Raw genomic sequence first — 54,306 nt, 5'->3', positions numbered from 1 at the left:
TAGTTGTTCACATGCCCAAGGTTCGGGCTAAGTTTGAGGAAATAAGCCATCACATCCGCAAGCCCGCTCCACCCTGCGGCCTGCACAGGTGTAATCCCTTCTGCATCAGGACGATCCCATTCCAAGCCGATAGCAACCAGCGCTTTAAGGTGGGGTAGCTTACCGGGCAGATGCAAGACTTCGCGAAGCAAACCACGATATGCATCGGGTAAGACTGCAGTGTTGATATATCCGTCTGGAACTTGCCCCGATGCGGCCGATGCCAACATTTGCTCAGCATCGGTCAACGCTGTCTCTTCACCGCGCGCCTCAATCCGTTGAACAAGGTCCACGTTACCAAAGACCTTCGCGAATGCATATGCGCTATGCCCTTTCCACGTCGCAGAGGCGTCCGCGCCGTGGTCAAGCAACACGTCTAAGATCGGTCCGGAATTCATCCGCCTCGCTGCTTGATGTAGGACTGGAACACCCTTTTCGACACCTGTTCCCACGGTCCACGCATCTGAGCCCTCGTTTGGGTCAGCGCCATGTTCTAGCAACAAGGTCACCATCTCAATGGAATCAAAATCCATCGCGCGTGGTAGCGCGTTGGTGAGCTTTGGGTCGGCGCCGTGTTTCAGCAACAAACGCAACCCATCAGCATGACCAAGCTCGGTCGCGTGATACAGGCTTTCCCCGTCATTCGGGTTCGCGCCGTTTTCCAGCAACCACGTTGCCAGTTCCATGTTCCCCGCGTGCCCCAACGCCCAATAGAGCGGCGACAACGGATCGCCATTTTCAATACTGCCCGTGTTCACATCTGCACCATTAGCCACCAGCATATCTGCAATCGCAGCACTATCCGCACCGCCTTCCGGCTGAACGGAAAACATGCGCGATTTACACAGATGCACCATCGGCAGGAACGGCCCCGCCTTTCTGGACGCCAAAGTCGGATCGCTTTTCAGCATCGTCCAGACGGACTTCACATCGTTCAGCCCACATAGCAGACCGAAATGATCCTTCGCCAAATCCGGCGATTGCTCCATCAGCTGCGCAACGACACCCGTGCGTCCCGCATGCAGCGCAATCTTGAGCTTTTGGATTTTCTGCGCGCGGTCCAAACCATCGGTTTCGATTGCGTCCTTCATCACAGGCCATGTCGCGAAATTGTTTTCCTGCGCAATCACATGCAGATAATCGGCGTGGCGCAAATCAGCCCCGTCATTGCGGGGTCTCACGGTCGCGATGCGCGTCAACGCATCAGGCAAACCGGTTTCATAACCGGTTTTCAACGCCTTCGCCGCACGGCGGAATTTATCTAGGGGGTTCGTCATCTCAGGCTTCCTCATCCAAAAAACCCACGAGTCCGCTAACAAGGGCATGAGAAAGACCGAAAAGGTCTATTCAAAAATATATGTGAAGGGTGCCGATACAGCTTTTCGCGAACCTGATTGCCTCCCTAAAGGCCCGCAATGTGTACCGCACAGCAGTGGACCTTGGCAAGCGGGCAGCATAGGTTTTGCATATGACCGAATCCGATACCCCAAAGTACCAAGTCCTCGCGCGCAAGTACCGCCCCGAAACCTTTGCCGACCTTGTCGGGCAAGATGCCATGGTGCGCACGCTGAAAAATGCTTTTGAAGCGGACCGTATCGCGCAAGCCTTCATCATGACGGGTATCCGCGGGACTGGTAAAACCACCACGGCGCGGATCATCGCCAAGGGGATGAACTGTATCGGGGAAGACGGCAACGGCGGCCCGACAACCGAACCATGCGGCAAGTGTGAAAACTGCGTTGCGATCATGGAAGGTCGCCACGTTGATGTCATGGAAATGGATGCCGCTTCGCGCACTGGTGTGGGTGACATCCGTGAGATCATCGAAAGCGTGCATTACCGCGCCGCATCCGCGCGTTACAAAATCTACATCATCGATGAGGTTCACATGCTGTCCACCAGCGCGTTCAACGCGCTGCTGAAGACGCTCGAAGAACCGCCAGAGCACGTGAAGTTCATCTTCGCGACGACGGAAATCCGCAAGGTACCTGTAACGGTTCTGTCCCGTTGTCAGCGTTTCGATCTGCGCCGCATTGAACCCGAAGACCAAATCGGCCTGCTGCGCAAAATTGCAACCGCTGAGAACGCCGAAATTACCGACGACGCACTCGCGCTTATTACCCGCGCAGCCGAAGGCTCCGCGCGGGATGCCCAATCCCTTCTCGACCAAGCGATTTCCCATGGCGCTGGTGAAACAACGGCAGAACAGGTTCGCGCGATGCTGGGTCTTGCCGATCGTGGTCGCGTGCTTGATCTGTTTGATATGATCCTCAGGGGCCAGGCGGCTGACGCGTTACACGAGCTGTCCAGCCAATACGCGGACGGTGCCGACCCGATGGCGATCCTGCGGGACCTGGCCGAGATTGCCCACTGGGTCAGCGTCATCAAAATCACACCTGACGCCGCCGAAGACCCGACCGTCAGCCCCGATGAACGCACGCGCGGCGCGGCCATGGCCGAGGCTTTGGCGATGCGGGTTCTAACACGATTGTGGCAGATGCTGCTCAAGGCACTTGAAGAAGTCGCAATGGCGCCGAACGCGATGATGGCCGCTGAAATGGCGATCATCCGACTGACTCATGTGGCGGACTTACCATCAGTCGAAGAACTGGTGCGCAAGCTCGACAAAGAAACACCGCCACCTGCGGGCCCAAGCGGTGGCCACCGCGCAGCCCCTGCGCAATCGGGCATGCAAACGGATGTGCAATCCAGCACACCGGCACCGACACATTCCGGCCCGAACGGACCCTCAGCATCTGCTGGTGGCGCGGTTTTGGCCGTGGCGAATGAAGAAACCCTCGCCCTGTATCCTACATTCGAAACCGTGGTTGAGCTGATCCGCCGCCACCGCGACGTTAAACTGCTTGTTGAAGTTGAAACCGGCGTGCGCCTTGCTGCCTACCAACCCGGTCGGATCGAATTTGTGCCGTCCGAAAGCGCACCCCATGACCTTGCTCAGCGCCTTGGGTCGCGGCTTCAGGCGTGGACGGGGAACCGTTGGGCTGTCACCCTCGTCAACAATGGGGGCGCGGATACAATCGCCGAAGTGCGCGATGCCGAAGCGAACGAGCTGCGCAACAAAGCGTCGGCCCACCCACTGGTGCAAGCCGTGTTGATGCAGTTCCCGAAGTCCAAGATCACGGACATCCGCACGCCAAAAGCCCTCGAAGCGGAAGCGGGGCTAGAAGCCCTGCCCGAAGTTGACGAAGAATGGGACCCGTTCGAGGACAGCTAACTTGCGACGCGGCCCGCGGCTGCTTATCTAAGGCCAAACAGACATTCAGGAGACCATGATGTTCAAAGGACTAGGCGGGCTCGGCGATATGGCCGGCATGATGAAAAAAGCCCAAGAGATGCAAAAGCAGATGGGCCAACTGCAAGAAGACCTGCACGACATCATGGTTGTCGGTGAAAGCGGCGCAGGCTTGGTGAAGGCCACGGCATCTGCCAAGGGAGAACTGCGCGGGCTTGATATTGACCCGTCCATCTTCAACGGCGACGACAAAGAGGTCGTCGAAGACCTGATCCTCGCTGCGATCAAAGACGCGCAATCCAAGGCGTCCGACAAAGCGCAAAGCGAGATGGAAAAGCTGACCGAAGGCCTGGGCCTTCCAGCGGACATGAAGCTGCCGTTCTAAGTGTCCCAAGGTCCGCAAGACATCGACGCCCTGATTGACCTAATGGCCCGTTTGCCGGGACTAGGGCCGCGTTCAGCGCGTCGTGCGGTGCTACACTTGATCAAAAAGCGCGGACAACTTTTGAACCCACTTGCGCAAGCGTTGACCACTGTAGGTGAAACCGCGCGTGAGTGTTTAAACTGCGGCAATATCGGCACCTCCGATATCTGCGAAATTTGCGAAAGCGAAAAACGCAACACGGGCCAGATCTGCGTCGTCGAAGATGTCGCCGATCTTTGGGCGATGGAGCGTTCCGGCGTTTTCAAAGGCCGCTATCACGTGCTTGGGGGGACGTTGTCTGCACTAGATGATATTGGGCCGGACGAGTTGCGTATTCCGAAATTACGCGACCGCGTCACGACGGAACATGTCACCGAGGTGATCCTCGCGCTTGGTGCGACAATCGACGGACAAACCACGGCGCACTACATTGCAGATGAGTTACAGGGCGTGCAGGTCACATCTCTCGCACAAGGTGTGCCAGTCGGTGGAGAGCTCGACTATCTCGATGATGGGACCATAACGGCCGCCTTGAACGCCCGCAGGTCACTTTGAGCCGTATTATCCAGCGGTCAATTTAAAGCCTAGCGCCTGCCCCCAATGGGCAAAGGTACCTGTGCAAACGAAACCGTTGTCACGGTAACTACGCAAATCCCGTCGGAAGCTGTGGAACGCATAATTGTAGTCCGTGTTTGCACGGGTTCCGGAATTCAAGTGACCAAGCATAACAAACACTGATTTGCGGCTTATACGGCAAAACTCGTCAATGACGTCCATCCAGCCATCCGGATGACCAGCGTTTTCAAGCGCCTGAAAACACAGTGTCGTATCAAAGCTTTTTGTTTCGATCGGGTAGTCCCCATTGCTGTTGTTAAAAACCGTCATCGGCAAATCGATGCTTTCAACGATGTGACGATAGGGCCAATCGGGTTTCATGGCACTTTCACAATCTGACGACCACGTCTCGGTCGCGTAGTCCGTTCCCATTACGTTATGCCCGTAGTGACGCAAGATTTCTAACATTGCGCCGTGCCCTGTCGACACTTCCAGCACGTCTTGTGGGGGCGATGTTAGGAGTTCGGGCATATATTGCTGAACTTGGTTCCAGCATCTTTCGATGTTGAAACCCCGGTCCGTGAATTTCTGCTGCAACATGATGCTTCGCTCATGGCCAGCCTTATCCAGTGGATAGTCTGAAAGCAGCGCAGAAGGTGGCCGCTCGTCAAACAGATCAGACGCGTCATCCTTAGTCCGTTTCTTACGAACCAAAGTATGGATTTGCGGATCTTTAAAGTCCTGAACGTCTTGTAACATTTGCCTGCACTCCTTCACGCGCACCCTTTTTGGGCATCTCGGATTAAGATTACCCTAGCGATAATCGAAAAACGGGGCGCAAATGTGGCAAGTTTTATTGGATTTTTTGACAAAAAAACCGCTGTAACAAAAAGCCCCAGTCGCTCGACCGGGGCTTCATGTGGATTTTTGAAACGAACGTCGGCGTCTAGTCCTCGTCGTCGCCTGCGTCATCCGGCAGGTTAAAGAACGTGTCTTTGTCCGGAACCGATGTGTCTTCTTCTGGCTCAATATCTGTGCCCAATGTGAATGTCTCAAGACCCTCGATCGAAGCCGGGATCTTTGGTTCTTCTTCCAAACCAAGGCTTTGCTCTGTGGAAACCAGTTTGCGACGTTCATCATCGGTCATCACACCGCCTTCTTTGGCTTTCTTTGCGTTCGCCTTTTGCACAGCCGCATCAAGTTCGGACTGCTTACACAGGCCCAAAGCAACCGGATCAATCGGTTCGATGTTGTTGATGTTCCAGTGCGTACGCTCACGGATCGCCTGAATTGTCGGCTTTGTTGTGCCAACTAATTTGGAAATCTGACCATCGGATAGTTCTGGGTGGAATTTTACCAACCAGTAAATAGACGCAGGACGATCCTGACGCTTGGACAGTGGAGTGTAGCGTGGACCGCGACGCTTTTCTTCACCAGCGGATGCAGGGTTAAAGAGCAGCTGCAAGTTATACTTCGGATCAGCTTCGGCTTTGTCGATCTCTTCTTGCGTCAGCTGCTTATTGGCAATCGGGTCAAATCCCTTAACGCCCGTCGCAACGTCGCCGTCAGCGATGCCCTGAACTTCGAGCTCATGCAGGCCGCAAAAAACGGCAATCTGACGGAAAGTCATTGTTGTGTTGTCGCACAGCCAAACTGCTGTGGCTTTGGCCATAATTGGTGTACCGCTCATCGCGTTTCTCCTATCAATTCGACATGCCTCTCCCACGCCCTTGAAGGGGCAGACCAATTTGGCCGGGTTCACATTGTCGGGGAACTTGGATGCTATATAGATAGCCTGAACGTTTATGGAAAGACCCCAAATGCTGCGAATATTGGCCCTTCTCTGTGTTGTCGCCCTTCCTGCCAAGGCCCAAGACACCGCCGGAGAGTTCGATTACTATGTTCTTTCCTTGTCGTGGTCGCCAACATGGTGCGCGCTTGAAGGCGATTCCCGTAACTCGCCGCAATGTGACGACGACAAGGATTTCGGATGGGTTCTGCATGGCCTTTGGCCGCAATATGAGAACGGGTGGCCCGCAAATTGCCGCCATTCATACCGTAACCCATCGCGGGCAGACACATCCGCGATGGCCGACATAATGGGCACAAGCGGGTTGGCGTGGCACCAATGGAACAAGCACGGGTCCTGTTCGGGCCTATCTCCGGGCGACTATTACGCGCTGGCACGATTGGCTTACGAAAACGTAACCCGCCCCGCAGTGTTCCGCCGACTGGAAGACCCTGTAACTTTGCCGGCGTCCCTCATCGAAGAAGCCTTCATGCGTGAAAACGAAGGGCTAGATCCGGACGAAATCACGATCACATGCCGCAGCCAGCGCATCCAAGAAGCACGCATCTGTCTAACGCGCGACTTGGAATTGCGGCAATGCGGGACAGATGTCATCCGCGACTGTACGCTGGATGACGCGTTGTTTGACCCAATACGCTAAGGCTTTCCGTTAGGCTATTTGCCTTTTGACTTATCCGCATCGCTCATTTTGTCGAGCGTGTTGCCTTTGAAATCATCAAGGCTCACCTCTTTTTTGGTGCCCTTGCCGCTTGGCTTTGGTCCATCTTTCTTGGTCATAGTATTCTCCTTGCTCAAACTTTTTGCTTAAAAGTCGAGTTTTGCACAGGTCGATGAAATCACCAAATTCAGGAAACCTTTAGAACAATCTTTCCGATGTGCGCACTGCTTTCCATCCGCGTGTGGGCGGCGGCCGCGGCGGCCAAATCATACTCCTGATCCATCACGGGCGCTAAACGTCCAGACGCCAGCAGCGGCCAGACCTGTTCGCGCAACTGCTGTGCAATCTCGGCCTTCGCCAAATCAGATTGCGGGCGCAGAGTGCTGCCTGTGATCGTCAGGCGGCGCATCATCAGGTGCGCAAAGTTCAACTCAATCTTTGGCCCTTGCAAAAACGCAATCTGCACCAGCCGGCCGTCATCCGCCAAGGCACGCACATTGCGGGGCAAATAATCGCCGCCAACCATATCGAGGATAAGATTCGCACGGCCTTCAGCCTTCATGACGTCAACGAAATCCACATCACGGTAATTCATTGCAACCTCTGCACCAAGGTCAAGACAGGCCGCGCATTTCTCGTCCGATCCGGCGGTCGTAAACACCCGCGCACCAAAGGCGTTTGCCAATTGGATCGCAGTTGTGCCGATACCCGATGATCCCCCATGAACCAAGAACCGCTCGCCAGCATTCAATCCACCGCGCATGAATACGTTGGACCAAACGGTGAAGAATGTTTCCGGAAGACAAGCCGCTTGTTTCAGCGACATTCCATCGGGAACAGGCAAGCAATGCGCAGAAGGTGTGACCACTTCTTCTGCATATCCGCCACCGGGCAAAAGCGCACAAACTTGGTCACCAACTGCCCAATCCGTCACCCCATCGCCGATTGCGGAAATCTCACCGGCGGCCTCAAGCCCCGGCAAGGGGCTTGCGCCTTTTGGAGGGTCATACATTCCGGCGCGCTGCAATGCGTCGGGGCGATTTACACCGGCATAGGCAACCTTGATGCGAACCTCGCCAAAGGCTGGCTCCGGTGTTGGCACATCAACGAGTGTTAGAACTTCGGGGCCACCAGCTTGGGTGATTTCAACAGCTTTCATCGTGGTGTATTCCATGATCCGGGCAAATCGTCCGGCGCGGCGGACGGTGCTTTTATGTGGGACGTCAGGCGCCCCAAAGCGCCAGCGAATGGTTTTGTCAGCGGGTTATTGTTGATCGCCGCCTTAAAGGTCTCGAATTGCATAACATTCTCAATACGGCGGTCGATAAAGTCAGTCGTCGCCTGCCCATCGTCCGTATCATCGCCCAACCAGAAAAGAACCACAGCCCCGTAGACCGCCGAAAGCGTTGCACGTTTAGTATAGTAATTCACATCCTCTGAGGTATCCTCCAAGGCCGTCCAAATCGCGTCAGCTGTACCCCAGATCAACTTGGCCCCCACTGGTGCCATATGTGGCAGTGCAAACAGCGCAGACCCTCGACGCACAGCTTCTTTGTCGGTCACAGCGTCCAAACGCAGGCGCACAGCAAGGGCGACTTTGTCACGAAACCGCATCTCGGAAAGGTCAGCGGATTGAAGCGCAGCCACCATCGCCGCGTCCCCTTCTGTATGGAACAAAACGGCCAAGTCAGCAGCCCCGCGCGGACATACGGCACGCGCTTCTTCAATCGGCATACTGCAATCGTCAGCCGCAGCTACAAACGCCCCATCTGACCAACCATCAAAGGCGACGTGAGGAAGAATCGCTGCGAGCAATTTCAGTGCAGTGGTCATTTCAGGCTCCGATATCAGACATATACCCTATACTAGACAAATAACGGGGCAGTTGCTATATGGCGGCCTCCTGCAACTTATTGCAAATCCAACTTAGAGAGGTGGTGAAAACCACATGCAGGTTAGTGTTCGTGACAACAACGTCGATCAGGCGCTCCGCGCTCTGAAGAAAAAGCTCCAGCGTGAAGGCGTTTTTCGTGAGATGAAGCTTAAGCAAGCTTTTGAAAAACCTTCTGAGAAGAAGGCACGTGAGAAAGCCGAAGCTATCCGCCGTCAGCGCAAGCTGGCTCGGAAAAAGCTCCAGCGCGAGGGTATGCTCTAAGCATTTTCTTACACTGAAAAAGTTAGCCCCCGGCAGTTCTCTGTCGGGGGTTTTTCGTGAATTGGTTCGATTAAGTTGCTGGTTGGGCTTCGCTTTGGTCGAGGTCTAGCGCCGTCTCTTTATGACGGGGACAGTTGAGGTGGCATCCGTCAGAATAACAGGGCGTCGCCTTGTCCCGAAGACCGCTGGTTTCGATAGGCTGCTGACTCGCGTCCAGAACCTTTTGAAGGTCCGCCGCGCTGATACGTTTCTTGAAACGTACGCCTGCAAAATACTTGTTGCGCCAGACAATACGTCCCGGCTGTTCAATACCGGCAAAGTAGAAACTACAGAATTCGTTGGAAACATCTTCTTTGGGTGCCTCGATTTTTATGCCACGCCTATTGATATCAACGATATGAGAAATCGTGCAGGCGCCGGAAAAGTCACACAAAACGAATGTACGGCACATCTTTCTGTTATCTTTCCGCAACCGGATCATAACAAAACGTCCAGCAAGAGCGGCGAGAGCAATGGCCAGTACGAATAGAAAAAGGTTCGCCCCAGTAGGATTCGTCTTTGTTACGAATTCCATCAAGGAGTGCAGGAACGGTTTGGTACTCAGATCAATTGGTCCGATCGGCTCGGCGATTTGCTCAACCTCCTGAACCTCCGTGCAGCCAAACAATGCGGAGACACTAGAAAGCGAAGTCATTACTTGGCTGAGTTCGTTTGTACCAACCCGAGACCCCGAATTTCTGGCGCTTAGCGTGCTGAAATGCACTGAATGCCCGCGTAGTTCGACTACTTGGCCTTCAATCGGGCGTAAGGGAAGGCGGTTGGTCCGCCCCTCAAGGTCTAGCAGAATTGCATCTAATATACTGGCAATCTGTGCGGAACCCGGCACAACATTCGACCCGACAGCTTCACTATGAAGCGCATTTAACGCAATGACATTGCCGCACAAAGCATTCGTGTCCGCACGGCTCGCCAAAGGAACCATCAACATGACGAAGGCAAGGAGGCGAACGGCGGTTGAAATCATAGCAAGGCCTTTCAGCGGAACCTATGTACCGACCGAAAACCTAGAGCGCATGCGTTAAGAACCAGTTATACTGGCAACGCCGTCGTTTGGCGCACCGTGCGCAGTGCAAATGAACTTTGCATCCCCTGCACACCTGGCAGGCTAGCCAGATAGCGACGGTGGATGCGGGCGAAGTCCTCGGCGTCTTCGGCCACGACCTTAAGCAGATAGTCCGCCTGCCCAGCCATGAGATGACATTCCAAAACGTCAGGAATCCGCGCCACGGATTTTTCAAACGCATCGAGAACGTCATCGGCCTGCGCCCGTAAAGTGATTTCAACAAACACTGTGGTTTTGCGGTCCACCTTTCGCGGGTTCACCAGCGCCACGTAGCCTGAAATGAACCCGTCCTTTTCCAATCGTTGCACGCGACGGTGGCACGCAGACGGTGAGAGGTTCACCTTGTCTGACAGGTCTGCGTTCGACAGACGACCTTCGCGTTGTAGGGCCTTCAAAAGGCGTCGATCTGTTTCATCTAAATCGCTCAACGCAATATTCTCCCAAATTTTTTCAATATTCACGGATAATCTTGCTTTTGATAGCGCGAACACGCCAAACATTGCCACCTTTTTCCACACAAACAGCGCGACGGTCACGTTAGGGAAGAGGAGAAATCAAATGCACATAGGTTGCCCCAAAGAAATCAAACCACAAGAATTCCGCGTTGGTCTAACACCAAACGCGGCACGCGAAGCCATTGCACACGGCCACAAGGTTACCGTCGAAACCCAAGGTGGAATTGGCGCAGGGTTTAGTGACGAAGACTATATCGAAGCTGGCGCGGCGATTGCCGGTACCGCCGCCGAGATTTTCGCGGCGGCCGACATGATCGTCAAAGTAAAAGAACCACAGGCCGTAGAACGTAAGATGCTGCGTGAAGGGCAATTGTTGTTTACGTACCTGCACCTTGCGCCGGATCCTGAGCAAACCAAAGACTTGCTCGCGTCTGGGTGCACCGCCATCGCCTATGAAACGGTTACGGACGCGAATGGCGGCCTGCCGCTCCTTGCACCGATGTCCGAAGTTGCGGGGCGTTTGGCACCACAAGTCGGCAGCTGGACATTGCAAAAGGCAAACGGTGGGCGCGGCGTCTTGATGGGCGGCGTTCCAGGCGTTGGCCCTGCAAAGGTTGTTGTCATCGGTGGTGGTGTGGTTGGCACACACGCGGCACGGGTTGCTGCAGGTATGGGTGCGGACGTAACGGTTCTCGACCGCTCGCTTCCCCGTATGCGTTACCTCGATGATGTGTTCTCACGCGATTTCAAAACGATGTACGCCAGCGCGGGCAACACGATTGAAATGGTGCGCGAGGCGGACATGGTAATTGGCGCGGTTCTTATCCCCGGTGCAGCTGCACCTAAGCTGATAAGCCGTGCTCAACTGTCCGAGATGAAGCCCGGTGCTGCGATTGTGGATGTGGCGATTGACCAGGGCGGTTGTTTTGAAACGTCAAAGGCCACAACGCACCAAGACCCGATCTATGACGTGGACGGCATCATGCATTACTGCGTGGCAAACATGCCGGGTGCCGTGGCGCGAACATCAACGATTGCCCTTGGCAACGCGACGATGCCGTTCATGCTGGCACTTGCCGACAAAGGCTGGCGTCAGGCCTGCGAGGATGACGCGCACTTGCTTAACGGTTTGAACGTTCACGCGGGGCAGTTGACCTACTTCGCCGTTGGCAAAGCGCTCGGGATCGACGTGCTTTCACCGCAGCTTGCACTAAAGGCCTAAACGCAAAAGGCCCGCCAAGTTAATGGCGGGCCTTCTTCATCCGAAACGGATTTTTTACTTCTTCAGAGCTGCCAGAATGTCGGCCAGAAGATCTTCCTGTGTCGGGCCAGCTGGCTCCGCAGGTGCTTCTTCTTCAGCTTTCTTCATCTTGTTCACAGAGCGAACCAGCATGAAGACAACAAACGCGATGACGAGGAAGTTGATGATCGCCATGATAAACTTACCGTATGTGAATGTTGCTTCGCCAACGGAAGCGGACAGACCAGCAAAATCAACGCCGCCCATAAAGATACCAATCAGCGGATTGATAAGATCTTCGACAAGGCTGCCGACGATTGCGGTGAACGCTGCACCGATGATGATACCAACAGCCATGTCCATGACATTGCCCTTGGCGATGAAGTCTTTGAATTCTTTAAGCATTTCTGTAGTCCCACTTCTTTTAACCGCGCAACGATCTCAGCCGTTTGCGCTCACAGTGCAATAGTTAACCTAATTCGACTTTTTTCCAAAGGGGCAAGTTCGCCACAACTTCCCCCCAAAAGCTCAGAACAGCTCATCGATTCAAGCAGGCAATTCTCCGGTAAGGACATAACGCAAAATCTCAACCACTTCGCTGGGCTCACGCGCAACAGCCAACGCAGCGGCATCCACTTCTTTTAGTGCATGATCATGGTCAGGTTGTTGCAATACAATCAAAGACTTACCCATCGCTGTGGCAAAACCTGCATCGAACGCGGCATTCCATTGACGGTACTTTTCCCCGAACCGCACAACAACTACATCCGCATCCTCAATACCTTTACGGGTCCGGATCGCGTTGATCATCGCGCCTTTGTGGTCGTGCCAATACTTGTTAGGCTCGGCACCAAGAATATTCACGCCGCAGTCGTCTGAGGCTTCGTGATTGGTGACAGGGCTGTTGAAAGAAACATCGAGACCCTTCGCCCCGTCAATAATCTGTTCGCGCCAGTCCGTGTGGATTTCACCTGAAAGATAAACGTTAAGCATCTTGGCCTCCTAATGTTGCGGCCAGTTTATCCGCTCAGGTTTTACGTGCCACAACATAGCGCGAAATGGCCGGGAAATTTCCCGTTTCCACGATATCAAAACCTGCGAACCGCAATGCGTCTTCATATTCCCTATGTGTAAAGAAGCGAACATATGGGGCTTTTCCAAACCATTGCATTGGTGGGATCATCGCCTTGAACAAAAAACGTTTCAGGCCAATCGATTTGTCGCCCAAGCACGGCGTCTTAGAAATGAAGTATCCACCTTTAGGGAGCGATCTGTAGACTTCTGCAAAAACGTCTTCGGCACCGTTTACGAGGTGAAACAGATTGAAACCTAGTACCGCATCAAAGGCTTCAGGCGCGCTAGTCGCGCCTCGCGCTGTCGATACTTGAAACTTAGCGTTCTTGATCCCTTCCGCATTTGCCTTGGTTGTCGCGATTTCAATCATCGCAGGGGATACATCCGTGCCAACGATTTCGCGGACATGCGGCGCGATCAAGAGTGCGGTTGAACCGGTACCGCACCCCATCTCAAGCACCCTGTCGTCGGCACCAAGGTAGGACTTGGTTCGCTCTAACGTGTATTCATAGGCGGCCATGTCTTTGATTGGATCTTGGGCGTATTTAGGGGCGACTTTGTCCCAGAATGTTGCTGCGTCTTTCATAGTATTCTCCTTTGAACCCACCCTACATTCGTATGGATCAAGGCGGAATTGACGAAAATCGCAAGATATCTATACAGATATGCATGGATATCGACCCTGATAGATTAGACTGGGCACATTTACGCAGCTTTCTCGCGACCGCTGAAACCGCGTCATTGTCTGGCGCAGCCCGTAAACTTGGCCTTACGCAACCCACGCTAAGCCGCCAAATCGCAGCGTTAGAGCAGAACCTATCTGTCCTGCTGTTTGAGCGGGTCGGACGCGGGCTGGAGTTAACGGATGCAGGGCGTGAATTGTTGGCCCACGTACGTGAAATGGGCAATGCCGCGCAAAAGGTTGCTTTAACCGCTGCGGCGCAACGATCTGATATCAGTGGTGAAGTTCGCATCACTGCCAGCGATATTTATGCGTCACATTTCCTTCCCAAGATTGTTTCAGAGGTCCGCAATCGTGCGCCGGGGCTCAGCATCGAAATCGTCGCAACCAACGACATATCTGACTTGATGCGCCGGGAAGCAGACATCGCGATCCGCAATGTCCGCCCTGAACAGCCGGATCTGGTTGCACGGCTAGTGAGGCATGGACGCGGCCGTTTTTACGCAGCGACGAACTATTTGAACAAACGAGGACGCCCTAAGTCCCTTACCGATCTTGCACAGCATGACTGGGTCGCCTTTGGGGACCCAGACAGGAACGTCGAATATATGAACGGCCTAGGTATTCCGCTTACCCGTGAAGCTTACAAAACAAGGTCGGAAAGCGGGATCGTTGCATGGGAGATGGCACGCACCGGGCTTGGTGTTTGCGCCATGGATGAAATAATCGGCGATCAAACCGATGGGATGGAACGGGTTCTGGAAGACCTAAAAATCGACTTTCCGATTTGGCTTGTGACCCATCGCGAAGTCCACACCAGCCCGCGGATCAGGCTGGTGTTTGATATTCTGGCAGAGGCAATAGCTGCGAATTAGCCGCGCAACGTGCCGCCAGTCGCCTTTGTTACCTTCTCGATGATCTTCGCACTCACGGCTTCAATTTCTGCCTCTTTGAGGGTCACATTGCTTGGTTGTAGACGCACGGTCATCGCGAGGGATTTCTTACCTTCCCCCAAGTTTCCGCCAATGAACTCGTCAAAAATGCGTACATTCTCAATGAGCGCTTTGTCCGCTCCTGCCGCTGCATTCTTTGCGGTCAACGCATCCACAGAGGCGTCCATCACGAACGCAAAATCACGTTCGACTGCCTGCAAGTCCGGTACAGATACTGCGCCGCGGTTTACTGTCGCATTCTTCGGCATTGGGATTTGCTCTGGGAACAAAACGAAACCAACAACAGGGCCTTTAACATCAAGCGCTGTTAGGATCTTCGGGTGAATTTCACCAAAAATACCGAGCACCTTTTTCGGACCAAGGCAGATCATGCCATGGCGACCAGGGTGCCACACATCGCCCGCACCGCGCAGGATTTGAACTTTGCTCGGCGCGCCCATCGCAGACAGGATCGCTTCCGCGTCAGCTTTCGCGTCAAAGATATCGACATCACGCGATGCACCATGCACATCCTTTGGGCCAGTTTTCCCAACAAGAATACCGGTCACAAGGCTATGTTGCTCGGTTGGCTCTCCGCCATGGAACGCATCACCTGCTTCAAACAGCGCGAGGTTACTCTGACCGCGCGCTTGATTGCGAGATGCAGCCTGCAACAAACCCGGCAGTAGCGCGGGACGCATATGCGACATTTCGCTAGAAATCGGGTTGGCCAACATCGTCACGTCCGTGCCACCACCAAACAACGTCGCGGAGGCTTGATCGATGAAGGAATAAGTCACGCACTCGTTGTAGCCCAGCGCCGCAGTTGTGCGCCGCGCCAATTGCAAACGTTTTTGCATCGGTGTCAAAACCGGAGCCGGAACACCAGCACGCACACGTGGCATCGGAACAGGTTTGAGGTTGGACAAAGACGCAATCCGCGCCACTTCCTCAACAAGGTCCGCTTCGCCCTGCACATCAGGGCGCCAGCTAGGAACCCTGGCCATATCGCCGTCCATTACGAAGCCCAGCGCCGTAAGCGTTTCGCGCTGCGTGTCAGCCGGAATGTCCATCCCAACAAGGGACGAGCAACGATCTGTGTCGAGCTTATAAGAACGCGACGTATCAGGAATTGCGCCGGATTGAACGACTTCGGACGCCTCACCACCTGCAATATCTACGATCATCCGAACCGCATGTTCCAGACCCTCAGGGGTGAAGGCCGGATCAATGCCACGCTCGAACCGGTAACGTGCATCGGAATTCAGCTTTAAGGCGCGGCCCGTATAGGCCGTGCGGATCGGATCAAAATAGGCGGCCTCAACAAACACATTCACAGTGTCTTCTGTGCAGCCGGTCCGCAGACCACCCATAACGCCACCGATGCTTTCCGGCCCTTCAGCGTCGGAAAGCACAATCGCGCCCTCAGGGAATGTGTATTCTTTTTCGTCCAAACCAACGAGGGTTTCACCGCCCTTCGCACGGTGCAGGCGCAGTGCGTTTCCACTGATCTTATCCGCATCAAACACGTGCAGCGGGCGGTTCAGATCGTAGGTAAACCAGTTCGTCACATCGACGAGGAAGGAAATCGGGCGCAAGCCGATCGCACGCAATTGTTGCTGAAGCCAGTCAGGGGATGGGCCATTTTTGACGCCCTTGATCAAGCGACCAAAGAACACCGGCACATCAGATTTCGCGTCTTCTTCTATGGTAACGGATACCGAGCTTGCGAAACTCGCAGGAACAACATCAACGTCGCGCGGCTTCATCACGCCAATGCCACGTGCCGCCAGATCACGCGCCACACCACGTACGCCCAGCGCATCAGGGCGGTTCGGCGTGATCGCGATCTCAATCACAGGATCAACCTTGGATGGGTCATGTTCCGCCAGATAGTCGGCAAAGCTCTGGCCGATTTCACCCGCTGGCAATTCAATAATACCGTTGTGTTCGTCCGACAGCTCAAGCTCCTTTTCGGACGCCATCATGCCGAAGGACTCGATCCCACGGATTTTGCCCACGGAAATCGTGATGTCCAAACCAGGGATGTACGTACCCGGTTTCGCAACAACCACGGTTATCCCTTCACGCGCATTCGGCGCGCCACAGATGATCTGCGTCGGACCTTCGCCCGCATCAACGGTGCAAACACGCAGCTTGTCGGCATCGGGATGCTTTTCCGCAGCCGTCACTTTACCGATCACAAAATCAGACAGCTTCGCGGCGGGGTTTTCAACACCCTCCACTTCCAAACCAAGGTCGGTAAGCGTGTCGCAAATTTCGTCAACGGAAGCATCCGTGTCGAGGTGGGATTTTAGCCAAGAGAGCGTGAATTTCATGGTCGTCGTTCCTGCGAAAAAGGTGTTGCAGGCGGTGTAACCTATGGGCGCGGCAGGGGCTAGGGGCCTTTAGGAACGCGGTTCAATTTGCCGCCCGTCGAGGTCTTCGATCAACTGAAAGAATTCAAACACCAGCAGCATTTCAGGATCGAACTTATGGTCCAGTTTAATCGCCGCCTTGGTCGCCTTGCGCCACGCGGTGAATTCATCGCGCCCCAAATCGGACGCCGCCATATTGGTGTTCACGTCGCAATAGCGGACTTCCTGCACCTTCACGGTTTTCACGATCAGCGCGGGGGTGTTGTTCCAATGGGCAACGATATCGGTGCGACCAACAACGGGCATAGCCTCAGGCGCGCCCTCAAAATCCGCCAAGGCCGCACAAATCGCGCGTTTGGTGCCGCGCCGCACAAGGTTGATCTGCGCCGTGCAGCTTTCGGCGTCATGGCCAAACTTAAACGTCCCCGCACCGGGGTAGGTCTCTTGCAGGTCTTCGTATTCAGGCATGATGGGCCCTTTCGATTAATGTGGCGCTCGAACCGAGGGATGGGCGAATGCGCTTCCAGGTATTCACGAGCCAAACATCGCAAGTTAACTCACTGCTTGCAGGCAAAGAGTGCATACGGATTGACCGCTCCTTGCAGCAATCGGTTTGTTGTGACTATCGCCACAGCATTATTGTTTATAATTAGAAGCGGTGGCTCACTAGCATGATCGTAAAAAGCTGACAAAGTTGAATAAGCTGACCCATAAGGAGAATACTTATTGAGAATGCTGGTCAATGAGTATTCAGATCCGTAATTACCATACTGATTGAATATTGAGTCCAAGTTATACTGTGAGGTGATGTAGCCCAAGAATTCACCATCCTGTGCAACCAAAGCGCCACCCCAAATCTGCTGGCAAAATTGTTGCGCCGCCACGGCTGCAGGCTGCATACATAGCACTACCATCAAACCGAAAACGCGGAACATTAATACTTACCCCCCATGCACCGTCGGCACCTGCAACGCGCTAAACCCGTAATGCCGCAGCCAACGCAGGTCGCTCTCGAAGAACGCGCGTAGGTCGGGGATGCCGTATTTCAGCATGGCGATCCGATCAATGCCCATACCAAAGGCGAAGCCTTGGTATTCATTCGGGTCAATCCCGCCAGCCTGCAAAACCTTAGGATGAACCATGCCAGACCCGAGGACCTCGAGCCAATCGTCGCCTTCTCCCACTTTCACAGTCCCACCAGAGAACGAACACTGGATATCAACCTCGGCGCTTGGTTCCGTGAACGGGAAGTGGGACGCGCGGAAACGCGTTTTGACGGTGGTGCCGAAGTAGGCGGTGAAGAATTCCTCAAGCACCCATTTCAGGTTCGCCATGGACAGGTTCTTATCAATCGCCAAACCTTCGACCTGATGGAACATCGGTGTGTGCGTCTGGTCATAGTCCGCGCGATACACGCGACCCGGACAGATAATGCGGATCGGCGCGCCTTGCGCTTCCATAGACCGGATTTGCACAGGGGACGTGTGCGTGCGCAACACGTGCGGCGGGCGATCGTCGCCTTCTTCGCGGTGCATATAGAACGTATCCATCTCGGCGCGGGCCGGATGGTGACCGGGGATGTTTAGGGCGTCGAAGTTATACCAATCTGTATCAATCTGCGGGCCTTCAGCCGTTGCAAAACCCATATCGGCGAAGATGGCGGTGCATTCTTCCCAAACCTGTGACACAGGGTGGATAGAACCAACACGACGATCCCGCGCAGGCAATGTCACGTCCAGCCATTCGGCCTTAAGACGTTCATCCAAGGTCGCATCGCCCAGCGCCATTTTCTTGGCCGCCAGTGCTGCGTTAATCTCGTCCTTCAAGGCATTCAACGCAGGCCCCGCCACTTGGCGTTCTTCCGGCGTCATCTTCCCAAGCGAGCGCATCTGCAGGCTGATCTCACCCTTCTTGCCAACAGCTTGAACCCGCAGGTCCTCAAGCGTGGCTTCATCGGCAGCATTGCCAATCAGGTCGAGGTATTTTGATTTGAGATCGTCCATGCGCTGTCCAGTCTTTGGCCGAATAAATGTGTTGGCTTGCAGGTATCGAAAGGGCGCGTTGGGTGCAAGGTTTGCACGCGATTTGAGAACATCCCAGTGTTTCAAGTTCGCCCCGTTAAGGCGGTGGCTTTGGTTCGACAACTGCTCTCTATGTGCATCCTTGCACAGGTGTTATCACGAGAACGCGAATTGCATAAATCGTAGAATGGGACCAAACTTTCAGCCTGTTTGAACGTAACCCTCACAATGAAGCGAGTTCCTTATGAAAAATTTCCTCCTTACGACTGCGCTGGGCGTCACTGTCGCTGCCGCAGCCACTGCAGAACCCGTCACCTACTTACTCGACGCTTCGCACAGCCAAATTGTGTTCAGCTATGACCACCTTGGCTATTCGCGCACCACTGGCATGTTTTCCGGATTTGAAGGCACAATTGAGCTGGACGCCGAAGCGCCCGCTGCATCGAGTGTGTCTGTTTCCTTCCCCGCCGAAAGCCTGATGACAGGCTGGCCCGAGCGCGAAGGCCACTTCATGAGCGACGATTTCTTTGGTGCCGCAACCAACCCGACAGTAACCTTTGCTTCGACATCTATCGAGGTAACAGGTGACAACACAGGCATGATTACGGGCGACCTGACCATGAACGGCATCACCAAGCCTGTCGTTCTGGATGCTACGCTGAACCAGATGGCCGAGCACCCGATGGCTAAGCAGCCTTGGGCGGGTTTTGACGCCACGGCCACGCTTCTGCGGTCCGATTTTGACATGGGCCAGTTCGCACCCTTCGTCAGCGACGAGATCGACATCTACATCTCGATCGAAGCGATGGTCCCTGCCGAATAAGCGCGACCAACCTCGCACACAGGAAAGGCCGCTGGAACGCTCCAGCGGCCTTTTTCGTGACTGCAACACTGGTTTACTCTGGAGCGGTGGCAGTTAGCGCGATGCTAACATCTACGCCAAACCCGACCGAACTTTCGTCAGAATAGGCGGCACCCATTCCGAAATCCCGCCGATCTAGCGTTGTCGCGCCCGACATCACGGCGACGCCGTCTGTCACCCCTAGGTCGAAATCAAACGACACAGGCACTGTTTGTCCAACGAGAGTGAGTGCACCAACTGCATTGTGCCGTACTCCGTCAATCCGCGCGATTTCACCTTGATAGGTGGCTTGGCTAAAGGTTTCGACGTCAAAAAACTCAGGGCCTTTGGCCTGATCTGTCACCGATCCAAGCGCCAACGAAGTGGTTTCAATCACCGCAGTGACCTGCCCCGCGCCACTTTCTGGATCATATTCGATTGCAGCTTGCCAATTGGCGAAAACGCCATCTACCGGCGCACCGATTTGCACAACTGTAATCGAAACGCTTCCGTCTTGTACAATCCATCCTTCGGATTGAACTACCTCTGGCTGAGCGCCCGTTTCCTCAGTGTGTGCTGGTGCAAAGACCACAACCGCTCCGCCGATAGATACAGCCCAAATCACGAGCGCTGCAAACGCTGCGACACCGTGCGCGAGACCTCCTTTCGCGGGCGTTCCGGCTGCCGTGCCACGTACCATCCGCGCAAGTGTCTCATCGCGATCAATAATCGCATGCTTAAGGGCGCCGCCAATATGTGCTGCAACGGTCGCGACCAGCACAATACCCGCGATCCAGTGAACAGTCGCCGCAGTTTCGGCGACCCCTTCGGATTTAGGCACGAACGGAAGGTTCTGTCCGAAAGGCCACCAGATTGGCGCAAACCCAACCTCGGCCGAATGCATGACCCACCCCGAAAGCGGCATGACAAAGATTGCCGCATACAACATCCAGTGAGCGGTTTCTGCCGCGAACGTCTCAACGCGGCGTTCTGGATGTAAGGGAACCGGTCGCGGTTGCGAGATCGCCCAAAGCACCCGCAGCACCGCCAGTCCAAGGACCAAAACACCTATCGTTTTATGCGTAGAATATAACAATTGCAGAAAATCAGCGGTTTCACCTGTCCTCGGCGTAAATTTTCCAACAAGGCCCAAAACAATATCGACAAACACCAATAGTGCGATCGACCAATGAAAAAGGCGGGCAACGGCCCCGTATCGGGTGGATGAATTGACGAGCATCTGTCTCTCACTGTTATTGCCTATGTCACACGCGATATAGCAACCGCATGGCACGGTACATTCCGCTATAACACACATCAGATGTGCAAATTGTAAGAGCTAGCCGTTTCGCCCTTGCCAGCGGGACCCGCAACAACGCAAAAGGCCGCCCCATTATAGGGCGGCCTTTCTAATTTCTAGCGTTGTTTGGCCTTAGGCCATTGCAGCTTGTGCTTTTTTAACAATCGCACCGAATGCATCAGGCTCGTTGACGGCAAGATCGGCGAGAACCTTACGGTCCACTTCGATGCCAGCCAAGTTGAGGCCGTTGATGAAACGGGAATATGTCAGTGTTTCGTCGATTCCGCGAACAGCAGCGTTGATACGCTGGATCCACAAAGCGCGGAAGTTGCGCTTACGGTTGTGACGGTCGCGTGTTGCGTATTGGTTCGCCTTGTCGACGGCCTGACGCGCAACTTTGAAGGTCGTGGAACGACGGCCATAGTAGCCTTTTGCCTGATCCGTTACCTTCTTGTGACGACGATGAGTGACTGTACCACCTTTAACTCGCATATCAGATCCTCCTTAGCGCGCGTATGGCATCATGCCCTTGATGATCTTCGCATCAGGGGCTGAAAGTGTTGTTGTGCCGCGTGCGTTACGCAGGAACTTGTTAGAGCGTTTGATCATACCGTGCTGTTTACCAGCTTGGGCAGATTTGACTTTGCCGGAGGCAGTCATCTTGAACCGCTTTTTGCAGCTCGATTTGGTCTTCATCTTGGGCATTTCCATCTCCTCTTAGGGTAGGTGCGAAAACGCGACTCGGCATGCCACTTAAGCCGGACGCGCGGTTAGAAATCGGTGATTAGCCGAGGTGGATATCTATGGCAAGTAGATTCGCAGCAAATTAGTTGATGTAGCGACCAACAACGCTGACGAAGACATCTGGAATATCGTTGATCGCGTATCCGCTTGGCTTTTCATTCACTGCAAGCGCAACAAGCCCCCCCGCGACCATAATCGCAATTGCAGCAGCACGGGGCACACGCCCGTCTGCCAAAGCACCCATAATAGACGGAATAGAAAAACCGCCCACTACAAGCCCGGTCACTAACATTAGATCCGGATCCATACGTTCACCCCAACTCCAAAAGCTAAGGAAACACTACTCCGAAGTCGCAGCCAAAATCAAATTTTCGTCGCAGGGCGCAACGCGCAGAATGTTTGTACTGCCCGGTGTGTTGAATGGAACGCCCGCTGTAACAACAACCAAGTCGCTCTTTTCGGCAACGCCTGTGGACAATGCGGAACGCACTGCTTCAAGCACGGCTATCTTAAAGCGATTGACTACTTTGTCAGTCATTACGCAGTTTGTCCCCCAGCTAAGCGCTAGGCGGCGGACCGTTTTGATGTCGCTAGACATAACGATGATCGGCACGCGAGGTCGTTCACGCACCGTCAGCAGCGCGGTTGTGCCGGATTGGGAGAAACAACAAATCGCTTTGATGTCCGCAGTTTCCGCAATCTCACGTGCGGCGGCGACAATACCATCCGCGACCGAGCGACCAGATGTTCTTCGGCTGGCTTCAATAATTTGGGTGTAGGTCGGGTCTGCTTCGACTTCGACGGCGACATTGTTCATCGTCGTCACCGCTTCGATCGGAAAATCACCTGCCGCGGATTCTGCGGACAACATGATAGCATCGGCCCCCTCGTAGATCGCCGTCGCTACATCCGAAACCTCGGCACGTGTTGGCATCGGGGATTCAATCATAGACTCAAGCATTTGAGTCGCAACGATCACTGGTTTAGCAGCGGCGCGGCTTTTACGGATCAGCTGTTTCTGAATTGGCGGCACGTTTTGAACTGGCAGTTCAACACCCAAGTCACCACGGGCAACCATAATGCCGTCAGACACGGCAAGGATATCGTCGAACGCCGCGACGGCAGACGGCTTTTCAATTTTGGACAGGATCGCAGCGCGGCCTTTTGCCAATGTACGGGCCTGCTCGACATCGGCAGGACGCTGAACAAATGACAATGCCAACCAATCCACACCTAGCTCGCACACAAATTCCAGATCTTTCAGGTCTTTTTCAGACAGCGCGGCAAGCGGCAGCACAACATCAGGAACATTCACGCCCTTACGATTTGAAATCGTTCCCGCGACTAGAACTTCGCAATCCGCGAAGTCACGCCCGCAGTCTTTCACCCGCAACTTGATCTTGCCGTCATTCACCAACAGGTGCGCACCAGGCTCAAGTGCGTCGAAAATCTCTTTGTGCGGCAGTTGAACACGCTCAGACGTTCCTGGCGTGTCATCCAAATCAAGACGGAACGCCTGACCAACGGCCAGTTCTTCGCCATCGTCATTCGCAAAAACTCCAACTCGCAACTTCGGCCCCTGAAGGTCAGCCAAAATGGAAATTGTGCTGTTGAGGTCTTTCTCAACCTTACGAATGATCTCGTGGCGGACTTTGATTTCTGCATGGTCGCCATGGCTCATGTTCAATCGAAAAACGTCAGCGCCAGCTTCATGCAATGCACGGATCATTTTGTAGTCGTCGGACGCAGGGCCTAATGTGGCGACAATCTTAACATTGCGATCACGTTTCATGGTGGTATTCCTCAGTTTCGGCGGCAAAGTGCAACATACGTTACCGCTAACGGTTCGCGGCCTTATATCGCATTTCTCTGCGTCTACAACTGCCCACAAACGGATAACAGAACAATGACAACGGACACATTCGAACCATTTAGCGTCCATGGCGCCGACCGGCAGTCAAGATGGTTGATCACTTGTGATCATGCCTCCAATGCCGTTCCGCCGTGTATTGGAGGTGGTTCTTTGGGTTTGCCGGACGCTGACATGCAACGTCACATCGCCTACGATGTTGGCGCGGCCGGTGTTACGCGTGCTTTGGCTGACGCACTGGATGCCCCAGCAGTTCTGTCGAATTTCTCACGTATGGTGATTGACCCGAACCGAGGACTGGATGATCCGACGCTATTGATGAAGCTTTACGATGGGTCCGTCATTCCAGCAAACCGCGATGCGGATCTGGTTGAAAAAGCACGACGCGTGGATGCGTTCCACGCGCCCTACCACAACGCCTACGCTGATCTAGCCGCGCGCCAAGACGATACCGTGATTGTTGCAATGCACAGCTTTACGCCGCAATTGAATGGCCGTCCGCCGCGGCCGTGGCATATCGGTATTTTGCATGCACACGATGACCGTCTATCGAATGCATTACTCGACCTACTGCACACTGAAGATGACCTTTGTGTAGGTAAGAACGAACCCTACATAGGCCATCTTCCTGGTGATGCAATTGATCGTCATGCATTGCAAACGGGCCGCGCCAATACATTGATAGAATTGCGCAACGACCTTATCGAAACAGAGGACCAACAAGTCGCGTGGGCCGAACGACTGGCCCCTATCTTGACCAACGCCCTAATCCAGATGGAGGCAAAAAATGCCAATAATTGATGCTCAAACTCAAATCGAACTCGAAGCGGCCGCGTTTCGTCGGTTGCAGAAACACCTGATGGACGACCGCACGGATGTACAAAACATCGACATGATGAACCTCGCTGGGTTTTGCCGAAATTGCCTAAGCCGCTGGTACCAAGAGGCCGCGGGCGAACGTGGCATCGAGATGTCAAAGGACGAGGGCCGCGAAGCATTCTACGGAATGACCATGGCGCAGTGGAAATCTGAGTATCAAACTGATTCGACACTAGAAAAAGACGCCGCGTTTCGCGTGGCCTTTGATGAAAACGTGACGAAAAAGAACGGCTAAACCCCGACAATTCATCCTAAACTGTACCGATTGTTCACCGAACAAAAACCATTGCGGCAAAAGTTTGACACCTCGAACCTGTTCCTGTTTGAAGGTCGCAAGGATGCGCGGGGTTATCCGCGTGGAGAAGGTTAGTTTTATGTTACCATTTGATTTGGATGTGATTACCGCGCCAGTGTCTGTCGGCCCGGTTACGTTGACAGCACCTGTTTTGGCACCTGTCGTTAAGGACTTCGACCCGCGCGTTGAAAAGCTCTCCTTCAAACTGCCTGCCAAAGACGCTGACGCGGAAATGTTTTTACATGACTTGCTAGATGGCAATGGCGTGCAGGTTGAAATCGACGGGCGTACGGTTGTGACGTTGTTAGGTTGCACCGCAAATGACATCCCCGAAGGATGCCTAACGTTCGAATTCGAGGACTAATTCAGGCGGTCTACTTCCCTGACAAAGCTTTCGCTTGTTCAACCCAATTATCTCGGGTCACGCGGCCTTTGAAGCCTTCAAGGTTGTCATCAACCCACGCAACTTCGTCTGCACTCCACGCCGCAATCTGATCGAAATGCCAAAACCCCAGACGGTTGCATAATTTTTCCATCTTCGGACCGATCCCTTTGATCGTCGTTAGATCATCGGGCAACCCGTCGCGCGCCGCGTCCAAGCCTGCCGGTTTTGCACCAACCAAAGCACTGGGCGCCGCAACGGGTTCGGTTTTCACAGGCTCGGCCACGGGTTTCGAAACTGGGCGAGAATACACAGTGTCAGGCATCGACGGCACGTCATCGTCCAATTCAAAGGACGTTGCACGGTTGTTCCTAGCGTTCGCACGGTCCAGTTCAGCCTGAAGGCGTCGAACTTCATCAGCGTCAGAACCCGTGTCAGAACGCCCACCCCAAAAGAACCATCCGGCAATCAGGCCGATCAATGCGGCGAGCGCCAGAAGCACCCAAATCTCAGCAAGCAAGAAACCCCATTCCTTGAACATCGCTATACTCCTTTGACCTGCATCATTGGTTACCCACAGCACCCGCTGTGAACCATTTAATATCTGTTCGACGATTGGCTGCACGGCCCTCGGCGGTTTCATTGTCCGCGATTGGTTCAGATTGACCGTATCCCACCGCGGTGATGTTCTCAGCTGGCACCCCTCGTTCGATCAAGGCGGTTCGCACTGAATTGGCGCGGTTCGCACTCAGCACTTCATTGGCAAGAACGGAACCCGTTGCATCTGTATGCCCGCCCACTTCCAACGTCAGTCCCGCATCAACACAGGCGAGTGCAACAGCTGCAAGCGCGTTTACGGTGCTGGTAGACGTCGCATCAAAACGCGCTGAAGAAGACAAAAACCCTATTTGACCACGCTCAAACACGTTCAATGTATGTGCATCACATTCAGTCGTTCCTGCGACAGGACCAATGGACGGAAGCCAATAGCCGTTCGTATACACTTCATCTACGCCGCTCAGCGCGTTTGTTCGTTTAGTGCCATCCTCAGGAGGTGGGTCCATAACGCTTAGTGAGAACGACACATCTTGGGGTAAGTTTTCTGCCAATTCTGCCGCGATCAGGTCAACATTCCCACCAGAGCTTACAACAAGATCTAGCGCGCTTCCCGTGCTATCTATTGAGTATGAAAGCTGCTCAATCTCTCGAATGTAACCTGACAAGATTTCAAAGCTTTCCAGACTGGTACCTATATCATCATCCTCAAGTGCGGTCCCTGGCGTCCCTGTTAGTTGAGTGACGCCGAGCGCTTCACCTATCGTCTCCGTATCCAGCCCGCTTGGAAGACGCCCTTCAATACGCGCACCACTTTCCACATCATAGTTGAGTGACCACGCAGCCGGTGAACCATCGTCCAAGAACGTCACAGCGCGCGAGACTTCGGTCCCATCCGCTGCACCAACCAATGCTTCATCTAGTGCTGCGGAAATTCGTGGCGACGCGGCTTCTCCGGTCAGAACGATCGACGTTTGCGTCGCGCTCAACGTGCCACTATCCAACAGCGCCAAGGCCTCAACTCCGGCGTTTGCGTTAGCTGTAAAATCACCGATGTCATCAGGCAGGAACAACACACGGCCTGTGTCGGTCACGGTTGCACCCTCTGGGCTTCGAGGTGTGAAATCCAATGGATAAGTCCCCTCGGCAACCGCGCTATTGCCGTCCCAGGACATATCAAGGCGAAGCTCAAAATCAGCGCCCCATACACCAAGTTCCGTGGTAACAGAGTATGAATCGGGCAAGCCACCCAACAACGACTGCGCCTTTGCAATCCCATCAGGGCTTCCAACGCCGGTTATCGTCAATGCCCCTTCTTCAACGACCAAATCAGCTTCGATCAAACCGGCAAGCGCCTCCATCCCCGCGCGTGCAGCGTTAAGCCAATCAGGATCAGCCGCGGTTAAAACAGATTGCTCAATCTCGAACTGGTCGCGTATATCGAACCGCTCAGAGACCTCTTCCGGCTGCATGTCAGCAGGGAATTTACCAGTGGCATCAACCGCACCATCCAGCAACGTCATAGACAAGCGCAGTGGCTCACCATCGTCAAGAACGGTAACTTGGTTCTCAAACGTATAACCCTCAGGGAGGGTCTCGATCGCCAAGAGCATCTTTTCGTAATCGGCGGGAACACGTGTCGCACCCTCAAGGGTTAAGTTTCGGTTCGCAAGGGTCATTTGCCCTTCATTCAGTTGACTAAGGGCCGTCAGCCCCCCTTGCAACGCATCGGCCCAATCGGCGTCTGGCATACCCGAAGCCAAAGGCACATCATCAAAAGCAGCATCATTCAAAGCAATGCGCACTGCGTCCGACGGAAGGACCCCTTCAGCCGAAAACGATCCGTCAGCAATGCGGCTGACCTCGATCTGAAACGGGTCCGCAATTGGCAGGGTTTCGACATTTTTGATATCAAGGCTGCGTAAACCGTCGATACCCTCGAACGCGGCCTGAAGCACCGCGAGGTCCGTCGCATCCGTGACCATTCCAGTCACAACCAGATCACGGCCCGAAACTGCTGTTTGAATACCCAATGGCGCGGCCGTAGCAATTGCACGGGCATCATCGCCAATCGCTGTCTGAATCCGCGCTGCGTGCTGGGTCGTACCTACATAACCTAAGGTGCCCACTCCGGCCACCAACACAATCGTTCCGATCAGCTTTCGCACCTACGCCTCCGCTTCTTTTCGCCAGTATGGTCGCGCTTTGACCATTCTGGCAAGAGATGGGGTGCGTTGCCGTCTAGATGGCGGCTTTACGGGACTCTTCAAGGTAGATTTCACGCAATCGCGCTGCCACCGTGCCGGGTTTACCCGTACCAATGGCCTTACCGTCAAGCTCAACGACAGGCATCACAAAGGTCGATGCAGATGTGATATACGCTTCGTCCGCATCTTGCGCCTCATCAATCGTGAAACTGCGCTCCTCGACTTTCATCTGCGCCTCGCGGGCGAACCGCAACACAGCCGCCCGCGTGATCCCGTGGAGGATATCATTGCTAAGCTGGCGCGTAATGATCGTGTCGCCCTTGACGATATAGGCGTTGTTGGATGTGCCTTCGGTGACAAACCCGTCCTCAACCAACCATGCGTCATCACACCCAGCGGCCTTCGCCATCATCTTCCCCATAGACGGGTACAACAGTTGAACGGTTTTGATATCGCGACGGCCCCAACGGGCGTCCTCGATAGAGATGACTTTCATGCCGGTCTTAGCCATCGGGCTATCCGCCATGCCAGGTTTGCTTTGTGTGAACAGCACCAACGTTGGCTTTACGCTCGCGTCTGGATAGGCAAAATCGCGATCCCCAGCAGAACCGCGCGACACCTGCAAATAGATCATGCCATCGACGATGTCGTTGGCGCGCACAAGTTCGCGGTGGATTTCGAGCAGGTCGTCAAATGCTTCAGGCTTTTGCATCTCAAGCTCATTCAGGGAACGCTCAAGACGCTTTGCGTGGCCGTCAAAATCAATGAGCTTGCCGCCCAAGACAGACGTGACTTCATAAACGCCATCCGCCATCAAGAATGAACGGTCAAAGATCGAAATTTTTGCGTCTTCTTCGGGAAGGTAGTCCCCATTCACGTAAACTGTGCGGCTCATGTCGTTATCCCCAGAGTGCTGCGACGGGTGGATGCACGCCGTCTTCGTCAAATTGCAATGCGTCGTCGCGGTCTTCGGCCAATAGCAACGGCCCGTCAAGGTCTACGACTTCCGCACCTTGCGCGACAATCGTTGCTGGGGCCATCGCAAGGGACGAACCAACCATACATCCAACCATCACTTTGTAGCCCTCCGCGCGCGCGGCCGTGTTCAATGCAAGCGCTTCCGTGAGGCCGCCCGTTTTATCAAGCTTGATGTTCACCATATCGTACTTGCCCTTAAGGTCCGGCAACGACGCACGGTCATGGCAGCTTTCGTCAGCACATACCGGCAGCGGGCGTTCAATTTCTGCAAGCATTCCATCTTGTCCTGCGGGCATTGGCTGCTCAACCATGCTCACGCCAAGGCGGATCAAATGCGGCGCAAGGTCGGAATAAACCTCGGCAGACCACCCTTCATTCGCATCTACGATGATTGTGCTTTTCGGTGCCCCTGCCCGCACAGCTTCCAGCCGCGCCATATCATCTGGTGTGCCCAATTTGATCTTGAGCAACGGACGGTGCGCATGCTTCGCCGCAGACGCTTTCATGTTTTCCGGCGTATCAAGCGAAAGAGTAAACGCAGTTACGCAGGGCATTGGCGCGGCAACGCCCGCCAGCTCCCAAACACGCTTGCCCGCGGTCTTTGCTTCCAGATCCCACAGCGCACAATCAACCGCATTGCGGGCCGCACCTGCTTCAAGCAAATCATAAAGATCAGCGCGGCTCACATCCTCCGACAATCCCGCAATCTGCGCGCTCACGCTGTCCAACGTTTCACCATACCGCGCATAAGGCACGCATTCGCCCCAACCAGTCACGCCGTCGCGCGTAACCTTCACCGTCAAAACTTTGGCTTCGGTGCGCGACCCACGAGAGATCGTGAACACCTCCGCCAGTTTAAAAACGTCCTGCGTGACGGTAATGCTCATGCGCTACTCTTTCGCTGCTTTGGCTCAAAATACTCAATCAGACGATCGATCTTGATCAGACTAAAGCGCTTGAAGCGCGTCCACCAGACGTCCCGCGCCGTGGCGGAACGGATCGACTGCAGGAAGGCCCATACGGGTCTCGATTTCCGCCAAGCATTCGTTTGCTTCTGCTTCAGTCAGGTGCTGTGTGTTCACGGAAATCCCGACAACTTCACAGTCGGGGTTAACCACACGTGCAAACATCAGCGCCGCATCACGCAATGCTTCAAGGGACGGCAGATTGTAGTCCGGTAAACCACGCATATGAGTGCGTGTTGGTTCATGGGACAACACTAAGGCATCCGGCTGGCCACCATGAACCAGCGCCATCGTTACACCTGAATAGGACGCGTGAAACAAGCTGCCCTGCCCCTCAATGTGGTCCCAGTGGTCCGCGTCGTTGTCCGGCGTCAGGTACTCAACAGCGCCCGCCATGAAGTCCGCAACAACCGCATCCAAAGGAACGCCACCGCCGGTAATCAAAATCCCTGTCTGCCCGGTCGGACGGAACGTGGACTTCATGCCGCGCTTGCGCATCTCTGCATCCATCGCGAGGCCTGTGTACATCTTGCCAACAGAACAATCCGTACCAACAGCCAAACACCGCTTACCCGTCCGCTTCACACCAGAAGCAATCGGATAAGCCACCGACGGAATACGAACATCGTGCAAAGTGCGCCCAGCAACATGTGCGGCGGCAACCAAATCATTTTCGTCCCGTAACAGGTTGTGCAAACCGGAAGCCAAATCGAACCCCATCTCAAGCGCTTCGATCAACACATCTTTCCAAGCCTGCGAAATCACACCACCACGGTTGGCAACACCAATAACCACCGTCCGCGCACCTGCGTCCCATGCTTCTTGTAACGTCAAATCATCGATCCCAACGCTGGCCCCACAGCCCGGCAAACGGAACTGACCGACTGCGTTCTCAGGGCGCCAATCTTTGATGCCTTGGGCAACTTTCGCGGCGAGTTGATCCGGCGCATCGCCGAGGAACAAAAGATAAGGTGTGGGAATCATGGCAGTCTCCTAGAATTTCGCTGTGTATGAAGCGAGATTGGCGGGAAAAACTTCCTAATCAGAAGTAGAGATTAAGAAATGAGGTGAAATATTGCATATTTAAGTTAGTTTTCGCAAAAATTTCCCATCATGGGTATTTCTGCAGTCGCGAATTCGCACTTGCAGCATCTTGCGCAATAATCTACCTCTCAAGCCAGCCAACACGTAATTTCATTACCTCAAGGATTCCCAATGTCTTTTCGCTTGCAGCCCACGCCAGTCGCCCGCCCGAACCGTTGTCAGTTGTTTGGGCCGGGATCAAACACCAAACTGCACCCTAAAATGGCGGCAAGCACGGCGGATGTGATCAACCTCGACCTCGAAGACTCAGTAAGCCCGTCCGACAAAGACACTGCACGGGCGAACGTGATTGAAGCGATCAACACAATTGATTGGGGCACCAAAACCTTGTCCGTACGCATCAACGGCTTGGATACACCTTACTGGTATCGCGACGTTGTGGACGTGATGGAACAGGCCGGTGACCGCCTTGACCAGATCATGATCCCGAAAGTCGGTTGCGCGGCAGATATCTATGCCGTGGATGCATTAGTAACAGCCATTGAAGCCGCCAAGGGCCGCACCAAGCCCGTTACGTTTGAAGTAATCATCGAAAGCGCTGCTGGCATTGCCCATGTTGAAGAAATCGCCGCAGCAAGCCCGCGCATGGCCGCGATGAGCCTCGGTGCCGCCGACTTTGCCGCATCCATGGGCATGCAAACGACAGGCATCGGCGGAACGCAAGAAAACTACTACATGCTGGACGGCGAAAACCGTCACTATTCAGACCCGTGGCACTGGGCGCAAACCGCGATTGTAGCCGCGTGCCGTACGCACGGCGTTCTTCCCGTGGACGGCCCGTTCGGTGATTTCAGCGATGACGAAGGCTACCGCGCGCAGGCAAGACGTAGCGCGACGCTCGGCATGGTCGGCAAATGGGCGATCCACCCCAAGCAAATCGCGCTCGCGAACGAAGTGTTCACTCCGTCCGAAGAAGCGGTTGCAGAAGCACGCGAAATCCTTGCTGCTATGGCAGACGCAACGGCACGCGGTGAAGGCGCGACAGTATACAAAGGCCGCCTTGTCGACATCGCCAGCATCAAACAAGCCGAAGTGATTGTTAAGCAATCCGAGATGATTGCAGGAAACTAAACGCCCGCCTCAGCGTTAATACGTGCTAGGTTTTCGTGCGCATCAGCGATTCCACGCCACACCCCAATTGTATGGAGTGGGTATAGATTCTGAATAGCCGCGGGCATTGCGTTTGAGCCAGCCCAAGAGGGTGACAACTGTTTTGCCAGGTATTCCTGAGAGTTCACTGAAATGCTGGGTATGCGGTAACGAAGCCGCCCGCAATTACCCCCGTCTCATGTATTTCGAGCGGTACGTAATAGGACGTAACGTCTTGGGCGAAATTCTCGCCGGTAGGATCTGCGAGGTGATAGTGATATCCGATTTATTTTTGGTCATTCACGAGGATTTCGGTGGCATCCTTCAAAGGGTAGCTTCGCACTTTCAGGCGTGTATATGTGTTGGTGCCCCACCTTTGAAGCGGGGCACCAACTTTCACTAGTGGCAGGCTGGGCGTGTACCAGGCAACAGGACTTTGTCGATGACGTGAATAACGCCGTTGTCGGCTACAATGTCAGCGATCACGACAGTCGCCATTTCGCCTGTTCCGTCAGCAATTGTAACACCGCCACTTCCAGCGGTGATGCACAGGCGCTCACTGTTTAGGATTGGACGGAAATAGTTCGAGCCCGCGGGGATCATGCTGGCGGACAAATTCCGGTCATCAACATGATAAAGCAGAACATTGGTAAGCTGGTCTTTATTTTCGGGCAGCAGCAGAGTCTCAACAGTGCCTTCAGGAAGCGCGGCAAACGCATCATTCACCGGAGCGAATACCGTGAATGGCCCCGGGCCCGAGAGCGTGTCAGCGAGGCCAGCGGCAGTGACTGCGGCCACAAGGGTTGAAAAGCGTTCATCGCCAGCAGCGATTTCAACGATGTTTTCTGCGCTCGCTGCGGCGGCAGATAGGCTAAGTGCGAGGGCTGTGGCGGTGACTTTGAGGTTCATTTCCATCTTGGTTCTCCGAGTTGCTGGACGATGATGTCCGTTCTGTTTTGTGTTTCGTGCTAAGGTTACGGAGGGGAAAGAAGCATGGTTCACAAGTTCACAGAAACGTGAAAAGCTCACTTAACTATTTGAATAAAAACAAAAATACACCGGAAATCCGGTGACCTTATGGCGGAAGAGCATCATAAAGTTAGCACTAAATCCGAAACAGAGGTTGCAGCAAACGCGGGACAAACGAATTGAAGCGCAAAGGCGCGTCCGTGGCTGCCAAACAAATGCATGGCGCACCTTCATCTGCAATTGGCGTGTGCTCTAGACTCTGATCCGCGACCTCAATATCGCCAACCCCGAACCGTCCGGTTTCATCACTGAAACTGCCCTGCAAAACCAACGTCAATTCCAGACCGTTATGGCTGTGATCCGGCACCGCCCGACCAGATGGAATATAGAGAAGACGCACAGATCCTTCGCGCCCGTCCGACAAAATGCTCTGACGCACGCCCATCCCGAGGGATTTCCAGCGCGGCGGCTTCCCTTTCAAGGCTTCCATCACCGGACCCGGATAGATACCTGACCGCTGGTAAACCTTTTTTTCGACAACCTGGGCATCCAACAGATCAAGCACGTTGGATTTCAATCCCTCCGACACGGCTTCAACTTTGCTCGCCTCCAAGACTGCGCCGCCAGATACCAAGTGGGCTTCATGAGCTGCACGGCAGTCCAGACACAATGAGATATGAGCAGCCACCGCCAACGCGAAGGGCTGCGGCAGGTTGCCCGCGGCATAGGCTGCCAGCAATGCGTCGGGAGTGTGATGGGTAATGGCAGTCATCTTAACGTAGTTCCTTTAACTCGTAGCGTAGCTTTTCAAGGCCCAGTCGGATACGTGACTTGATCGTACCAAGCGGTAATCCCGTTTGGCTGCTGATCTCTTGATGGGTAAGCTCACCTAGGTAGGCTTTCTCTATGATGTCGCGCTGGTCAGGTTTCAGCTTCAACAATGCGTCTTTCAATTGTCCGGCTTCTTGTTCAACGGCCAGTATCTGGCTTGCATCGGGCTCGGCACTCGGATCCTCGCCCAGTTCTTCTGGCAGGGGGCGGTTTTCTTTGCGGATCACATCGATCTGGCGGTTGCGCGCAATCTGATAGACCCAAGCAGATACCTGCGCCCTTTCGGGATCAAACTGTTCTGCTTTATGCCATATCGTCAGCATGACCTCTTGCACGATTTCTTCGGCCTGTCCGGCCCCCGTGCCAGAGCGCATGATGAAACCCTTCAAACGGGGCGCAAAATGATCGAACAACAACGCAAACGCCGTGCGGTCACGATCGTCGCGGACAGACAGCATGTAAGTCGTCAGTGAAGATATCTGAGACGGCTGTTGCTTCACACTTGCACGTTCCTTTCGCGGCGCCACCAGAGGGCGCCGTTCAGCTTGATCGGGATTGATGCAATCTGTCAACATAGCCCAATTACGGGAGGCGTTGGTTTCCGGATCATTTTTTGATCCAAATTTCTTCGTCGCGCGTAAACTAGGAAACAAAGAACCGGAGTTTCCATGTCGCTAGATACTATTGTGACCCGCCCGCAGCGCATCGCCATAATTGGTGGCGGCATTTCTGGGCTCGCGGCTGCCCATCTGCTCGCGCCGCAGCATGCGGTCACACTTCTTGAGGCCGCGCCGAGGTTAGGCGGGCACGCGCGCACGGTTATGGCTGGCCGAAATAGTGACCAACCCGTCGACACAGGATTCATTGTCTTCAATTACGCCAACTATCCGCACCTGACGCGAATGTTTCAGGACCTCGACGTGCCGGTCACCAAAAGCGACATGAGCTTCGGGGCCTCGATCAATGGTGGCGAAATCGAATACGGGCTTCGCGATTTAAAGGCGCTCACCGCTCAAAAACGTAACATCCTGCGGCCAGGGTTTGTCGGAATGGTGCGTGACATCTTGCGGTTCAACGCCAAGGCCGAGGGCCTTGCAACCGACGACAGCGCCACAATCGGTGATCTGATGGCCGATCTGCAATTGGGCGATTGGTTCCAGCGTTACTACCTGATGCCGCTATGTGGCGCGATCTGGTCCACGCCGCCAGACGAAATCCACGCTTTTCCCGCCCGCGCCTTGGTCCAATTCTTTCGCAACCATGCCCTGCTTAGCGCCTCCGGCCAGCATCAATGGTGGACGGTGGATGGCGGTAGTATCGAATATGTACGCCGTCTGGAACACAGCCTTCGCGGGCGCGGCGTTGCAATCCGCACCAGTACCAAAGTCGACAGTGTCAGCCGCACCGCAACCCAAAGCATCATCCACTGTGGCGGCGCACCACTCGCGCCGTTCGATCAGGTGATTTTCGCATGTCATTCGGATCAGGCATTGCGCCTATTGGATCAGCCCACCTCGCAAGAGCGTGCCGCGCTTTCGGCGATCAGATTTCAAGACAACCAGATGATCCTACACAGGGATATCAACCAAATGCCTCAACGGCGATCGGTTTGGTCCAGCTGGGTCTACAAAGCAGACACGACCCGCCCCGAGCCTGCCATCGGTGTGACCTATTGGATGAACCGACTGCAAAACATCCCCGAGAGCGATCCGCTTTTCGTGTCCCTAAACCCATCAGAATCCGTGCCAGATCATCTGATTTATGACCAAAAAACGTTCCGCCACCCCGTGTTTGATGGCCCTGCATTGGCGGCTCAGAAACAGCTGAACGACATGCAGGGGCAGAACAACACGTGGTTTGCCGGGGCTTACACGCGGCATGGCTTCCACGAAGACGGCTTTGCAAGCGCCGCCCGCATCGCCAGAATGATGGATCGACAAATCGCATGACATTCACACCCGAACATATCGCAGGTGAAACAGTTCATGCCCGCCGGGGGGCGATCTCGCATGCTTTCCGCTGTGGCGTCAACTTTGTTTTGATCGACCCCGAGGCAGAAGCCAGCGGCCCGCGCTTGTTTTCGCGCAACCGGTTCAATCTGGCGTCCGTTCATGATCGCGATCATGGCGGCCCGCTTAAGAACGGGCGCGGTGCCGAATGGGTGCGCGACGTGTTGTCAGCGCACGGGCTCACCGATCCCGACCTCAAGCTGCGTCTTCTGACCCAGCCGCGTCTGCTTGGCTCCGGTTTCAATCCGGTCAGCTTTTGGATGGCCGAGAAAGCTGAGCAGTTGGTTGCTGTGATCGCTGAGGTGTCGACGCCCTTTGGTGACCGTCATTCCTACCTGTGCCACCTGCCGGACTACGCCCCCATCACCGCTGAAAGCCGCATATCAAAGCCGAAATCTCTGCATGTTTCGCCATTCCAAGAGGTTAAGGGCAGCTATGAATTCAGGTTCAACATTCGCCCCGACAAAATCGCTATCCGCATCCTGCATCGCAACGGCGACGAAGGTGTGGTCGCGACCCTGACAGGGCCGCGCGCCCGCCTGACAAACACCAGCATAATCAAAGCCGCGTTACGCGGCCCTTTGTCAGCGTTTCGCACACTTATGTTGATCCATTGGCAGGCACTGCGTCTGAAACTAAAGGGCGCGCGATATCGCACCCGCCCAACGCCCCCCAAGACCGAGGTTACCTAATGCTGTTCCTGACAAAACGCGTGAAACACGACTTTCTCGATACCTGTGCGCAGATCCAATCAGGGAGCCTGACCCTGCGCACGCCCGAGGGCGAAGTCTTCAGTTTTGGCCAAGGAAGCCCTGAGGCCGACATCCAGATCCACGACTGGTCGGTGGTCACGGCCATCGCATCACGCGGTGATATCGGCTTGGGCGAAACATACATCGCGGGGCTCTGGGACACCTCCTCGATCGAAAACCTGACAGTCCTATCGCTCAAGAACCTCGAAGAGTTTCGCGGTTATGCCTACGCAGGATTTTGGGCAAGCCTGAAATTCCGCGTGGTCAACCGTTTGATGCGCTCCAATTCCCTCAAAGGGGCGTCGCGCAATATTCGCGCGCACTATGACGTCGGCAATGAGTTCTATCAGCTGTGGTTGGATGACAGCATGACCTACTCATCGGCGATGTTTGCGCCCGGTGACACTGATCTCGGTCGCGCCCAAGCCCGAAAATACGACCGTGTCCTGAACCAGATCGGTGACGGCGAACGCGTACTTGAGATCGGGTGTGGTTGGGGCGGCTTTGCTGAACGTGCCGCAGATACCGGTCGCCACGTAACGGGGCTGACAATCTCGCCCAGCCAGAAGGGGTACGCTGATGCGCGGCTCGATGGTCGTGCAGAAATCCGGCTTCAGGACTACCGCCACAGTACAGGGAAATATGACAGCATCGTCTCCATAGAGATGATCGAAGCTGTCGGAGAGTCCTACTGGCCGACCTATTTCTCAACATTGAAAGCCCGACTGGCCGAAGGCGGGCGAGCTGTCATCCAAGCAATCACCGTGCCTGATGATTATTTCAGCACCTACCGACGCAGCGCGGACTTCATCCGGCAATACACCTTCCCCGGTGGCATGTTATTGTCAGATGCCGTGATCGCTGATCAAGCAATGCGAGCTGGTCTGGTGGTAAAGGGCAGTCATGGATTTGGTCAGGATTACGCCCGCACCTGTGCCCAATGGAGCGACCGCCTAACCCAGCAGTCGGCTAACGTGAAAAAACTGGGCTATGGCGACGGGTTCCTACGCAATTGGCAGTTCTACCTTGGCATCTGCGCGGGGTCTTTTGCCGCTGAACAGACTGACGTCGTTCAAATTGAGCTGGCCCATGCCTGAGACCATCTGGATTATTGGGGCAAGTGCTGGCATCGGCGCCGCCTTGGCCCGTGAATGGGCGCACCGTGGCGCGCGCCTGATCCTGTCGGCGCGCTCCCAAGATCGGCTCAATGATCTGGCGACCGAACTTGGGCCCCAGCACATCCCCCTCGCACTCGACGTGTCAGATCGCGCCAGCATCGAAGCGGCGGCAGCCAAGGTTTCCGAGAATGGACCGCTAGATCGCATCGTCCATCTGGCCGCCCTTTACGACCCCGGCAAAGTAGCCGATCTCGACCCCGACGCGGCGGCGCAAATTGTAACTACAAACCTGACTGGTAGCTTTTATGTTGCACAAGCCGCCCCATCACTGCTGCGGGCTGGTGGGCAACTGGCATTATGTGGGTCTGTGGCAGGCTACATTGGACTGCCTCAGGGCCAGATCTATTCGGCAACCAAAGCTGGCGTGATCAATTTGGCGCAATCCCTGCGAGCCGAACTTTCCGGCCGCGTCGATGTCCGCCTTATCAACCCCGGGTTCGTCGACACGCGCCTGACGCAACGCAACACGTTCACTATGCCCGCAATCTTGACACCACAGGTCGCGGCATCCGCGATCATCGACGGATTGAACACCCGGCGCTTCGAAGTGCATTTTCCGCGTCGTCTGACGTGGGCGTTAAAGCTTCTGAGCACCTTGCCATATTGGGCTGCCTTACCGCTAACCAAAAGGTTAACACAATGAAACGCTACCTCCCGCTCGTGGTTCTGGTCGCAACTCTGACATTCGCGTTGTCTCCTTTGGCATCCACAGGCTTCAACGGCTTTACGCCGGATCAGTTTCCAGTTGTTCAAAACGATCCACCTGTTCAGCCAGCTGGCTACGCCTTTTCGATTTGGGGCCTGATCTATGCGTGGCTTATTGTCGGGGCCGGCTATGGGTTTTGGCGAGCTGCCGAAGACCCCGGTTGGCAGGCGATGCGAACGCCACTTGCAGTGAGCTTGACCGTCGGGACTTTCTGGATCGCAGCGGCGAATGCTGCGCCTATTCTGGCGACAGTTATGATCGTAGCGATGGCCGTTTTGGCGATCCTCGCAATGTTACGCGCGGGCCATCGCCAACCTTGGTTACAGGTTCGCCCTGTAGCGCTTTATGCAGGGTGGCTGACAGCGGCCAGTGGCGTGGGCATTGGCGTCCTTTTGGGGGGATACGCAATTCTGTCGGCGCAAAGCGCGGCGATCCTTTGCTTGATTGGCGTCCTCGCGGTTGCGCTCGCAGTCCAATCAGCCCACCCGCGGGAGTGGGGCTACCCCGCTGCCGTGGTTTGGGCACTTGTTGGCGTCATCGTCCAAAACGCGCCAAGCAATTGGCCTGTAATCATTCTCGCTGCACTTGGTATCGCTGCATTAATGTCTCGCACCTTGTTTTCAGTCATCAAAGGCCCAAACACATGAACATCGTCATTCTCTACATCGCGACTGCCGTGATCTTTTTCGCCGCCGATGCCATTGGCCTTCGGCTGATCATCAAACCGGTGTTTGACCGCCATATCGCGCACCTGTTCGCTGATCCGTTTCGCGTCGTCCCAGCCGCTGTATTCTACCTAGGCTATATAGCCGGCGTACTGTGGTTCGTATCCATTCCCGCTTTGCGCAACCAAGATCCGGCGTCAGCCATAATCAGTGGCATCGCGCTCGGGCTTCTGGCCTACGGCACCTATGAATTCACCAACTACGCGACACTTCGCGACTGGTCGATCCAGCAGGTTGTCGTGGATACGATTTGGGGCGGTGTTTTAACGGGGTTCGCCGCTTGGGCCGGTGTAATGGTCACGCGCTCTCTCGGGTGAGGCCCCAAAAGTCATTGCAAAACGCTCATTAGTAGCGGCGCAGAAAACTACGAGAGGGTCCGCAATGCGGGACAAATTTGCCTTTCATGGATTGGCACATGGGGACTGCTAAGTACTCAAATCAGATACTCTTTTCCGGTCAAAGCATCTCGGCCAATTTAAGACGTTGGATTTTCCCGGCGGGCCCCTTGGGTAGCTCTTCTAGAAAGTGGGTTTTTTCTGGTGATTTGAATCCGCCAAGGCGGTCCATACATCTTGAAATGAGGTCGCTTTCACTCAACGTTGGTCCAGAAACGACTGCGACAGCAGCTTCGACACGTTCACCGTATTGTGCGCAAAGGCGTGCGAAGCAGCTACTTCGACGACGTCATTCAACCCGTAAAGAACCTCGTCTAACTCAAGTGGGGCGATGTTTTCCCCGCCGTTGATGATCAGTTCTTTCAGACGCCCCGTCACAAACACATATCCGTCCGCATCCATCCGGCCCAAATGCTCCAACGCAAAGGCAATCGCGTTCGGTCCAGCCGCGAGGTTGATCATTGTCGCCCGATACCCGCCATAAAGCGTGGCATAGGATGCGACGACTCCTTCTCGCCCGTTGGGATGGATGATCGCAACGCTTTCGCCTTTTTCGATCCCCAATCCTGCCATGCCCTCAGCGATCCGGCGTGCACCATCCCGTAAAGAGCGCCAACTAAGAGTTTCGCCAGCTTCAGGAAAGACAAACGCCTCGCTGTCGCTGTTTGCACGCGCATCCAGCTAGTCGCGAACCGTGCCTTCAGGAGGATTAGCGGGATCGAAAGTCACTTACCCACCTGCTGCCAATAATCTCCAAAGATATCTTCTACTGCGGGTTCACGGGCAGGGATTTCGCGTATTACCTTGGTTGATTGGATGAAGTGTTTCCAATGCAGGTTGTCATCAATCGAATTTCCACCCCATGAGCCACAGCCCATCGAAAGTGAAAACGGCATCCCGTTGGTGAACGAACCGCCAGTTGCAAACGTATGCGCCTGATTTACGATCACGCGATTGGTAGGGACTGCGTTGGCCAGCGTAATTGCGCGGCTATCATCGCTTGTGTGGATACCAACCGAATGGCCCGCCCCTTGATGCAATTGCACTTCGCGTGGGTTGGGAACTGCATCCTCAAAGTCAGACGCACGCTAGAGCGCCAACACGCGGCTTAGCTTTTCACCGGACAACGGATAGTCCACTCCGATCCCTTTGGTTTCCACGGCGATGGCACCACAGCGCCAATTACCCCGATGGGGCGGGCGATTTCGGTAATACCTGTATTGGGATCATCACTGATAACGCCATAGGTCTTGGCGTCGGCGATATCGCGCATCAACCCCAGCGTCTTGCGGTGGTTCTTGGTGATTTTGTCGAGAACATTTCCAAGGCCCGTCGTCTCAACCGCCATCTCTGCAAGGATACGATTGCGACTTGGCTCCATGATCGCCCACGCTGCAGCTTGTGCGGCTCGATCATATTTTCCTGCGATCCGCCAGCTTCAAATGCGGCCTGCGCGGTGCGCGCGCGGGCAACATTGGCTTCGACTTCGGCTGCGGGATCATTGAGGATTATGTGAATTCCTTCGGGGACTGACGGGGCGCGCCTTTGCTGCCCCGACTTGTCATATAATATAGCGCTTAGAGGTCTGCCATCGGCGCTTCGAGCGTTTCCTGACGAGCTACCCACATTTCAATCACCTCTTCACGGGTCATGATGTGCATGGGTGAAGCACCAGCTTCGATACAACGGGCAACTCGGCCATTCTCGAACATAGCCGGAACAATACTGCTAGGTGGTCAATAATCGCTGGATCTGTGCCCGCAGGTACCATCACACCGCGGAAGTTCACCGATGCATTGTCGATGTCATAGCCCCGTTCCATCATTGTCGGAACGTCATCAATGAAGGAATTGCGTTCAAGGTCGAACACGCCACTCAAGACTTCGTCAGCGATCACAGCGCGCATTGCTCCCGCGCCACCTGCATTATTGGGAATATAAGCCAATTCAACGCCTGCGACCTTCTCAAGCTACAACGCCGCAATGTGGTGCCCTACGAACAAGCCCGCACCTGAGAACGTAAGACCGCCCAACGGCCATCATCTGCGCACGTGAAGTTTGTGAAGTGACTTGTATAAAACTGCGGTTCGTAGCCGGCTTTAGCGGTTTGCCTGTTGGTGCATTGCATTGCCGCCCCTAGCACCCTTATATCGGAGCTAAGTAAACTTGGAGCGTTTCGCATGACAAACTACCTCGACTTCGAAAAGCCGCTTGCTGAGATTGAAGGCAAAGCTGCTGAACTGCGCGCAATGGCGCGTATGAACGAAGATATGGACGTCGAAGCCGAAGCGCAGGCGCTGGATAAGAAGGCGGCGGATCTGCTGGTCAGCCTGTACAAGGACCTGACACCTTGGCGCAAATGCCAGATCGCGCGTCATGCGGATCGCCCCCATTGTAAAGACTACATCGAGGCGTTGTTCACCGAATACACGCCGCTGGCCGGCGATCGGAATTTTGCGGATGACCACGCGGTTATGGGTGGTTTGGCGCGTTTGGATGGACGCCCCGTGATGGTGATCGGCCACGAAAAAGGCAACGATACCAAATCGCGGATTGAGCGTAACTTTGGCATGGCGCGCCCTGAAGGCTATCGCAAAGCGATCCGGCTGATGGATATGGCTGAGCGGTTTGGGCTGCCTGTTATTACGCTCGTCGATACGCCGGGTGCGTATCCCGGCAAAGGTGCCGAAGAACGCGGTCAGTCCGAAGCAATTGCACGATCTACACAAAAATGTCTGCAACTGACCGTGCCACTGGTGAGCGTTATCATCGGTGAAGGCGGGTCTGGTGGCGCTGTGGCGTTTGCGACGGCCAACCGCGTCGCGATGCTGCAACATTCTGTTTACTCAGTCATTTCGCCAGAAGGCTGTGCGTCGATCCTCTGGAAGGACGCCGAGAAGATGCGCGAAGCTGCAGAGGCGTTGCGTTTGACGGCGCAGAACCTGAAAGAGCTGGGTGTTTGCGATCAGATCATTGATGAGCCAACAGGCGGCGCGCATCGCCACAAGAAAGCGGCGATTGACGGTGTTGGCGCGGCGCTTAAGTCCATGCTGGACGAGCTTGAAAGCGAAAGCCCCGAGGCATTGCGCCAATCGCGCCGTCAAAAGTACCTCGACCTTGGGCAAACAGGACTCGCAGCTTGATCCGCGCCTCCATCGCTTTGATCTTGTCGGCGCAGGTGGCGTCTGCGGGCGGGTTGATGGACCGCACTGTGACATTCGGTGTCCTTGCGTATGATGAAACGGAAACGCCGATTTATGTTGGTGAGCGCCACCCTGCGGTTGTGACCAACAGCGTTGAATACGGGCTAGGTCCAGAAGGCCAACAGAACGGTTGGGACATCGTGCCCGCCATCATCGACATCCGCGACCAAAAGATCATTGTGACCTATCCAGATACTGTTGGCGGTGTTTTCCCCGAGCCGGAGTTCAACGGCTACGTATTGGACTTCCTAACCGACTGCGTGTTGTTCAACGGCGCGGGGCAGGACATCGAAAATTCGACAATTGAACTGGCCGATGATGCGATTTTCGTTGAAGGATCAAAGCTCTACGTCGACATGGCGGGCCTCGAATTCGGGCCGCAGACGTTTATTGTGGTGGATGTCGACGTCGCGGATTGTCCGCTGAGTTAATCCGCCAGATCGCGAACAACAATCACATTTGAGACCTGCGACTGCGCCACGGACATCACCACGCGATTGCCTTGAGCGAGCGACATGCCCGTCTCGAACCAACCGAGGGTCTGGAAGAGATCGTCGGCCCCTAAGTCGATGTCCGTTCGCTCTTGGTCGAGCTGTAGGTCGCCCAAGGGCTGAACGGCGACCGTGATCTGTTCAAAGAAGTCATCGGACTCAATTTCAAATGCTTGCGTGTAGGCCCCCATAGGTCGGCCATCCAAACGGCAGATACGCAGTGGCGGTTCTGTGATTTCGCCCCATGAGGCCACAAAACGCGCATCAAAGACGATTTTCGCGCCTCCGCCGATCAGTCGGTTGTCGGCGTCCGTATTGTCATAGACCCCGACCTCACGGCCCAAGTCTTGGAAGGGAGCATCGCCCGTGAGGATATAGGGGAGGCATTGGTCAGTCAGCGCGGCCATGAGAAGGTCTTCATCGCTGACGTGTCGCCATGTATTGAAGCCCCAAACTGCAACGGCAGCGGCCCCTGCCCCCACCAAAAACCCCGCGAGTTTGCTCACCACATTCTTCCTTTGGCGTATTCGGCGTAGCCGTCATCATAACCCTGTGCGTCGAACTCGGCCTGTTGTTCTTTGATCAATTGCCCCGCAGTTGGCAGGTCAGTTACGGGGTCGCCCGTCCATAATTCTGACCGCATGATTGCTTTGGCGCATTGAAAATAAGCTTCACCCACAGTGATCACTATAACGGATTTGGGATGTTTGCTGTTTTGCTCAAAACTTTGCGTGATGGCGGGGTCGTCGGCTAATACTGCCGTGCCGTTCACGCGGATCACGTTGGATGATCCGGGCACCATGAACATCAGGCTCACCCGCCCGTCACGCACGATATTGCGCAGGCTATCAATGCGGTTGTTGCCGCGCCAATCGGGAAGCCAGAGGGTTTTATCATCAACCATGCGTACAACAGGGCCAACATCGCCGCGTGGGCTGCCATCAGACCCTTCCGGACCGACGGTTGTCAGAACGCAAAACCGCGCAGTGTTGATCCATGTGGCGTAATGGGGCGTGATCCGCGTGACGACTTTGGTAAGGGATGCTGGGACGGCGGCATCATAAAGCGCTTCAAGTGCGTCGATGGTATCTACTGTTTTCATTCTTCAATCGCGGTAAAACCGGCCTCTCGCATAAGCTCGTTTGAGCGCTTTTCGACGGAGTCTTCGAGGATTTTCATAAACACGGGTATTTCGAGCCCAGCTGGAATGCGTGGCAAAAACTCAACCACGGCCAAACCCGGTTTGCGGTAGACTCCGCGTTTGGGCCAGAACACGCCAACATTGGCGGCGACTGGGACGCAGTCTTGACTGAGTTCTTTGTACAGAACACCCGTGCCGATTTTATAAGGCGCTTTGACGCCCGGTGCGATGCGTGTGCCTTGGCTGTAGATAATCAGTTGTCCGGGGAACAAGCGCCCTGCGGACACATCCGCGATCATCTTCTTGATCGCCGCGCCACGCTTGCCGCGTTTGACCGGAATACACCCGACCCGCAGGCCGAATTGCCCAACGACAGGCGCGTACTTCAGGATGTCTTTCATGATGAAGCGACCTGCGGGGATATCACCATAGATCATCAACACATCTAGGAAGGACTGGTGTTTTGCCGCGACCAAGACTTCGTCCTGTGGGGGCGTGCCGCGCACTTCGCATTTCAGTCCGATAAGCCACCCCGCCAGCCATGTGATGAACCAGCAATAGGATCGGCAGCAGAGCACGGCCATGCGGCGCGAGAAAATCGCCGGAATCGCGAAGACGATCCCCCAAGGCAGCAGCGCGACATACATGATGACGTTAAAGATCAGGGATCGGACCCATTGAATAGCGTAGCTCATGATTGTTCCTTCAATGTGCGCAGGGCAGCTTGGCGTGTGGCGACAAAGGCCACAACCGCCGCAAGAATGGGGATGACCAGCGGCCAGAGCCAATGCCAGCCTTGAAAGCCGAGGCCCGTTAGAAAGCCTCCTGCGGCGTCTGCGCTGGGCAACAGCATGACCGCAAGCGTACCGATAAACGTGCCTGCGGCGGCGCCGATCAGCGCACGCAGGGTAAAACGGCGCACAAAGGCACGGGCGATGTAGATATCCTGCGCCCCGACAAGGCGCATCACGCGGATGACTTGGGAATTGGCGGCAAGAGCAGCATTGGCGGCGAGGGTAATCATCGCGGCGGTGGCCCCTGCGATCAGGAGCATCGACACGAAACCGAGGAGACGCAGACGAGAAGCGGCCTCAACAAGTGGTTCACGCCAGCGGGTGTGGTCATCGAGCACGGCACCGGGGACCTCGGCCTGAAGACGGGCGCGTAGGCCCGTTGAATCGTAGCCGTCGCTGTCCTCAATTATCTCGATGAGCTGTGGAACGGGCAGCGTTTCGACGGGAAGATCCGGCCCGAACCACGGGGCCAGCAATTCGCGTTGCTCATCATCCGTGAGGGGGCGTGCTTGGGCGATACCGGGGGTGGATTGTAGGACCGTAAGGCCCGCACGTGTTTGCGCCTCCATCTGGTCTTGCGGCGCGGAGATGCGCAGGGTGGATGTTTTGGCAAGTTCCGCCGACCACCGATCCGCCAGACGGCCCGTGGCAAGGGAGAGCGCCAGCGCGAAAACCGCAAGGAAGGCCATCGCGCCGGAAGACAGCAACGTTAGACGCGCGGTGAAACCGGTTGGCGGTACGGCGCGGTCTGCTTGCGGGTCCCCAGCGAGGAGTTCGAGAAGGCGGTTTAGAATTTTCATCAGATGTCCGCCCCCGCAAGCTGCAATCGACGGTCTTTCAAGCGTAAAACACGCGCGGACACCTGCGCTTTGGCCGCGCGAATTAGGCTGATGTCATGGGTCGCGATCAGTACCGTTTTGCCCATTTTGTTGAGTTCAACCAGCAAGGCCAAAAGGCGTTGCGACATTTCCCAATCGACGTTGCCAGTCGGCTCGTCCGCCAGAATGACTTCGGGTGACATGATGACGGCGCGGGCGAGTGCCGCACGTTGGCGTTCACCGCCTGACAACTGCGGTGGCAATTGCTGGGCTTGTTGGGAAAGTCCGACCCAACCAAGAAGATCCGTTAGATCTGAAGAGGTTGTAGCGTGGCCAGAAACCGACAATGGCAGCGCGATATTTTCAGACACAGTCAGGTGATCGAGGAACTGACAGTCCTGATGCACCACGCCGATGCGGCGCCGCATATGGGCCACATCATCACGGCTAAGCGCGCGCGCATCCTGACCAAATAGGCGTACCTGCCCGCTTGTCGCGACCAATTCACCATAACACAGCTTGAGCAAGGTTGTTTTGCCAGCACCGGACGGGCCCGTCAAAAAGTGGAACGACCCAGCCGCCAACTGCAAATTCAGGCCGGAGAACAGCTCTGCTCCGCCATAATTATAGGCCACATTGTCCAGCTCGATCACGGTGGTTCTAACCCCTTAGCCCGTTTGTTTGTTTGGTTTTGGCGCAAACCAGCGCCACATGCAATCTGCGCGAACGTCAGCGATGCGGCAAAACCTTTGCGCTTGCCCCTTAGGATCGGTAAGATTCCGCAAAGAGTTTGGGCAGAATGCCCGATTGAGGCTGGGGAAAACGAAAATGCGGATGATTTGCCCGAATTGCGGCGCGCAGTATGAAGTCGCGGATGATGTTATTCCGGCAAGCGGCCGCGATGTGCAATGTTCCAACTGCGGGCACACTTGGTTTGAGCAACCAGGAGCGTCTGAAGCAGCAGAACATGGAGCACCAGTTGAAACGCCGTCAGAGCAGACGCCACCCCCTGCCCCAAAACCTGAACCAGAAGTCGAAGCCGCGCCCGAACCAGAAGCGGTAAGCGATCCTGAGCCGGAACCAGAACCCGCGCCTGAGCCAGAACCCGAGCCCGAGCCGGAACACGTCGAACCGCAAAGGCGTGAGATGGACCCCGACGTGGCCGACATTCTGCGCGAAGAAGCCGAGTACGAACAAGCGGCGCGTCAGGCCGAAGCTGATCCGATCGAGACCCAGCCGGACCTTGATCTGTCGCACGACCCTGATGAAGACCGCCGCAGCCGTGAGGCGCGTGATCGTTTGGCGCGTTTGCGTGGTGAAGAACCTGAAGCAGCCGCAGCCGTCGGTGCGATGATGCAGCAAGAAGCAGAAGCCCCGCGCCGCGAGCTTTTGCCGGATATCGAAGAGATCAATTCCACGTTGCGCCCCGAAGCAGGTCCATCCGAAGTGATGGACGAAGAGTATGAGGAAGCTCGCACGCACAGTGGTTTCCGTCGTGGGTTCATGTTGATGGTGATCCTCGCGCTGATCGCGCTGTTGGTTTACATCTTTGCGCCGCAGATCAGTGCTGCCGTTCCGCAGGCCGAACCGGTTCTGACGTCCTATGTTGAATGGGTCGACGGGCTGCGCATCTGGCTGGACGGGAAAATGCAGGGGTTCATTGATAGCGCTGCTGACGCCACGCCGGAGCCCGCTGTTGAGCCTGCTCCCCAAGGGTAACCCTTAAAAGCGATCCAAAAGGCGGCGCAGGTAGTCGAGTTCGAGCTGCGGGCGTTCCTGATCGGCTGAACGATTGCGCAGTTCTTGCAATAGTTCTTCCGCGCGGCGGTTGATGTCGTCTTGCAGCATGGATTCTTCAGACCCGAATTGCCCTGTGTTGCCCATCTGACGACCAAGCGGGTCACGGCGCTCGGGTTCTGGGCGGCCTTCGGCGTTGCCAGTTTGCGTGCCTTGACCTTCCTCAAGTTCATCCATCTGGTTCTCGGCCAGCGCTTGACCCAAGTTGCGCATGCCTTCGCGCAGGGCGTCCATGGCTTCGGCTTGGCGGTCAATGGCTTCGGCCAGATCGCCCTCGCGAAGGGCCTCTTCGGCACCATCCATTGCGCCCTCAGCGCTTTCTAGGGACTGTTCCGCACTTTCTGCGGCGTCACCTGACAAACCTGGCAGGCTATTGCGTAGCTGATTCAAGCCGTTGCGCAGCGCTTCCTGACGTTCAGCGAAGCTTTGTGGGCTTCCACCACCTTCGCCGGCTTGTCCGCTGTCGTCAGTCAGCCCTCCTTGGGTGTTGTCGCCCTGCCCTTGGCCTTGGCCCTGTTGCTGCCCCTGTTGTCCGTTGCCTTCTTGCCCGTCTTGGCCTTGCTGTCCGGGCTGCTGACCTTGCTGACCGGGTTGTTCACCGGGCTGCTGGCCGTCTTGTTGACCTTGTTGGCCCTCATTGAACTGTTCTTGCAAGTCGCGGAAAGCTTCATCCGTCAGGTCTTGCTGGTCGCGCAGGGTTTCGGCCAAATCTTCCATGGATTGCTGGCCGGGTGTTTGCGGGCCGCCTTCGCCACCTTCCCCGCCTTCGGTCATCTGAAGGTTTTCCAGCAGCTGGTTGAGCTCTTCCATCAGCTCCATAGCTTCGGCCATACGGCCTTCTTCCATCAGCTCTTGGATGCGGTCCATCATCGCCTGAATTTCGTCTTGGCTGATGGTCTGGTTTTCTTGATTTTGATCGGGCTGATCCGTGTCGTTCGGGGACGGTTCCATCTGATCGGCGAGCATTTGCATGTAGTCGTTCGTCGCCTCGCGCAGCTCTTGCATCAGTTCGGCGATTTCTTCGTCCGAGGCGCCGTTGCGCATGGCCTCTTCAAGGCGTTCTTGTGCGCGCTCAAGTCGGGCGCGGGCATCCGCGAGGGAACCTTCTTCCAATTGGACGGCCAGTTCCCAAAGCGCCTCGACGACCTCAGCTTGCACCTCGTCGTTTAGACCCGTTTCTTCCATTTCTTCGAGGCGGTTAATAATGAAGCGCAAGCGAAGGTAGGTGGTTTCATCGGGGAACAGCTCATCCGGGCGGTTGGACACAGCCCGCAAGACCTGCGCCACGCGGGGTGCGTTGGTTTTGGACCACAGGATATCGCGTCGTTGTTCGATGATTGCGCGGGCGGTGGGTTGGAAGAACCGCTTGCCTGGCAGGATAAGGGATTCAAGGTCGCTGCCGCCCGTTTGTCCGAGCGCGTCTTCGACTTGCAGCGTCATCGTCACAGGGAAGTTTGCCCAAGCGTGCTGGCTGAAATCATCAATCAGCAGTTCTTCGAAATCGGCGCGATCGCCGGAAAACGGCATTGGCAAATCGAGGACAACTGGTTCGCGCGGGTCTGGATCTACCATCAGACCATGGCGACGGTTCACCGCCGTGAGGTCCAGCTCAATCGTCGCGGTTCCAGCGATAACGCTATAATCATCGGTTGCGGAAAACGGCTGGGACATCTCGCCCTGCGCGTCAGCCTCAATCGGGCCGGTAAGTTCGACGGTTGGTGCTGCGTCTTCGAGCAGCAGGATTTTCCATGTTTGGCCGCCTTCACCGACAATTGAGATTTCACCTTCTTGGGTGACTTCAAAGCCCTGTTGTTGGTCAGTCGCCGCACCCAAATCCTCGGTGCGTCCAGAAACAGTTTCTGACACGCTCAATGCGCCAACATCGCCGTAAAGGCGCAGAGTAATGAATGAGCCTTGCGGAACTTGGATGCGGTTGGCGATGATGTCGGCAAGGTAAAGCGTCGGCTTGCCTGTGTAGGCAGGTGGTTCGATCCAGCCTTCCCAAACGGGTCCAGTTGCCAGAACGTCGCCGCCCTGCGCGGCATTCGTGACGGTGCCAACACGCCAGATTGAGCCGAACAAAAGCGCGACCACCATGAACAACACGGCCATGTAGCGCAGGCCATAGGGGTCTTTTGCCGACACGCGCAAATCGGGTTCAACCGCTTTGGCATCGCGGGTCTTGGCCTGCATGCGTGTCAGGTGGGCGTCCCAAACGGCCTCGGACGCGGCATCGCCTGCGCCGATTGTTTGGATGTCATTCAAAGCCGCAATCGGGCGGCCGGGAAGGCGGGCGTCAACGCGAGCAATGGCCTCGGCCTCGCTCGGCCAATTTAGGCGGCGAAATCCGCGCACCAACGTCCACAACAGGGCAAGCACCGCGATGACAGCATAAACCCAAACCGCCTCAAGCGGCAGAAAGTCCTGCCAGCCCATAACAAGCGGCGCGAGTACGAAGAACAGAACCGTCCAGAATGGCCAAAAGGCTTGCGTCACGCGCTCGGCGATCAAACCGGCGCGGGTCAACAAAACTGGCATTTTCAAATGCGCAAGCACTGGGCCTGTTGGTATCAGCGGGGTTCTCCTACCAGCTTGGGCGCTGCGAAACGGTTACAGCCACTCAGGTATGCTATCGCGGTTTATCATCTCTTCAAAGGTCGGACGTCGGCGGATAACCGCAAATTGATCCCCGTGGACCAGAACCTCGGGAATGAGGGGGCGCGAGTTATATTCGCTTGCCATTACAGCACCATAGGCGCCAGCAGAGCGGAACGCGACGAGTTCATCTGCGTTCAAAGTCGGCATATTTCGCCCCTTGGCGAAGGTGTCGCCACTTTCGCAGATCGGGCCAACGATGTCGTATTGGGTTTGTTCACCGCCGGCCTGCGGTTCAATAACGGGGATGATGTCGTGGTGGGCTTCGTACATCGCAGGGCGGATCAGGTCGTTCATCGCGCCATCAACGATCAGGAATTTACGCCCCTCGCCGGATTTCACGTAGATCACTTTGGTCACAAGAATGCCGGAGTTGCCCGAGATCAGGCGCCCCGGTTCGATCTCGATTTCACAACCCAAGTGCCCGACTTCTTCTTTGATCATTGCGCCGTATTCGATGGGCAGTGGTGGCGCGTTGTTGTCACGCGCGTAAGGAATGCCAAGGCCGCCACCAAGGTCGAGGCGGGAAATCTCGTGCCCATCGCTGCGCAGCTGTTCGGTGAGTTCGGCAACCTTGCGGTACGCAAGGCGGAAGGGTTCAAGTTCGGTCAACTGGCTGCCGATATGCACATCGATGCCGATAACTTTCAGGCCCGGCAGATCGGCGGCCATCGCGTACACGTCGCGGGCGCGGCTGATTGGAATGCCGAATTTGTCTTCTTTTTTACCGGTGGAGATTTTGGCGTGGGTTTTTGCGTCCACATCAGGGTTCACGCGCACTGTGATTGGCGCGGCCTTACCCAATGAAACGGCAACTTCCGAAAGCGCTTCCATTTCCGGCTCAGATTCGACGTTGAATTGGCGAATACCGCCTTCCAGTGCGATGCGCATTTCGTCGCGGGTTTTACCGATGCCCGAAAACACGATTTTGTCGCCAGATACACCCGCAGCTTTGGCACGCAGGTATTCCCCACCGGACACTACATCCATGCCAGCGCCTGCATCGCCGAGCAGCTTAAGCACCGCTTGGTTGGACAGCGATTTCATCGCGAAACACACGAGGTGGTCGATACCGTCCAGCGCGTCATCAAACAGTTTGAAATGACGCAGCAATGTCGCGGAGGAATAGACGTAGAACGGCGTGCCGACCTGCGCTGCAATCTCAGCGATGCTGACGTCTTCGGCCATCAACTGGCCGTCACGGTAAAGAAAATGGTCCATTCTGCTCTCCGGTGGAATCGCGTTTCATCTGACCTAGCAGATTACACAGCAAGCCCAACCCCGATCAGCCTAGAGACTAAGCCCGACGGTGAAGTTGCCGTTTGTTGCGCCAACGCCAACATTCGGGGTCACGCCGTTTGGCCCAACGGATACGCCAACGTTTCCAGACGGGCGAATCGGCGGATCATTGGCACCGCAGGCCGCGACAAACGCCACAGTGAAAAGTGTAATAATAGGGCGCATCATGAGAGGTCCTTTTTCCAGCGGGCAATTTGCGCGCGTACATTTACTGGCGCGGTGCCGCCGTAGGATGTGCGGCTAGCAACGGAATTATCCACGCCCAACACATCAAAGATAGCCCCAGTGATGCCCGCATGAACAGACTGCATTTGCTCAAGGGTTAGTTCTGGCAAGTCACAGCCCTGGTCTTCGGCCATCGCAACCAGTGATCCGGTGATGTGATGTGCATCACGGAACGGCAGGCCGAGTTCGCGCACAAGCCAGTCGGCGAGGTCAGTGGCGGTGGAAAAGCCCATGGCGGCCGCGACGCGTAGATCATCAGGGCGGGCTTTCATGTCGGCGACCATACCCGTCATCGCGGCAAGGCCGAGCATCAGGTTATCCGCAGCATCAAAGGTTTGTTCTTTGTCTTCCTGCATGTCCTTGGAATAGGTCAGCGGAAGGCCCTTCATGATTGTCATCAGGGCCACATTCGCCCCGAAAATACGCCCGATCTTGGCGCGCAAGAGCTCCGCCGCGTCTGGGTTGCGTTTTTGCGGCATGATGGAGGAACCCGTGGACCAACGATCAGACATGGCGACAAAGCGGAACTGCGCAGAGGACCAGATGACGAGTTCTTCGGCGAGACGGGACAGGTGCATCGCGCAAATGGACGCCGCGCCGAGGAATTCGAGGGCAAAGTCACGGGCGGCGACGGCATCAAGCGAGTTGGCCATCGGGCGATCAAAGCCTAGCGCATCCGCGGTCATCTGGCGGTCGAGCGGGAAGGACGTGCCGGCAAGTGCAGCGGCACCCAAAGGTGATTCATTCATTCGCTTGCGGGCATCCGCGAAACGGGCACGGTCGCGGGCGAACATCTCAACGTAGGCCATCATGTGGTGACCCCATGTCACGGGCTGGGCGACCTGAAGGTGGGTGAAACCGGGCATAACCCAATCAGCGCCCTCTTCGGCCTGACCAATCAACGCCTCGATCAAGGCTTTCAACGCGCCGTCAGCGGCATCGCATTGATCCCGCACCCAAAGGCGAAAATCGACGGCCACTTGGTCATTGCGGGAACGACCTGTGTGCAAACGGCCCGCAGGCTCGCCAATGATGTCTTTCAGGCGGGCTTCGACGTTCATGTGAATGTCTTCAAGCGCGGTCGAATATTCGAACGTTTCGCCCTCAATCTCTGACAACACCGTGAGGAGGCCTTCACGGATCGCTTCGGCATCGCTATCGGTGATGATACCTTGTGCGGCCAACATCGCCGCATGTGCACGGGAGCCTTCGATGTCTTGTTTCGCCAATCGACGATCAAATCCGATGGATGCATTGATGGCTTCCATGATTGCGTCTGGTCCTGCGGCAAAGCGACCGCCCCACATTGCATTTGAGGATGATTTATCCGACATAAAAAGCGTCCTTACGCAGAGGTTTGCCCGATGAAAAAACAACTGATTTTCGCAGCTGCCACAGTTATCGGTGTTGGTGCAGGGCTATACTTGGCATCGGAGCGAGGGGAAAGCCCTGCCGTTGTGCAACAGGATTTCACAGCACTTGAGGCATTGCGCACAGGTGACATGATGAAGCTGCAATTCGGGGCTGATCGCGGGTCTGATGTGGTGTTTACGCACGAAGACGGATCTGACCTGACGTTGGCGGCGTTTGAGGGGCAGTATGTTTTGCTGAACTTCTGGGCCACGTGGTGTGCGCCGTGCCGCAAGGAAATGCCGCATCTGTCAGAACTGCAGGACGAATTTGGCGGTGATGATTTTCAGGTCGTAACGGTCGCGACCGGGTTGAACCAACGCCCGGCGATGGAACGATTTTTGGACGAGATCGGCGTTGATAACCTGCCGCTTCACACCGACAACAATTCAGCGCTCGCGCGGGATATGGGGGTTGTCGGATTGCCCGTGACGTTGATTATGGACCCGCAGGGCCAAGAAGTTGCGCGTTTGATCGGCGACGCTGACTGGGCAAGCGAGAGCGCGAAGACTATTTTAAGGGAATTACTTGGCTAGCAGTAATGCCGCGAAGCAGCGAAAGTCCGGTTTCCGTCGATTCTGTTGAAAAACAATGTGTTGCGAGCGCAGAAAGTACGATTCTCAACACAGCGCGGGCGCCTTTCTGATCAGGCTTTGCACGTTTACTGCGGTGCAGGAAAGATCTTCGCTAGTTTGCGGAGGTTTTGGGCGGTGGCAGCGAGTAGGAATTCGTCATTTGCCCCGCATGGGCCGCGTAATCGCAATCGTCCCAACTCCAGAATACGTTTGAGGTGTGCGAAGAGCATTTCGACCTTCTTTCGCAGCCGCATTGAGATCGCATATTGCTTAGTTTTTGCGATATCACGCGCGACCTGACGGGCATCTTCATGTTCTTCGCGGGT

Annotated in this window: 60 protein-coding genes and 4 pseudogenes (1 of these 64 only partly in view); 22 read left to right on the top strand and 42 right to left on the bottom strand. The window is 55.4% G+C overall.

Going from position 1 to position 54,306, the window contains the following annotated elements:
- Nucleotides 1-1,316, bottom strand: partial view of an ankyrin repeat domain-containing protein gene (locus OCA8868_RS14410; RefSeq protein ID WP_093997292.1) — the 5' portion only. Its footprint begins 217 nt before the window's first position; only the first 1,316 of its 1,533 coding nucleotides appear in the window; its start codon is at nt 1,314-1,316; its stop codon lies beyond the left edge, outside the window.
- A gap of 191 nt (nt 1,317-1,507) precedes the next feature.
- Here OCA8868_RS14410 and OCA8868_RS14405 point away from each other — a divergent pair, with 191 nt between their 5' ends.
- The 3 genes from OCA8868_RS14405 to recR are packed head-to-tail and all read left to right on the top strand — an operon-like array spanning nt 1,508 to nt 4,271.
- Nucleotides 1,508-3,274 carry a DNA polymerase III subunit gamma/tau gene (locus OCA8868_RS14405; RefSeq protein ID WP_093997291.1) on the top strand — a complete coding sequence of 589 codons (1,767 nt, stop codon included), beginning with the start codon at nt 1,508-1,510 and terminating at the stop codon, nt 3,272-3,274.
- 58 nt (nt 3,275-3,332) lie between these two features.
- Nucleotides 3,333-3,677, top strand: coding sequence for a YbaB/EbfC family nucleoid-associated protein (locus tag OCA8868_RS14400; protein ID WP_049835570.1), 345 nt, complete (start codon nt 3,333-3,335; stop codon nt 3,675-3,677).
- Nucleotides 3,678-4,271, top strand: coding sequence for a recombination mediator RecR (recR, locus tag OCA8868_RS14395; RefSeq protein ID WP_093997290.1), 594 nt, complete (start codon nt 3,678-3,680; stop codon nt 4,269-4,271).
- Between the two features lie 6 nt (nt 4,272-4,277).
- Here recR and OCA8868_RS14390 read toward each other — a convergent pair whose 3' ends face one another.
- Together OCA8868_RS14390 and OCA8868_RS14385 are read right to left on the bottom strand one after the other, a co-directional pair.
- Nucleotides 4,278-5,030 (bottom strand): methyltransferase domain-containing protein, encoded by a 753-nt coding sequence (locus OCA8868_RS14390; RefSeq protein WP_093997289.1) that lies wholly within the window; start codon nt 5,028-5,030, stop codon nt 4,278-4,280.
- Between the two features lie 187 nt (nt 5,031-5,217).
- Nucleotides 5,218-5,961: a DUF1013 domain-containing protein gene (locus OCA8868_RS14385; RefSeq protein ID WP_093997288.1), complete on the bottom strand. Its 744-nt coding sequence runs from the start codon at nt 5,959-5,961 to the stop codon at nt 5,218-5,220.
- Nucleotides 5,962-6,091: 130 nt separating this feature from the next.
- On the opposite strand from OCA8868_RS14385, the gene OCA8868_RS14380 reads away from it, so the two are divergent.
- On the top strand, nt 6,092-6,721 hold the full coding sequence (locus OCA8868_RS14380; RefSeq protein WP_245848291.1) for a ribonuclease T2 family protein: 630 nt from the start codon (nt 6,092-6,094) through the stop codon (nt 6,719-6,721).
- Nucleotides 6,722-6,735: 14 nt separating this feature from the next.
- Here the strand turns inward: OCA8868_RS14380 and OCA8868_RS16905 are convergent, their stop codons facing one another.
- From OCA8868_RS16905 to OCA8868_RS14370, 3 genes are all read right to left on the bottom strand, one after another.
- Nucleotides 6,736-6,858 carry a hypothetical protein gene (locus OCA8868_RS16905; RefSeq protein WP_281253639.1) on the bottom strand — a complete coding sequence of 41 codons (123 nt, stop codon included), beginning with the start codon at nt 6,856-6,858 and terminating at the stop codon, nt 6,736-6,738.
- Between the two features lie 68 nt (nt 6,859-6,926).
- On the bottom strand, nt 6,927-7,898 hold the full coding sequence (locus tag OCA8868_RS14375) for an NAD(P)H-quinone oxidoreductase (RefSeq protein ID WP_093997422.1): 972 nt from the start codon (nt 7,896-7,898) through the stop codon (nt 6,927-6,929).
- The gene (locus OCA8868_RS14370; protein WP_093997286.1) at nt 7,895-8,572 is read right to left on the bottom strand and encodes a COQ9 family protein; all 678 of its coding nucleotides are present in this window, start codon (nt 8,570-8,572) and stop codon (nt 7,895-7,897) included. The genes OCA8868_RS14375 and OCA8868_RS14370 overlap by 4 nt, the downstream gene beginning before the upstream one ends.
- A 115-nt stretch (nt 8,573-8,687) precedes the next feature.
- Between OCA8868_RS14370 and rpsU the strand changes: the two genes are divergently transcribed.
- Nucleotides 8,688-8,894 carry a 30S ribosomal protein S21 gene (gene rpsU, locus OCA8868_RS14365; protein WP_093997285.1) on the top strand — a complete coding sequence of 69 codons (207 nt, stop codon included), beginning with the start codon at nt 8,688-8,690 and terminating at the stop codon, nt 8,892-8,894.
- 70 nt (nt 8,895-8,964) lie between these two features.
- On the opposite strand, the gene OCA8868_RS14360 is transcribed toward rpsU, so the two are convergent.
- Together OCA8868_RS14360 and OCA8868_RS14355 are read right to left on the bottom strand one after the other, a co-directional pair.
- Complete coding sequence (locus OCA8868_RS14360; RefSeq protein ID WP_093997284.1) at nt 8,965-9,918, bottom strand: hypothetical protein; 954 nt, start codon at nt 9,916-9,918, stop codon at nt 8,965-8,967.
- Nucleotides 9,919-9,983: 65 nt separating this feature from the next.
- Entirely contained in the window at nt 9,984-10,445 is a 462-nt protein-coding gene (locus OCA8868_RS14355; protein WP_093997421.1) for an Lrp/AsnC family transcriptional regulator, read from the bottom strand.
- A 130-nt stretch (nt 10,446-10,575) separates the two neighbouring features.
- Between OCA8868_RS14355 and ald the strand changes: the two genes are divergently transcribed.
- Complete coding sequence (gene ald / locus OCA8868_RS14350) at nt 10,576-11,694, top strand: alanine dehydrogenase (protein WP_093997283.1); 1,119 nt, start codon at nt 10,576-10,578, stop codon at nt 11,692-11,694.
- Nucleotides 11,695-11,748: 54 nt separating this feature from the next.
- Here ald and mscL read toward each other — a convergent pair whose 3' ends face one another.
- The 3 genes from mscL to OCA8868_RS14335 form a co-directional block, all read right to left on the bottom strand.
- Nucleotides 11,749-12,117, bottom strand: coding sequence for a large conductance mechanosensitive channel protein MscL (mscL, locus tag OCA8868_RS14345; RefSeq protein WP_093997282.1), 369 nt, complete (start codon nt 12,115-12,117; stop codon nt 11,749-11,751).
- A 141-nt stretch (nt 12,118-12,258) separates the two neighbouring features.
- Complete coding sequence (locus tag OCA8868_RS14340; RefSeq protein ID WP_093997281.1) at nt 12,259-12,705, bottom strand: YtoQ family protein; 447 nt, start codon at nt 12,703-12,705, stop codon at nt 12,259-12,261.
- A 34-nt stretch (nt 12,706-12,739) separates the two neighbouring features.
- On the bottom strand, nt 12,740-13,372 hold the full coding sequence (locus tag OCA8868_RS14335; protein WP_093997280.1) for a class I SAM-dependent methyltransferase: 633 nt from the start codon (nt 13,370-13,372) through the stop codon (nt 12,740-12,742).
- A gap of 83 nt (nt 13,373-13,455) precedes the next feature.
- Here OCA8868_RS14335 and OCA8868_RS14330 point away from each other — a divergent pair, with 83 nt between their 5' ends.
- Nucleotides 13,456-14,343, top strand: coding sequence for a LysR family transcriptional regulator (locus tag OCA8868_RS14330; RefSeq protein ID WP_245848288.1), 888 nt, complete (start codon nt 13,456-13,458; stop codon nt 14,341-14,343).
- Here the strand turns inward: OCA8868_RS14330 and pheT are convergent.
- From pheT to pheS, 4 genes are all read right to left on the bottom strand, one after another.
- On the bottom strand, nt 14,340-16,739 hold the full coding sequence (gene pheT, locus OCA8868_RS14325; RefSeq protein WP_093997278.1) for a phenylalanine--tRNA ligase subunit beta: 2,400 nt from the start codon (nt 16,737-16,739) through the stop codon (nt 14,340-14,342). The genes OCA8868_RS14330 and pheT overlap by 4 nt on opposite strands.
- 69 nt (nt 16,740-16,808) lie before the next feature.
- Nucleotides 16,809-17,246: an ASCH domain-containing protein gene (locus OCA8868_RS14320; protein ID WP_093997277.1), complete on the bottom strand. Its 438-nt coding sequence runs from the start codon at nt 17,244-17,246 to the stop codon at nt 16,809-16,811.
- Between the two features lie 89 nt (nt 17,247-17,335).
- Complete coding sequence (locus tag OCA8868_RS14315) at nt 17,336-17,713, bottom strand: hypothetical protein (RefSeq protein WP_093997276.1); 378 nt, start codon at nt 17,711-17,713, stop codon at nt 17,336-17,338.
- 6 nt (nt 17,714-17,719) lie between these two features.
- On the bottom strand, nt 17,720-18,781 hold the full coding sequence (gene pheS, locus OCA8868_RS14310) for a phenylalanine--tRNA ligase subunit alpha (protein WP_093997275.1): 1,062 nt from the start codon (nt 18,779-18,781) through the stop codon (nt 17,720-17,722).
- Between the two features lie 262 nt (nt 18,782-19,043).
- Here pheS and OCA8868_RS14305 point away from each other — a divergent pair, with 262 nt between their 5' ends.
- Nucleotides 19,044-19,622 (top strand): YceI family protein, encoded by a 579-nt coding sequence (locus OCA8868_RS14305; RefSeq protein WP_093997274.1) that lies wholly within the window; start codon nt 19,044-19,046, stop codon nt 19,620-19,622.
- Nucleotides 19,623-19,695: 73 nt separating this feature from the next.
- Here OCA8868_RS14305 and OCA8868_RS14300 read toward each other — a convergent pair whose 3' ends face one another.
- The 5 genes from OCA8868_RS14300 to pyk all read right to left on the bottom strand — a co-directional run bounded on the left by OCA8868_RS14300 (nt 19,696) and on the right by pyk (nt 23,476).
- Nucleotides 19,696-20,880 carry a cytochrome b/b6 domain-containing protein gene (locus tag OCA8868_RS14300; RefSeq protein WP_093997273.1) on the bottom strand — a complete coding sequence of 395 codons (1,185 nt, stop codon included), beginning with the start codon at nt 20,878-20,880 and terminating at the stop codon, nt 19,696-19,698.
- A gap of 192 nt (nt 20,881-21,072) precedes the next feature.
- Nucleotides 21,073-21,432, bottom strand: coding sequence for a 50S ribosomal protein L20 (rplT, locus tag OCA8868_RS14295; RefSeq protein ID WP_049835589.1), 360 nt, complete (start codon nt 21,430-21,432; stop codon nt 21,073-21,075).
- Nucleotides 21,433-21,444: 12 nt separating this feature from the next.
- Entirely contained in the window at nt 21,445-21,645 is a 201-nt protein-coding gene (gene rpmI, locus OCA8868_RS14290; RefSeq protein WP_093997420.1) for a 50S ribosomal protein L35, read from the bottom strand.
- 121 nt (nt 21,646-21,766) lie between these two features.
- On the bottom strand, nt 21,767-21,991 hold the full coding sequence (locus OCA8868_RS14285) for a hypothetical protein (RefSeq protein WP_093997272.1): 225 nt from the start codon (nt 21,989-21,991) through the stop codon (nt 21,767-21,769).
- A gap of 33 nt (nt 21,992-22,024) precedes the next feature.
- Nucleotides 22,025-23,476 carry a pyruvate kinase gene (gene pyk / locus OCA8868_RS14280; RefSeq protein WP_093997271.1) on the bottom strand — a complete coding sequence of 484 codons (1,452 nt, stop codon included), beginning with the start codon at nt 23,474-23,476 and terminating at the stop codon, nt 22,025-22,027.
- Nucleotides 23,477-23,590: 114 nt separating this feature from the next.
- Between pyk and OCA8868_RS14275 the strand changes: the two genes are divergently transcribed.
- From OCA8868_RS14275 to OCA8868_RS14265, 3 genes are all read left to right on the top strand, one after another.
- Entirely contained in the window at nt 23,591-24,355 is a 765-nt protein-coding gene (locus tag OCA8868_RS14275) for an N-formylglutamate amidohydrolase (RefSeq protein WP_093997270.1), read from the top strand.
- Nucleotides 24,351-24,668, top strand: a complete 318-nt coding sequence (locus OCA8868_RS14270; RefSeq protein WP_093997419.1) for a DUF1244 domain-containing protein — start codon at nt 24,351-24,353, stop codon at nt 24,666-24,668. The genes OCA8868_RS14275 and OCA8868_RS14270 overlap by 5 nt, the downstream gene beginning before the upstream one ends.
- 139 nt (nt 24,669-24,807) lie before the next feature.
- Nucleotides 24,808-25,092 (top strand): hypothetical protein, encoded by a 285-nt coding sequence (locus tag OCA8868_RS14265; protein WP_143849649.1) that lies wholly within the window; start codon nt 24,808-24,810, stop codon nt 25,090-25,092.
- Between the two features lie 10 nt (nt 25,093-25,102).
- Here OCA8868_RS14265 and OCA8868_RS14260 read toward each other — a convergent pair whose 3' ends face one another.
- The 5 genes from OCA8868_RS14260 to dgcN all read right to left on the bottom strand — a co-directional run bounded on the left by OCA8868_RS14260 (nt 25,103) and on the right by dgcN (nt 30,799).
- Nucleotides 25,103-25,651: a helix-hairpin-helix domain-containing protein gene (locus OCA8868_RS14260; protein ID WP_093997268.1), complete on the bottom strand. Its 549-nt coding sequence runs from the start codon at nt 25,649-25,651 to the stop codon at nt 25,103-25,105.
- 22 nt (nt 25,652-25,673) lie between these two features.
- Nucleotides 25,674-27,833: an OmpA family protein gene (locus tag OCA8868_RS14255; protein WP_093997267.1), complete on the bottom strand. Its 2,160-nt coding sequence runs from the start codon at nt 27,831-27,833 to the stop codon at nt 25,674-25,676.
- A 73-nt stretch (nt 27,834-27,906) separates the two neighbouring features.
- A complete protein-coding gene (locus OCA8868_RS14250) occupies nt 27,907-28,767 on the bottom strand; it encodes a D-amino-acid transaminase (protein ID WP_093997266.1) in 861 nt (286 codons plus the stop codon).
- Nucleotides 28,768-28,771: 4 nt separating this feature from the next.
- Nucleotides 28,772-29,737 (bottom strand): N-acetyl-D-Glu racemase DgcA, encoded by a 966-nt coding sequence (dgcA, locus tag OCA8868_RS14245; protein ID WP_093997265.1) that lies wholly within the window; start codon nt 29,735-29,737, stop codon nt 28,772-28,774.
- A 60-nt stretch (nt 29,738-29,797) separates the two neighbouring features.
- Entirely contained in the window at nt 29,798-30,799 is a 1,002-nt protein-coding gene (dgcN, locus tag OCA8868_RS14240) for an N-acetyltransferase DgcN (protein ID WP_093997264.1), read from the bottom strand.
- Nucleotides 30,800-31,030: 231 nt separating this feature from the next.
- Here dgcN and OCA8868_RS14235 point away from each other — a divergent pair, with 231 nt between their 5' ends.
- On the top strand, nt 31,031-31,990 hold the full coding sequence (locus tag OCA8868_RS14235) for an L-malyl-CoA/beta-methylmalyl-CoA lyase (protein WP_093997263.1): 960 nt from the start codon (nt 31,031-31,033) through the stop codon (nt 31,988-31,990).
- Between the two features lie 417 nt (nt 31,991-32,407).
- Here OCA8868_RS14235 and OCA8868_RS14225 read toward each other — a convergent pair whose 3' ends face one another.
- The 3 genes from OCA8868_RS14225 to OCA8868_RS14215 all read right to left on the bottom strand — a co-directional run bounded on the left by OCA8868_RS14225 (nt 32,408) and on the right by OCA8868_RS14215 (nt 34,383).
- Nucleotides 32,408-32,923, bottom strand: a complete 516-nt coding sequence (locus tag OCA8868_RS14225; RefSeq protein WP_093997261.1) for a fasciclin domain-containing protein — start codon at nt 32,921-32,923, stop codon at nt 32,408-32,410.
- Nucleotides 32,924-33,113: 190 nt separating this feature from the next.
- Nucleotides 33,114-33,749 (bottom strand): ChrR family anti-sigma-E factor, encoded by a 636-nt coding sequence (locus OCA8868_RS14220; protein WP_093997260.1) that lies wholly within the window; start codon nt 33,747-33,749, stop codon nt 33,114-33,116.
- A 1-nt stretch (nt 33,750) separates the two neighbouring features.
- On the bottom strand, nt 33,751-34,383 hold the full coding sequence (locus OCA8868_RS14215; RefSeq protein ID WP_093997259.1) for a sigma-70 family RNA polymerase sigma factor: 633 nt from the start codon (nt 34,381-34,383) through the stop codon (nt 33,751-33,753).
- 93 nt (nt 34,384-34,476) lie between these two features.
- Here OCA8868_RS14215 and OCA8868_RS14210 point away from each other — a divergent pair, with 93 nt between their 5' ends.
- Genes OCA8868_RS14210 through OCA8868_RS14185 form a run of 6 tightly spaced genes read left to right on the top strand, consistent with a single transcriptional unit; the run spans nt 34,477 to nt 39,495 of the window.
- A complete protein-coding gene (locus OCA8868_RS14210) occupies nt 34,477-35,757 on the top strand; it encodes an NAD(P)/FAD-dependent oxidoreductase (protein ID WP_093997258.1) in 1,281 nt (426 codons plus the stop codon).
- Complete coding sequence (locus OCA8868_RS14205; protein WP_093997257.1) at nt 35,754-36,509, top strand: DUF1365 domain-containing protein; 756 nt, start codon at nt 35,754-35,756, stop codon at nt 36,507-36,509. Before OCA8868_RS14210 ends, OCA8868_RS14205 begins: the two co-directional genes overlap by 4 nt.
- Complete coding sequence (locus OCA8868_RS14200) at nt 36,509-37,666, top strand: SAM-dependent methyltransferase (protein ID WP_093997256.1); 1,158 nt, start codon at nt 36,509-36,511, stop codon at nt 37,664-37,666. Before OCA8868_RS14205 ends, OCA8868_RS14200 begins: the two co-directional genes overlap by 1 nt.
- Entirely contained in the window at nt 37,659-38,390 is a 732-nt protein-coding gene (locus tag OCA8868_RS14195) for an SDR family NAD(P)-dependent oxidoreductase (protein WP_093997255.1), read from the top strand. The genes OCA8868_RS14200 and OCA8868_RS14195 overlap by 8 nt, the downstream gene beginning before the upstream one ends.
- Nucleotides 38,387-39,100: a TspO-related membrane protein gene (locus tag OCA8868_RS14190; RefSeq protein ID WP_093997254.1), complete on the top strand. Its 714-nt coding sequence runs from the start codon at nt 38,387-38,389 to the stop codon at nt 39,098-39,100. Before OCA8868_RS14195 ends, OCA8868_RS14190 begins: the two co-directional genes overlap by 4 nt.
- Nucleotides 39,097-39,495: a DUF2177 family protein gene (locus OCA8868_RS14185; protein ID WP_093997253.1), complete on the top strand. Its 399-nt coding sequence runs from the start codon at nt 39,097-39,099 to the stop codon at nt 39,493-39,495. The genes OCA8868_RS14190 and OCA8868_RS14185 overlap by 4 nt, the downstream gene beginning before the upstream one ends.
- Nucleotides 39,496-39,634: 139 nt before the next feature.
- On the opposite strand, the pseudogene OCA8868_RS17090 reads toward OCA8868_RS14185, so the two are convergent.
- The 4 pseudogenes from OCA8868_RS17090 to OCA8868_RS14170 form a co-directional block, all read right to left on the bottom strand.
- Nucleotides 39,635-39,984: pseudogene (locus OCA8868_RS17090) on the bottom strand (AMP-binding enzyme); the annotation flags it as partial.
- Nucleotides 39,985-40,041: 57 nt separating this feature from the next.
- Nucleotides 40,042-40,254, bottom strand: a pseudogene (locus OCA8868_RS17085) (AMP-binding protein); the annotation flags it as partial.
- Between the two features lie 44 nt (nt 40,255-40,298).
- Nucleotides 40,299-41,085, bottom strand: a pseudogene (locus OCA8868_RS14175) (hypothetical protein).
- A 65-nt stretch (nt 41,086-41,150) separates the two neighbouring features.
- Nucleotides 41,151-41,602: pseudogene (locus tag OCA8868_RS14170) on the bottom strand (type 2 periplasmic-binding domain-containing protein); the annotation flags it as partial.
- 150 nt (nt 41,603-41,752) lie between these two features.
- Between OCA8868_RS14170 and OCA8868_RS14165 the strand changes: the two are divergent.
- Together OCA8868_RS14165 and OCA8868_RS14160 are read left to right on the top strand one after the other, a co-directional pair.
- Nucleotides 41,753-42,715: an acetyl-CoA carboxylase carboxyltransferase subunit alpha gene (locus OCA8868_RS14165; RefSeq protein WP_093997252.1), complete on the top strand. Its 963-nt coding sequence runs from the start codon at nt 41,753-41,755 to the stop codon at nt 42,713-42,715.
- Entirely contained in the window at nt 42,712-43,206 is a 495-nt protein-coding gene (locus OCA8868_RS14160; protein ID WP_093997251.1) for a hypothetical protein, read from the top strand. The genes OCA8868_RS14165 and OCA8868_RS14160 overlap by 4 nt, the downstream gene beginning before the upstream one ends.
- Here the strand turns inward: OCA8868_RS14160 and OCA8868_RS14155 are convergent.
- From OCA8868_RS14155 to OCA8868_RS14135, 5 genes are read right to left on the bottom strand one after another with little or no spacing between them, the layout of a single operon-like run.
- On the bottom strand, nt 43,203-43,772 hold the full coding sequence (locus OCA8868_RS14155; RefSeq protein ID WP_143849646.1) for a hypothetical protein: 570 nt from the start codon (nt 43,770-43,772) through the stop codon (nt 43,203-43,205). The genes OCA8868_RS14160 and OCA8868_RS14155 overlap by 4 nt on opposite strands.
- Entirely contained in the window at nt 43,769-44,368 is a 600-nt protein-coding gene (locus tag OCA8868_RS14150) for a pyridoxamine 5'-phosphate oxidase family protein (RefSeq protein WP_093997249.1), read from the bottom strand. The genes OCA8868_RS14155 and OCA8868_RS14150 overlap by 4 nt, the downstream gene beginning before the upstream one ends.
- Entirely contained in the window at nt 44,365-45,102 is a 738-nt protein-coding gene (locus OCA8868_RS14145) for a lysophospholipid acyltransferase family protein (RefSeq protein WP_093997248.1), read from the bottom strand. Before OCA8868_RS14145 ends, OCA8868_RS14150 begins: the two co-directional genes overlap by 4 nt.
- Complete coding sequence (locus OCA8868_RS14140) at nt 45,099-46,001, bottom strand: cell division protein FtsX (protein WP_179214867.1); 903 nt, start codon at nt 45,999-46,001, stop codon at nt 45,099-45,101. Before OCA8868_RS14140 ends, OCA8868_RS14145 begins: the two co-directional genes overlap by 4 nt.
- Nucleotides 46,001-46,672, bottom strand: coding sequence for a cell division ATP-binding protein FtsE (locus OCA8868_RS14135; RefSeq protein WP_093997246.1), 672 nt, complete (start codon nt 46,670-46,672; stop codon nt 46,001-46,003). Before OCA8868_RS14135 ends, OCA8868_RS14140 begins: the two co-directional genes overlap by 1 nt.
- 175 nt (nt 46,673-46,847) lie before the next feature.
- Here OCA8868_RS14135 and OCA8868_RS14130 point away from each other — a divergent pair, with 175 nt between their 5' ends.
- Entirely contained in the window at nt 46,848-47,738 is an 891-nt protein-coding gene (locus OCA8868_RS14130) for a zinc-ribbon domain-containing protein (protein ID WP_093997245.1), read from the top strand.
- Nucleotides 47,739-47,741: 3 nt separating this feature from the next.
- Here the strand turns inward: OCA8868_RS14130 and OCA8868_RS14125 are convergent, their stop codons facing one another.
- The 4 genes from OCA8868_RS14125 to argH all read right to left on the bottom strand — a co-directional run bounded on the left by OCA8868_RS14125 (nt 47,742) and on the right by argH (nt 53,329).
- Nucleotides 47,742-50,354: a DUF4175 domain-containing protein gene (locus OCA8868_RS14125; protein WP_093997244.1), complete on the bottom strand. Its 2,613-nt coding sequence runs from the start codon at nt 50,352-50,354 to the stop codon at nt 47,742-47,744.
- A 72-nt stretch (nt 50,355-50,426) separates the two neighbouring features.
- Nucleotides 50,427-51,692, bottom strand: a complete 1,266-nt coding sequence (gene lysA, locus OCA8868_RS14120) for a diaminopimelate decarboxylase (protein WP_093997243.1) — start codon at nt 51,690-51,692, stop codon at nt 50,427-50,429.
- A 69-nt stretch (nt 51,693-51,761) separates the two neighbouring features.
- On the bottom strand, nt 51,762-51,938 hold the full coding sequence (locus tag OCA8868_RS16705) for a hypothetical protein (RefSeq protein ID WP_179214865.1): 177 nt from the start codon (nt 51,936-51,938) through the stop codon (nt 51,762-51,764).
- Nucleotides 51,935-53,329, bottom strand: a complete 1,395-nt coding sequence (gene argH, locus OCA8868_RS14115) for an argininosuccinate lyase (protein ID WP_093997242.1) — start codon at nt 53,327-53,329, stop codon at nt 51,935-51,937. The genes OCA8868_RS16705 and argH overlap by 4 nt, the downstream gene beginning before the upstream one ends.
- Before the next feature lie 30 nt (nt 53,330-53,359).
- On the opposite strand from argH, the gene OCA8868_RS14110 reads away from it, so the two are divergent.
- Nucleotides 53,360-53,941: a TlpA family protein disulfide reductase gene (locus tag OCA8868_RS14110; protein ID WP_093997241.1), complete on the top strand. Its 582-nt coding sequence runs from the start codon at nt 53,360-53,362 to the stop codon at nt 53,939-53,941.
- Nucleotides 53,942-54,066: 125 nt separating this feature from the next.
- Here the strand turns inward: OCA8868_RS14110 and OCA8868_RS14105 are convergent.
- A partial coding sequence (locus OCA8868_RS14105) for a transposase (protein WP_179214866.1) occupies nt 54,067-54,306 on the bottom strand: 240 nt, incomplete at its 5' end.

It is taken from the genome of Octadecabacter ascidiaceicola, assembly GCF_900185015.1.
Taxonomy (GTDB): Bacteria; Pseudomonadota; Alphaproteobacteria; order Rhodobacterales; family Rhodobacteraceae; genus Octadecabacter; species Octadecabacter ascidiaceicola.
Note: the sequence above shows the minus strand (reverse complement) of the source record. Positions and strands in the feature narration are given on the sequence as shown.

Bases quoted from the DNA above. Each gene is read 5' to 3' on its own strand.
- OCA8868_RS14405 (WP_093997291.1), top strand. From the start codon at position 1,508: ATGACCGAATCCGATACCCCAAAGTACCAAGTCCTCGCGCGCAAGTAC.
- OCA8868_RS14400 (WP_049835570.1), top strand. From the start codon at position 3,333: ATGTTCAAAGGACTAGGCGGGCTCGGCGATATGGCCGGCATGATGAAA.
- OCA8868_RS14390 (WP_093997289.1), bottom strand. From the start codon at position 5,030: ATGTTACAAGACGTTCAGGACTTTAAAGATCCGCAAATCCATACTTTG.
- OCA8868_RS14385 (WP_093997288.1), bottom strand. From the start codon at position 5,961: ATGAGCGGTACACCAATTATGGCCAAAGCCACAGCAGTTTGGCTGTGC.
- OCA8868_RS14380 (WP_245848291.1), top strand. From the start codon at position 6,092: ATGCTGCGAATATTGGCCCTTCTCTGTGTTGTCGCCCTTCCTGCCAAG.
- OCA8868_RS16905 (WP_281253639.1), bottom strand. From the start codon at position 6,858: ATGACCAAGAAAGATGGACCAAAGCCAAGCGGCAAGGGCACCAAAAAA.
- OCA8868_RS14375 (WP_093997422.1), bottom strand. From the start codon at position 7,898: ATGAAAGCTGTTGAAATCACCCAAGCTGGTGGCCCCGAAGTTCTAACA.
- OCA8868_RS14370 (WP_093997286.1), bottom strand. From the start codon at position 8,572: ATGACCACTGCACTGAAATTGCTCGCAGCGATTCTTCCTCACGTCGCC.
- rpsU (WP_093997285.1), top strand. From the start codon at position 8,688: ATGCAGGTTAGTGTTCGTGACAACAACGTCGATCAGGCGCTCCGCGCT.
- OCA8868_RS14360 (WP_093997284.1), bottom strand. From the start codon at position 9,918: ATGATTTCAACCGCCGTTCGCCTCCTTGCCTTCGTCATGTTGATGGTT.
- ald (WP_093997283.1), top strand. From the start codon at position 10,576: ATGCACATAGGTTGCCCCAAAGAAATCAAACCACAAGAATTCCGCGTT.
- mscL (WP_093997282.1), bottom strand. From the start codon at position 12,117: ATGCTTAAAGAATTCAAAGACTTCATCGCCAAGGGCAATGTCATGGAC.
- OCA8868_RS14340 (WP_093997281.1), bottom strand. From the start codon at position 12,705: ATGCTTAACGTTTATCTTTCAGGTGAAATCCACACGGACTGGCGCGAA.
- OCA8868_RS14335 (WP_093997280.1), bottom strand. From the start codon at position 13,372: ATGAAAGACGCAGCAACATTCTGGGACAAAGTCGCCCCTAAATACGCC.
- OCA8868_RS14330 (WP_245848288.1), top strand. From the start codon at position 13,456: ATGGATATCGACCCTGATAGATTAGACTGGGCACATTTACGCAGCTTT.
- pheT (WP_093997278.1), bottom strand. From the start codon at position 16,739: ATGAAATTCACGCTCTCTTGGCTAAAATCCCACCTCGACACGGATGCT.
- OCA8868_RS14320 (WP_093997277.1), bottom strand. From the start codon at position 17,246: ATGCCTGAATACGAAGACCTGCAAGAGACCTACCCCGGTGCGGGGACG.
- OCA8868_RS14315 (WP_093997276.1), bottom strand. From the start codon at position 17,713: ATGTTCCGCGTTTTCGGTTTGATGGTAGTGCTATGTATGCAGCCTGCA.
- pheS (WP_093997275.1), bottom strand. From the start codon at position 18,781: ATGGACGATCTCAAATCAAAATACCTCGACCTGATTGGCAATGCTGCC.
- OCA8868_RS14305 (WP_093997274.1), top strand. From the start codon at position 19,044: ATGAAAAATTTCCTCCTTACGACTGCGCTGGGCGTCACTGTCGCTGCC.
- OCA8868_RS14300 (WP_093997273.1), bottom strand. From the start codon at position 20,880: ATGCTCGTCAATTCATCCACCCGATACGGGGCCGTTGCCCGCCTTTTT.
- rplT (WP_049835589.1), bottom strand. From the start codon at position 21,432: ATGCGAGTTAAAGGTGGTACAGTCACTCATCGTCGTCACAAGAAGGTA.
- rpmI (WP_093997420.1), bottom strand. From the start codon at position 21,645: ATGCCCAAGATGAAGACCAAATCGAGCTGCAAAAAGCGGTTCAAGATG.
- OCA8868_RS14285 (WP_093997272.1), bottom strand. From the start codon at position 21,991: ATGGATCCGGATCTAATGTTAGTGACCGGGCTTGTAGTGGGCGGTTTT.
- pyk (WP_093997271.1), bottom strand. From the start codon at position 23,476: ATGAAACGTGATCGCAATGTTAAGATTGTCGCCACATTAGGCCCTGCG.
- OCA8868_RS14275 (WP_093997270.1), top strand. From the start codon at position 23,591: ATGACAACGGACACATTCGAACCATTTAGCGTCCATGGCGCCGACCGG.
- OCA8868_RS14265 (WP_143849649.1), top strand. From the start codon at position 24,808: ATGTTACCATTTGATTTGGATGTGATTACCGCGCCAGTGTCTGTCGGC.
- OCA8868_RS14260 (WP_093997268.1), bottom strand. From the start codon at position 25,651: ATGTTCAAGGAATGGGGTTTCTTGCTTGCTGAGATTTGGGTGCTTCTG.
- OCA8868_RS14250 (WP_093997266.1), bottom strand. From the start codon at position 28,767: ATGAGCCGCACAGTTTACGTGAATGGGGACTACCTTCCCGAAGAAGAC.
- dgcA (WP_093997265.1), bottom strand. From the start codon at position 29,737: ATGAGCATTACCGTCACGCAGGACGTTTTTAAACTGGCGGAGGTGTTC.
- dgcN (WP_093997264.1), bottom strand. From the start codon at position 30,799: ATGATTCCCACACCTTATCTTTTGTTCCTCGGCGATGCGCCGGATCAA.
- OCA8868_RS14235 (WP_093997263.1), top strand. From the start codon at position 31,031: ATGTCTTTTCGCTTGCAGCCCACGCCAGTCGCCCGCCCGAACCGTTGT.
- OCA8868_RS14225 (WP_093997261.1), bottom strand. From the start codon at position 32,923: ATGGAAATGAACCTCAAAGTCACCGCCACAGCCCTCGCACTTAGCCTA.
- OCA8868_RS14220 (WP_093997260.1), bottom strand. From the start codon at position 33,749: ATGACTGCCATTACCCATCACACTCCCGACGCATTGCTGGCAGCCTAT.
- OCA8868_RS14215 (WP_093997259.1), bottom strand. From the start codon at position 34,383: ATGTTGACAGATTGCATCAATCCCGATCAAGCTGAACGGCGCCCTCTG.
- OCA8868_RS14210 (WP_093997258.1), top strand. From the start codon at position 34,477: ATGTCGCTAGATACTATTGTGACCCGCCCGCAGCGCATCGCCATAATT.
- OCA8868_RS14205 (WP_093997257.1), top strand. From the start codon at position 35,754: ATGACATTCACACCCGAACATATCGCAGGTGAAACAGTTCATGCCCGC.
- OCA8868_RS14200 (WP_093997256.1), top strand. From the start codon at position 36,509: ATGCTGTTCCTGACAAAACGCGTGAAACACGACTTTCTCGATACCTGT.
- OCA8868_RS14195 (WP_093997255.1), top strand. From the start codon at position 37,659: ATGCCTGAGACCATCTGGATTATTGGGGCAAGTGCTGGCATCGGCGCC.
- OCA8868_RS14190 (WP_093997254.1), top strand. From the start codon at position 38,387: ATGAAACGCTACCTCCCGCTCGTGGTTCTGGTCGCAACTCTGACATTC.
- OCA8868_RS14185 (WP_093997253.1), top strand. From the start codon at position 39,097: ATGAACATCGTCATTCTCTACATCGCGACTGCCGTGATCTTTTTCGCC.
- OCA8868_RS14165 (WP_093997252.1), top strand. From the start codon at position 41,753: ATGACAAACTACCTCGACTTCGAAAAGCCGCTTGCTGAGATTGAAGGC.
- OCA8868_RS14150 (WP_093997249.1), bottom strand. From the start codon at position 44,368: ATGAAAACAGTAGATACCATCGACGCACTTGAAGCGCTTTATGATGCC.
- OCA8868_RS14145 (WP_093997248.1), bottom strand. From the start codon at position 45,102: ATGAGCTACGCTATTCAATGGGTCCGATCCCTGATCTTTAACGTCATC.
- OCA8868_RS14140 (WP_179214867.1), bottom strand. From the start codon at position 46,001: ATGAAAATTCTAAACCGCCTTCTCGAACTCCTCGCTGGGGACCCGCAA.
- OCA8868_RS14130 (WP_093997245.1), top strand. From the start codon at position 46,848: ATGCGGATGATTTGCCCGAATTGCGGCGCGCAGTATGAAGTCGCGGAT.
- OCA8868_RS14125 (WP_093997244.1), bottom strand. From the start codon at position 50,354: ATGCCAGTTTTGTTGACCCGCGCCGGTTTGATCGCCGAGCGCGTGACG.
- lysA (WP_093997243.1), bottom strand. From the start codon at position 51,692: ATGGACCATTTTCTTTACCGTGACGGCCAGTTGATGGCCGAAGACGTC.
- OCA8868_RS16705 (WP_179214865.1), bottom strand. From the start codon at position 51,938: ATGATGCGCCCTATTATTACACTTTTCACTGTGGCGTTTGTCGCGGCC.
- argH (WP_093997242.1), bottom strand. From the start codon at position 53,329: ATGTCGGATAAATCATCCTCAAATGCAATGTGGGGCGGTCGCTTTGCC.
- OCA8868_RS14110 (WP_093997241.1), top strand. From the start codon at position 53,360: ATGAAAAAACAACTGATTTTCGCAGCTGCCACAGTTATCGGTGTTGGT.